Origin of the sequence: Pseudomonas sp. KCJK9058 (genome assembly GCF_046230975.1) — a bacterium.
In the GTDB taxonomy this organism is placed as follows: Bacteria; Pseudomonadota; Gammaproteobacteria; order Pseudomonadales; family Pseudomonadaceae; genus Aquipseudomonas; species Aquipseudomonas alloputida.
This window is the reverse complement of the sequence record NZ_JBJJLR010000001.1, coordinates 224320-281109: the sequence shown is the minus strand read 5'-3', so window position 1 is coordinate 281109 and position 56790 is coordinate 224320. Positions and strand designations below refer to the sequence as shown.

General features: G+C 60.9%; 51 protein-coding genes and 3 pseudogenes (1 of these 54 only partly in view). 34 read left to right on the top strand and 20 right to left on the bottom strand.

From position 1 onward, the window contains the following. The first annotated feature begins 102 nt into the window (after positions 1–102). From ACK59Z_RS01300 to ACK59Z_RS01260, 9 genes and pseudogenes are all read left to right on the top strand, one after another. Positions 103–1293 carry an aromatic ring-hydroxylating dioxygenase subunit alpha gene (locus ACK59Z_RS01300; protein WP_003253228.1) on the top strand — a complete coding sequence of 397 codons (1191 nt, stop codon included), beginning with the start codon at positions 103–105 and terminating at the stop codon, positions 1291–1293. A gap of 10 nt (positions 1294–1303) precedes the next feature. After that, positions 1304–2749, top strand: coding sequence for an aldehyde dehydrogenase family protein (locus ACK59Z_RS01295; protein WP_010955853.1), 1446 nt, complete (start codon positions 1304–1306; stop codon positions 2747–2749). Positions 2750–2761: 12 nt separating this feature from the next. Continuing rightward, positions 2762–2923: pseudogene (locus ACK59Z_RS01290) on the top strand (rubredoxin); the annotation flags it as partial. Further along, a complete protein-coding gene (locus tag ACK59Z_RS01285) occupies positions 2912–4147 on the top strand; it encodes an NAD(P)/FAD-dependent oxidoreductase (RefSeq protein WP_409292163.1) in 1236 nt (411 codons plus the stop codon). The pseudogene ACK59Z_RS01290 and the gene ACK59Z_RS01285, both read left to right, overlap by 12 nt. Positions 4148–4156: 9 nt before the next feature. Beyond that, a complete protein-coding gene (locus ACK59Z_RS01280) occupies positions 4157–5485 on the top strand; it encodes an FAD-binding oxidoreductase (RefSeq protein WP_003253234.1) in 1329 nt (442 codons plus the stop codon). Beyond that, entirely contained in the window at positions 5482–5853 is a 372-nt protein-coding gene (locus ACK59Z_RS01275) for an ethanolamine utilization protein EutQ (protein ID WP_003253236.1), read from the top strand. The genes ACK59Z_RS01280 and ACK59Z_RS01275 overlap by 4 nt, the downstream gene beginning before the upstream one ends. Before the next feature lie 30 nt (positions 5854–5883). Continuing rightward, entirely contained in the window at positions 5884–7041 is a 1158-nt protein-coding gene (locus ACK59Z_RS01270; RefSeq protein ID WP_108192100.1) for an MFS transporter, read from the top strand. Positions 7042–7177: 136 nt separating this feature from the next. Next, positions 7178–7426 (top strand): annotated as a pseudogene (locus tag ACK59Z_RS01265) (GABA permease); the annotation flags it as partial. Further along, positions 7396–7584, top strand: a pseudogene (locus ACK59Z_RS01260) (transketolase family protein); the annotation flags it as partial. The pseudogenes ACK59Z_RS01265 and ACK59Z_RS01260, both read left to right, overlap by 31 nt. A gap of 111 nt (positions 7585–7695) precedes the next feature. Here ACK59Z_RS01260 and lpdA read toward each other — a convergent pair. Further along, on the bottom strand, positions 7696–9096 hold the full coding sequence (gene lpdA, locus ACK59Z_RS01255) for a dihydrolipoyl dehydrogenase (RefSeq protein ID WP_003253243.1): 1401 nt from the start codon (positions 9094–9096) through the stop codon (positions 7696–7698). 207 nt (positions 9097–9303) lie between these two features. On the opposite strand from lpdA, the gene cfaB reads away from it, so the two are divergent. Continuing rightward, positions 9304–10488, top strand: coding sequence for a C17 cyclopropane fatty acid synthase CfaB (gene cfaB / locus ACK59Z_RS01250; RefSeq protein WP_108192098.1), 1185 nt, complete (start codon positions 9304–9306; stop codon positions 10486–10488). 83 nt (positions 10489–10571) lie between these two features. On the opposite strand, the gene cls is transcribed toward cfaB, so the two are convergent. Beyond that, positions 10572–12011, bottom strand: coding sequence for a cardiolipin synthase (cls, locus tag ACK59Z_RS01245; RefSeq protein ID WP_108192097.1), 1440 nt, complete (start codon positions 12009–12011; stop codon positions 10572–10574). 132 nt (positions 12012–12143) lie between these two features. Between cls and ACK59Z_RS01240 the strand changes: the two genes are divergently transcribed. Continuing rightward, a complete protein-coding gene (locus ACK59Z_RS01240) occupies positions 12144–12671 on the top strand; it encodes a DUF3617 domain-containing protein (protein WP_003253248.1) in 528 nt (175 codons plus the stop codon). A 272-nt stretch (positions 12672–12943) separates the two neighbouring features. Here ACK59Z_RS01240 and ACK59Z_RS01235 read toward each other — a convergent pair whose 3' ends face one another. Continuing rightward, the gene (locus ACK59Z_RS01235; RefSeq protein ID WP_004575191.1) at positions 12944–13324 is read right to left on the bottom strand and encodes a hypothetical protein; all 381 of its coding nucleotides are present in this window, start codon (positions 13322–13324) and stop codon (positions 12944–12946) included. A 114-nt stretch (positions 13325–13438) separates the two neighbouring features. On the opposite strand from ACK59Z_RS01235, the gene zigA reads away from it, so the two are divergent. The 3 genes from zigA to ACK59Z_RS01220 are packed head-to-tail and all read left to right on the top strand — an operon-like array spanning position 13439 to position 16282. Then, complete coding sequence (gene zigA / locus ACK59Z_RS01230; protein WP_108192130.1) at positions 13439–14647, top strand: zinc metallochaperone GTPase ZigA; 1209 nt, start codon at positions 13439–13441, stop codon at positions 14645–14647. Further along, the gene (locus ACK59Z_RS01225; protein ID WP_108192096.1) at positions 14644–15270 is read left to right on the top strand and encodes a DUF1826 domain-containing protein; all 627 of its coding nucleotides are present in this window, start codon (positions 14644–14646) and stop codon (positions 15268–15270) included. The genes zigA and ACK59Z_RS01225 overlap by 4 nt, the downstream gene beginning before the upstream one ends. A 40-nt stretch (positions 15271–15310) precedes the next feature. Further along, on the top strand, positions 15311–16282 hold the full coding sequence (locus tag ACK59Z_RS01220) for a GTP-binding protein (protein ID WP_108192095.1): 972 nt from the start codon (positions 15311–15313) through the stop codon (positions 16280–16282). On the opposite strand, the gene ACK59Z_RS01215 is transcribed toward ACK59Z_RS01220, so the two are convergent. Beyond that, positions 16283–16675 (bottom strand): DUF3301 domain-containing protein, encoded by a 393-nt coding sequence (locus ACK59Z_RS01215; RefSeq protein ID WP_003253259.1) that lies wholly within the window; start codon positions 16673–16675, stop codon positions 16283–16285. It lies immediately after the preceding gene. A 120-nt stretch (positions 16676–16795) separates the two neighbouring features. On the opposite strand from ACK59Z_RS01215, the gene pdxY reads away from it, so the two are divergent. Beyond that, complete coding sequence (gene pdxY / locus ACK59Z_RS01210; protein WP_004575195.1) at positions 16796–17668, top strand: pyridoxal kinase PdxY; 873 nt, start codon at positions 16796–16798, stop codon at positions 17666–17668. Here the strand turns inward: pdxY and ACK59Z_RS01205 are convergent. Beyond that, entirely contained in the window at positions 17665–18150 is a 486-nt protein-coding gene (locus tag ACK59Z_RS01205; RefSeq protein ID WP_003253263.1) for an acyl-CoA thioesterase, read from the bottom strand. The two genes, pdxY and ACK59Z_RS01205, sit on opposite strands and share 4 nt — an antisense overlap. Before the next feature lie 339 nt (positions 18151–18489). Between ACK59Z_RS01205 and ACK59Z_RS01200 the strand changes: the two genes are divergently transcribed. Next, on the top strand, positions 18490–20250 hold the full coding sequence (locus ACK59Z_RS01200) for a cation:proton antiporter (protein WP_003253264.1): 1761 nt from the start codon (positions 18490–18492) through the stop codon (positions 20248–20250). A gap of 158 nt (positions 20251–20408) precedes the next feature. On the opposite strand, the gene ACK59Z_RS01195 is transcribed toward ACK59Z_RS01200, so the two are convergent. From ACK59Z_RS01195 to zwf, 4 genes are all read right to left on the bottom strand, one after another. Beyond that, a complete protein-coding gene (locus tag ACK59Z_RS01195; RefSeq protein ID WP_003253266.1) occupies positions 20409–20816 on the bottom strand; it encodes an SMI1/KNR4 family protein in 408 nt (135 codons plus the stop codon). 113 nt (positions 20817–20929) lie between these two features. Then, positions 20930–21784 (bottom strand): Tim44 domain-containing protein, encoded by an 855-nt coding sequence (locus ACK59Z_RS01190; RefSeq protein ID WP_003253268.1) that lies wholly within the window; start codon positions 21782–21784, stop codon positions 20930–20932. A 131-nt stretch (positions 21785–21915) separates the two neighbouring features. Continuing rightward, a complete protein-coding gene (gene uvrD / locus ACK59Z_RS01185; RefSeq protein ID WP_004575197.1) occupies positions 21916–24102 on the bottom strand; it encodes a DNA helicase II in 2187 nt (728 codons plus the stop codon). 214 nt (positions 24103–24316) lie between these two features. Beyond that, complete coding sequence (gene zwf / locus ACK59Z_RS01180) at positions 24317–25759, bottom strand: glucose-6-phosphate dehydrogenase (protein WP_003253271.1); 1443 nt, start codon at positions 25757–25759, stop codon at positions 24317–24319. Positions 25760–25862: 103 nt separating this feature from the next. Here zwf and hexR point away from each other — a divergent pair, with 103 nt between their 5' ends. Both hexR and ACK59Z_RS01170 read left to right on the top strand, forming a co-directional pair. Next, on the top strand, positions 25863–26729 hold the full coding sequence (hexR, locus tag ACK59Z_RS01175; RefSeq protein WP_003253273.1) for a transcriptional regulator HexR: 867 nt from the start codon (positions 25863–25865) through the stop codon (positions 26727–26729). Positions 26730–26940: 211 nt separating this feature from the next. Then, positions 26941–27159, top strand: a complete 219-nt coding sequence (locus ACK59Z_RS01170) for a PA3496 family putative envelope integrity protein (protein ID WP_003253275.1) — start codon at positions 26941–26943, stop codon at positions 27157–27159. On the opposite strand, the gene ACK59Z_RS01165 is transcribed toward ACK59Z_RS01170, so the two are convergent. Beyond that, positions 27101–28063 carry a LysR family transcriptional regulator gene (locus ACK59Z_RS01165; RefSeq protein ID WP_409292125.1) on the bottom strand — a complete coding sequence of 321 codons (963 nt, stop codon included), beginning with the start codon at positions 28061–28063 and terminating at the stop codon, positions 27101–27103. The genes ACK59Z_RS01170 and ACK59Z_RS01165 overlap by 59 nt on opposite strands. A gap of 189 nt (positions 28064–28252) precedes the next feature. Between ACK59Z_RS01165 and ACK59Z_RS01160 the strand changes: the two genes are divergently transcribed. Both ACK59Z_RS01160 and oadA read left to right on the top strand, forming a co-directional pair. Next, positions 28253–29668 (top strand): acetyl-CoA carboxylase biotin carboxylase subunit, encoded by a 1416-nt coding sequence (locus tag ACK59Z_RS01160; RefSeq protein WP_003253279.1) that lies wholly within the window; start codon positions 28253–28255, stop codon positions 29666–29668. 11 nt (positions 29669–29679) lie between these two features. Further along, positions 29680–31488 (top strand): sodium-extruding oxaloacetate decarboxylase subunit alpha, encoded by a 1809-nt coding sequence (oadA, locus tag ACK59Z_RS01155; RefSeq protein WP_003253282.1) that lies wholly within the window; start codon positions 29680–29682, stop codon positions 31486–31488. 161 nt (positions 31489–31649) lie between these two features. Here the strand turns inward: oadA and ACK59Z_RS01150 are convergent, their stop codons facing one another. Genes ACK59Z_RS01150 through ACK59Z_RS01140 form a run of 3 tightly spaced genes read right to left on the bottom strand, consistent with a single transcriptional unit; the run spans position 31650 to position 33416 of the window. Next, the gene (locus ACK59Z_RS01150; protein ID WP_014754885.1) at positions 31650–32321 is read right to left on the bottom strand and encodes a GNAT family N-acetyltransferase; all 672 of its coding nucleotides are present in this window, start codon (positions 32319–32321) and stop codon (positions 31650–31652) included. 7 nt (positions 32322–32328) lie between these two features. Next, a complete protein-coding gene (locus tag ACK59Z_RS01145) occupies positions 32329–32775 on the bottom strand; it encodes a GNAT family N-acetyltransferase (RefSeq protein ID WP_003253286.1) in 447 nt (148 codons plus the stop codon). Positions 32776–32786: 11 nt separating this feature from the next. Next, complete coding sequence (locus ACK59Z_RS01140; protein ID WP_108192094.1) at positions 32787–33416, bottom strand: FMN-binding negative transcriptional regulator; 630 nt, start codon at positions 33414–33416, stop codon at positions 32787–32789. A gap of 89 nt (positions 33417–33505) precedes the next feature. Between ACK59Z_RS01140 and ACK59Z_RS01135 the strand changes: the two genes are divergently transcribed. After that, a complete protein-coding gene (locus ACK59Z_RS01135; RefSeq protein ID WP_108192093.1) occupies positions 33506–35035 on the top strand; it encodes a PLP-dependent aminotransferase family protein in 1530 nt (509 codons plus the stop codon). Between the two features lie 31 nt (positions 35036–35066). Here ACK59Z_RS01135 and ACK59Z_RS01130 read toward each other — a convergent pair whose 3' ends face one another. The 4 genes from ACK59Z_RS01130 to aspA form a co-directional block, all read right to left on the bottom strand. Further along, complete coding sequence (locus ACK59Z_RS01130; protein ID WP_108192092.1) at positions 35067–36170, bottom strand: polyamine ABC transporter substrate-binding protein; 1104 nt, start codon at positions 36168–36170, stop codon at positions 35067–35069. Next, complete coding sequence (locus ACK59Z_RS01125) at positions 36170–37213, bottom strand: histone deacetylase family protein (protein ID WP_108192091.1); 1044 nt, start codon at positions 37211–37213, stop codon at positions 36170–36172. Before ACK59Z_RS01125 ends, ACK59Z_RS01130 begins: the two co-directional genes overlap by 1 nt. A 295-nt stretch (positions 37214–37508) precedes the next feature. After that, entirely contained in the window at positions 37509–38501 is a 993-nt protein-coding gene (locus tag ACK59Z_RS01120; RefSeq protein WP_003253295.1) for an AraC family transcriptional regulator, read from the bottom strand. Between the two features lie 230 nt (positions 38502–38731). Next, on the bottom strand, positions 38732–40156 hold the full coding sequence (aspA, locus tag ACK59Z_RS01115; RefSeq protein ID WP_003253297.1) for an aspartate ammonia-lyase: 1425 nt from the start codon (positions 40154–40156) through the stop codon (positions 38732–38734). Between the two features lie 182 nt (positions 40157–40338). Here aspA and ACK59Z_RS01110 point away from each other — a divergent pair, with 182 nt between their 5' ends. Continuing rightward, complete coding sequence (locus ACK59Z_RS01110; protein WP_003253299.1) at positions 40339–41256, top strand: LysR substrate-binding domain-containing protein; 918 nt, start codon at positions 40339–40341, stop codon at positions 41254–41256. On the opposite strand, the gene ACK59Z_RS01105 is transcribed toward ACK59Z_RS01110, so the two are convergent. Continuing rightward, a complete protein-coding gene (locus ACK59Z_RS01105; RefSeq protein WP_108192090.1) occupies positions 41248–41874 on the bottom strand; it encodes a zinc-dependent metalloprotease family protein in 627 nt (208 codons plus the stop codon). The two genes, ACK59Z_RS01110 and ACK59Z_RS01105, sit on opposite strands and share 9 nt — an antisense overlap. Before the next feature lie 269 nt (positions 41875–42143). Here ACK59Z_RS01105 and purE point away from each other — a divergent pair, with 269 nt between their 5' ends. From purE to ACK59Z_RS01085, 4 genes are all read left to right on the top strand, one after another. Continuing rightward, positions 42144–42635 (top strand): 5-(carboxyamino)imidazole ribonucleotide mutase, encoded by a 492-nt coding sequence (gene purE / locus ACK59Z_RS01100; protein ID WP_003253304.1) that lies wholly within the window; start codon positions 42144–42146, stop codon positions 42633–42635. 10 nt (positions 42636–42645) lie between these two features. Further along, positions 42646–43728, top strand: coding sequence for a 5-(carboxyamino)imidazole ribonucleotide synthase (locus ACK59Z_RS01095; protein ID WP_104962829.1), 1083 nt, complete (start codon positions 42646–42648; stop codon positions 43726–43728). A gap of 108 nt (positions 43729–43836) precedes the next feature. Then, entirely contained in the window at positions 43837–44082 is a 246-nt protein-coding gene (locus tag ACK59Z_RS01090; protein WP_003253308.1) for a GlsB/YeaQ/YmgE family stress response membrane protein, read from the top strand. A 48-nt stretch (positions 44083–44130) separates the two neighbouring features. After that, a complete protein-coding gene (locus tag ACK59Z_RS01085) occupies positions 44131–44664 on the top strand; it encodes a DUF3299 domain-containing protein (protein WP_003253310.1) in 534 nt (177 codons plus the stop codon). A 124-nt stretch (positions 44665–44788) separates the two neighbouring features. Here ACK59Z_RS01085 and ACK59Z_RS01080 read toward each other — a convergent pair whose 3' ends face one another. Both ACK59Z_RS01080 and ACK59Z_RS01075 read right to left on the bottom strand, forming a co-directional pair. After that, on the bottom strand, positions 44789–45685 hold the full coding sequence (locus tag ACK59Z_RS01080; RefSeq protein WP_409292120.1) for a D-hexose-6-phosphate mutarotase: 897 nt from the start codon (positions 45683–45685) through the stop codon (positions 44789–44791). 71 nt (positions 45686–45756) lie between these two features. After that, entirely contained in the window at positions 45757–46155 is a 399-nt protein-coding gene (locus ACK59Z_RS01075) for an acyl-CoA thioesterase (protein WP_003253317.1), read from the bottom strand. Positions 46156–46517: 362 nt separating this feature from the next. On the opposite strand from ACK59Z_RS01075, the gene ACK59Z_RS01070 reads away from it, so the two are divergent. From ACK59Z_RS01070 to ACK59Z_RS01035, 8 genes are all read left to right on the top strand, one after another. Continuing rightward, complete coding sequence (locus ACK59Z_RS01070; RefSeq protein WP_003253318.1) at positions 46518–47807, top strand: MFS transporter; 1290 nt, start codon at positions 46518–46520, stop codon at positions 47805–47807. Between the two features lie 236 nt (positions 47808–48043). Beyond that, on the top strand, positions 48044–49042 hold the full coding sequence (locus ACK59Z_RS01065) for a phosphate ABC transporter substrate-binding protein PstS (protein ID WP_014861173.1): 999 nt from the start codon (positions 48044–48046) through the stop codon (positions 49040–49042). 138 nt (positions 49043–49180) lie between these two features. Beyond that, a complete protein-coding gene (locus tag ACK59Z_RS01060) occupies positions 49181–51469 on the top strand; it encodes an ABC transporter permease subunit (RefSeq protein ID WP_108192088.1) in 2289 nt (762 codons plus the stop codon). Between the two features lie 71 nt (positions 51470–51540). Further along, positions 51541–53157 (top strand): phosphate ABC transporter permease PstA, encoded by a 1617-nt coding sequence (gene pstA, locus ACK59Z_RS01055; protein ID WP_173881456.1) that lies wholly within the window; start codon positions 51541–51543, stop codon positions 53155–53157. A gap of 72 nt (positions 53158–53229) precedes the next feature. Continuing rightward, positions 53230–54063: a phosphate ABC transporter ATP-binding protein PstB gene (pstB, locus tag ACK59Z_RS01050; protein WP_003253327.1), complete on the top strand. Its 834-nt coding sequence runs from the start codon at positions 53230–53232 to the stop codon at positions 54061–54063. 101 nt (positions 54064–54164) lie between these two features. Then, positions 54165–54935 (top strand): phosphate signaling complex protein PhoU, encoded by a 771-nt coding sequence (gene phoU, locus ACK59Z_RS01045; RefSeq protein ID WP_003253329.1) that lies wholly within the window; start codon positions 54165–54167, stop codon positions 54933–54935. 163 nt (positions 54936–55098) lie between these two features. Continuing rightward, positions 55099–55989, top strand: coding sequence for a response regulator (locus tag ACK59Z_RS01040; RefSeq protein ID WP_108192087.1), 891 nt, complete (start codon positions 55099–55101; stop codon positions 55987–55989). Between the two features lie 146 nt (positions 55990–56135). Continuing rightward, positions 56136–56790: the 5' portion of a peptidoglycan DD-metalloendopeptidase family protein gene (locus tag ACK59Z_RS01035; protein WP_108192086.1), read on the top strand. Its footprint extends 242 nt past the window's final position; only the first 655 of its 897 coding nucleotides appear in the window; it begins with the start codon at positions 56136–56138; its stop codon lies off the right edge, out of view.

The following is a 56790-nucleotide window of genomic DNA, read 5'->3' as shown; positions in this document are numbered from 1 at the left end:
AGCGTTGAAATAAATCGTTTGTCGCGCCCTTCTTCTCTTGCTGAAACTGGCACCAGGCATCAAGGCATTGCCTGCCGTGCATCTAACAAGAGAAAACAAAAAATGACCGTATCGACTGACTCCCGCCTTATTCCCGTCCACGTCTTGGAAACCGTTCTGGCGCCTATCCATGAAGCTCATGGCCTGACCAACGAGTTCTACACCGACCAGCGCTATTTCGAACTCGAGCGCGACGAAGTGCTGGGGCGTAACTGGGCGTGTATAGGTTTTGCCAGCGACTTGCCGACCAACAGCTACGTCAAGCCGGTCGATTTCATGGGCCTGCCGCTGCTGATGATGCGCAACCGTGAAGGCCTGGTGCAGGTGTTTCACAACGTCTGCAGCCACCGCGGCGTGAAACTGGTTCAACAGGCGGGTGAAGTGCAGGGTGTGATCCGCTGCCCCTACCACTCCTGGACCTACGACCTGAACGGAGGTCTCAAAGGCACTCCGCACATTGGCGGGATCAACCAGCACAAAGACGAACGTTTCGCATGCGAGAAACACGGCCTGAAGGCGCTGCGCACCACGATCTGGATGGACATGGTGTTCATCAACCTGTCTGGCGAGGCACCGGCGCTTGAAGAGCAACTGCAGCCGTTGACCGAACGCTGGACTCAGTTCCTGGGCAATGACGGCATGAGTCTGCTGCGTCGTGAAGCGAACGGTGGTGCTATGAGCATCGAGGTCAACTGCAACTGGAAGCTAGCAGTCGAGAACTACTGTGAGGCCTACCACCTGCCGTGGGTGCACCCGAGCCTGAACAGCTACTCGCGCCTGGAAGACCACTACAACATCATGTTCGAGGAATTCGCTGGCCAAGGCAGCCACGCCTACAACCTCTCGGCCGTTGCCGGTACCCATTTGCCGATCTTCCCATCCTGGCCACAGGACCGCCTGCGCACTGCTGAGTACGTGGCGTTCTTCCCCAATGTGCTGCTGGGCATCCAGGCCGACCATGCGTTCGCCATGATGCTCGAGCCTGTAGCGCCGGGTAAAACCATCGAGCACCTGCGCCTGTTCTACGTGGGTGACGAAGCGCTCGACAGCCGTTACGACGCCTCGCGCAAAGCGGTAATGGAATCCTGGCGCGTAGTGTTCGCCGAAGACATCGCCTCGGTCGAAGGCATGCAGAAGGGCCGCTCCTCGCCTGGTTACAGCGGCGGTGCGTTCTCGCCGGAAATGGATCTGCCGACTCACTACTTCCACAAGTGGGCTGCCCGCCAGTTGCTTGACTGTGCTCAACGCGCCTGAGGTGATCATCATGCATCCAATAGCTCCGCACTGGCTGAACTTCATCGACGGCCAGTGGACCGACAGTGAGCAGCACCTGAGCATCCACAACCCTGGCACCACGGACCTTGTGGCGACCATCGCCCAAGCCAGTGTGGCCGACGCCGAATGCGCCCTGCAGGCGGCTCGGCGCTGTGCTGACAGCAACGCTCTGAACCGTGTGCGTCCTGCGCAGCGGGTGACCTGGTTGCTTGAGGTTGCCGCGCAGATTCGTGCGATCACCGACGAAGGGGCGTGGGTGCTTTGCCAGGAAAACGGCAAGAGCCTGCGTGATGCCCGTGACGAATTCATCGAGGCCGCGCGCTACTTCGAATACTACGCCGGCATGGCCGACAAGATTGAAGGGAAGTCGATTCCGCTGGGCGACGGCTACATAGATTTCACCGTCTACGACCCCTTGGGCGTGTCGCTGCAGATCGTGCCGTGGAATTTCCCGGTATCCATCTGCGCCCGCTCCCTGGCCCCTGCCTTGGCGGCCGGCAACGCGGTAGTGATCAAGTCGCCGGAACTGTCGCCACTGGGCCTGTGCGTGCTGATGCAGGCCATCGAGCGTGCCGGCCTGCCACAGGGGGCCGTCAATCTGATCTGCGGCCGTGGTCGTGAAGTGGGTGCCTACCTGGCCGGCCATCGCGATGTCGACCAGATCGTCTTCACAGGTTCCGTCGGCACCGGCCAGAGCATTCTGCGCAGTGCCGCCGAACACGCGATTCCCAGCGTCATGGAGCTGGGCGGGAAGTCGGCGGCCCTAGTGTTCCCGGATGCCGATCGTGAGCAACTGATCAGTAGCGTTAAAAGCGGCATCTTCTTCAATGCCGGCCAGGTTTGCTCTGCCATGTCGCGCTTGCTGGTACATCGCTCTATCTACGACGAGGTTGTAGCTGACGTGGTAGCGATGGCCGAGGGGCTGACCGTGGGCCTGGGCCAGGACAACCCTGACCACACACCCGTGATTTCTGCTGCTCAGCTCGAAGGCATCGAGGCCTTGTGCCGACGTGCCCAGCAGCAAGGCGCGGTGGTCGCAACCGGCGGCGAGGCCATCAGCGGCCTGAGCGGGCATTACATGGCGCCAACCGTATTGCGCGATGTGACTGCGCAGATGGAGATAGCCCAGACTGAAGTCTTCGGCCCTGTGCTGGCAGTAATTCCCTTCGACAGCGAAGAGGAGGCCCTCGCCATTGCCAACGGCACCGTGTTCGGTCTGGTGGCCGGCGTATTCACCCAGGACCTCAATCGCGCCCTGCGCTGTGCCCGGCGACTGTGCACCGGCCAGGTGTTCGTCAACGAATGGTATGCCGGTGGCATCGAAACGCCGTTCGGCGGCGTCGGGCTTTCGGGCTTCGGACGGGAAAAAGGCCAGGAGGCGCTCTACAGCTACGTCAGGACCAAGAACCTGGCCGTGCGTATCAAGGGCGAGTGAGGAGGCAGCATGATGAAAACCTGGCTCTGCATCATCTGTGGTCTGATCTACGACGAAGCCAAAGGTTGGCCCGACGACGGCATTGCCCCCGGTACCCGCTGGGAGGACGTGCCCGAAGACTGGCTATGCCCTGAGTGCAAGGTCGGCAAAGCCGACTTTGAAATGATCGAACTCAGCACCCCGATCGCAGCAGTGGCTACCGCGCCGGTTATCCAGGCGCAACCACTGGTTGCCGCTCGTCCCACCCAACCGGTGGTCATCATCGGTAGCGGCCATGCCGGCTACGGCCTGGCACAGGCCCTGCGCAAGGCCGCCCCGCAGTTGGAGATTCGCGTACTGACCGAGGAATCGGGCCATCTTTATTCCAAGCCCGCGCTATCCATCGCCCTGGCTCAGGGGCGCACCGCCGCAGCCCTGGCCACCGAAACGCCGCTGGCGATCGAACAGAGGCTTGGCATTCGTATCTATACCGGCTGCAAAGTCGAACGCATCGATGCCCAGGCGCAGCGCTTGTACACCAGCCTCGGCGAAATGGACTACGGCCAACTGGTGCTAGCCAGTGGTGCTTCTCCCGTGCGGTTGCCTATCGAGGGCCGCGCCGAGGCACTGCTCAGTGTCAACAACCTGCAGGATTACCAGGCGTTCCGCCAACGCCTTGATGGCGTGCGCAGAGTGGCCATTCTGGGCGACGGTTTGATCGGCTGCGAGTTTGCCAACGACCTTGCGAGCAATGGCTATCAGGTTCGGGTAATCGGCCTGGGTGCCTGGCCCATGGAACGCCTGCTGCCCGAGGCGGCAGGCCAGCACTTGCAGCAAGCGCTATCGGGGTTGGGGGTGCAATGGAGCCTGCGTACCACCTTGCAGTGCATCGAGCCGGACGGCGAAGGCTACCGACTGACCCTTGCCGACGGTCAGGTCGTCGGTGCAGACCTGGTGCTCAGTGCAGTGGGCTTGCGCCCCAACCTTGAGCTGGCGCTGGAAGCCGGCCTGGACTGTGGCCGCGGGATCAAGGTCGACGCACAACTACAGACCTCACAACCGGGCATCTATGCCTTGGGCGATTGCGTCGAGATCAACGGCCAGTTGCTGCCTTACCTCGCGCCGATCAACGAAGGCATTCGTGCCCTCGCCAAGACCTTGCTGGGCCAACCGACCGCCGCCCACTACCCATTGGCGCCCGTGACGGTGAAAACCCCGGTCGCCCCTCTGTGCCTGCTGACACCTCCCGGTGGTTGCGAGGGCCAATGGCGCTGCGATGCGACCAGCGATGGATTGAGCGCTGCGTTTCATGACCACGCAGGTGCCCTGCGCGGGTTCGTGCTGCTCGGCCGTCAGGCACAAATGCAACGAAATACCTGGCTGCAAAACTGCCAGGACACCCAACAAAATGTGGCCTGAGGCTGAACCATGAACAGTATCGTCAATCTGCCTCACGATGACCGCAATTGCGGCTGGTATGCCGCGCTGCCTGAACAGGCGCCGAGCAAGCGCCTAAGTGGCGAACATAACGCCGATTATGTGGTGATCGGTGCTGGCTTTGCTGGGCTTGCCGCCGCACGGCGCCTGGCCGAGCACCTGCCGCAGTCGCGCATTGTTTTGGTAGATGCCCAGCGAATCGCCTACGGCGCCTCCGGGCGCAACTCGGGTTTCGTCATCGACCTGCCGCACAAATTCGCCCTCGAACATCCCGATCCTCAGCATAAACAACGGCTCTTGGGCCTAAACCGCTCAGCCATCGATCAACTGCAAACATTGATCGGCCGTCACGGCATCGAATGCCAGTGGTCCCATGCGGGAAAATACCAGGGCGCGGTGGGAGAACGTGGCCAGGGTTATCTGGATCACTTTGAAAAACTGATGGCCGACCTGGGTGAGCCCTATCGCGTGGTCGGGCGTGACGAACTAGCCGGTGTACTCGGTAGCCGCTACTACAGCCGCGCCATCTACACCCCCGGTTGCTACCTGATGCAGCCTGCTGCCCTGGTACGTGGTCTAGGTAATTCGCTTCCCGGCAACGTCGAAGTGCTTGAAGAGTCGCCAATCCGCACACTCCAGAAAGACCCCTGCGGCACGTGGCTGGTGCGGGGCGACAACGGGCTGATCCGGAGCCCGCAGGTATTGCTGGGCACGAGCATCTTCACCCAGGAGTTCGGCTACTTGCGCAACCGACTCCTGCCGGTGATGACCTTCGCCAGTTGGACGCGACCACTGAGCGACGTCGAGATGGCGACGGTTGGTGCCCAGGCCGACTGGGGCCTCACCCCTGCCGACCACGCCGGTACTACTGTACGAATGACCCAGGACCGGCGCCTGATCATCCGCAATACCTACAAGCATGTCCCTCGCTACGGTCGCAGCGTAACCGATGCTACCCGCAACAAGATTCGCGATGACCATCGCAAGGCCTTCGAGGCGCGCTATCCGCAACTGGCCCAAGTGCCGTTTACCCATACCTGGGGTGGGGTCTATGCGATCTCACGCAACTTTACCAACTATTTCGGCCAACTCGATCAGGGTGTTTACGCCACCGCCTGCGACAACGGCGTGGGCGCGGCCTGGGGCACCATTTCCGGAACGCTCCTGGCAGACATGGCGGTGGGGGCGGACTCCCAGCAATTGAGTGACATCCGCGCAGTGACTGGCCTGCCCTCCCGTAACCCGCCTGAGCCGTTCTTGGGTATGGGGGTGCGGGCCCGGATCCGCTGGGCCGCGTTCAACAGTAGGAGCGAAGTATGACCCGCACACTCAGCGGAAAAGGCCCGGTGCGTCTGGTCGACCACCGGAACCTGGACTTTGTCCACCGGGGCGGGCCGCCTGGCGGCGCCTCGGTAGCGCGTGCTGTCAGTAATGAGGTGTCGCCCAACCTGGGTATCGGCTTTGCCCGCTGGGAAGGTGCTGAAGTAGCCTGGACGGTGCTCTATGACGAAGTGATTTTTGTCATTGAGGGCTGTTTTGAACTCCAGGCCAACGGCGAGGTGTACCGCGTGTCGCCAGGTCAGGTGCTGTGGATTCCCGAAGGCACGGAGCTGGTGTACGCAGGCCACGCGCTGTTCGGTTATGTGGTGTACCCGGGTGATTGGAAACAGCGCCACGGCCTTGCCTGACTACCGACCACCCTGGTCTGGGGAATCCAATTGTTCGCATTATCCAAACGGTTCGGCACGATTTATGTCGCTGCCTTGTTGATGCAGCTGGGTTCCAGCCTGCTGATGACCTACCTGGCCCTGCGCCTGAATGCTTCCGGTGTGGCGCAGGTATGGGGTGGTGCGCTTATGGCCGCCAACGCGCTGGGCATGGTGTTGGGAGCCCGCTCCGGTTATTGGCTGATTGGCCTGGTCGGCCATGCTCGGGCCTTTGTGGTGAGCGCCGGGGTGATTGTCACTGCGGTGCTCTCGCACCAGCTCAGTGATGGCTTATTGCTGTGGCTTGCCCTGCGATTTGTCGTTGGTGCGGCAATGATGGGCCAATTGATGGTCATCGAGAGCTGGCTCAACGACTGCGCACCGGTCAGCCGGCGAGGCGGCGCCATGTCGCTGTACATGGTGGCCAGCTATGTCGGCATGATGCTAGGGCAATTGATGCTCAGTCTGGGAGATGGGCTGCACACCTTGGCGTTGACGGGCGTGGCCATGGCTTTTGCCATTGGTTTGATCCCCGTGGCTCTGCACAACGGTACCCAGCCGCGCAACATCAACCAGGCCCGGATCAAACCCTTCCTGTACCTGCGTAGACTTCCTCAATCGTTGTTCACGATTCTTGCCTCGGGATTGCTGAACGGTTGCCTGTATGGGCTGACGCCGATCTTTGCTGCGCAACTGGGCTTTAGTCCGGCGCAGGTCGGGCAGTTCATGGCTGTCAGCATTGCCGCCGGGCTTCTAGCACAACTACCGCTGGGTAAACTGTCGGATCATATTTCCCGCATCACCTTGATCCGCGCTACCGCTGCATTGCTGTGCATAGCCTATTTGCCGCTGGCCTTCGGGCTGGCATCAGGGCAGCTGTGGATCATGTTGGCCGGGGCTGCCATCGGCTTCTTGCAGTTCTGTTTGTATCCGCTGGGCGTTGCCCATGCCAATGACAACCTAGAGCCGGAACTGCGTGTATCGCTGGCCGGAGTGCTGCTGATGACCTTTGGTATCGGCGCGACCATCGGCCCGCTGGTTGCAGGGGCGATGATGGAGCATGCCGGTCCACAAGCACTGTATCTGTTCGGCATTGGTGTAACGGCTATGGTTGTTTGCTTTATAAGGAATAAACCCGGCGTTGATGTGTCATTGGCAAGGTTGTCATGAAACGTCGGAGCCCAGGGATATGTCCGCCTCACTCCGTTTGATGTCCGAACCAGTTAATTGAGCCCTGTTTTCGCTCTCTATGGTTAAGCGGTGAAGTGCCCCTCTACCCATAACAAGAGCAAAAGCAGGGACCATAATGACTATGATGACGTCTGGGAAAGCCAGCGATCAGTTGGCTCAGGGATTCAAGCCTCGACATGTGACCATGTTGTCGATTGCCGGTGTGATCGGCGCGGATTTGTTCGTAGGGTCCGAACAAGCGATCGCTGCGGCAGGTCCGGCAGCAATCATTGCCTATGCGCTTGCTGGCGCTCTGGTGGTGCTGGTAATGCGAATGCTTGGCGAGATGGCAGTGTCACCGCCGAAAACCATTCGATCATCGACGGCCTGGGCGAAGCGGTGGCGGGCCTGCTGCTGCGCAACGGGGTAACGCCGACATTCCGCCAGATCGCCTTGCCCGATGCCGGCGCTCTGCCGACGCTGCATGACCGCTACGGCATCTCCACCGGCGCAGTGAGTGCACAGATCAAGGCTTGGCTGTGACTTGATACCTGAAGATAGAGCCGGCCGGAATTAAAGGCGGCTCTATCCCTGTATGCCCGCCAAGCGAATGCCGAAGGTAAGGACATGGCCTGACGCAGCGAATGGGGCTCGTCAGATTTGCATGGCCATGCCATCCACATTCATCGCCGCCTGGCGCAGGGCCTCGGAGCGCGTCGGGTGAGGGTGGCAGGTGAGGGCGATATCTTCTGCCGAGGCCGAGAACTCCATAGCCACGCAGAACTCACCAATCATCTCGCTGACGCTTGGGCCCACCAGGTGCACACCCAGTACTTCATCGGTTTCGGCATCGGCGATGACCTTGGCGAAGCCTTCGGTCTCGTGGTTGATCTTGGCACGGCTGTTGGCGGTGAAGGGGAACTTGCCAACCTTGTAGGCACGCCCTTCGGCCTTGAGCTGCTCTTCAGTCTTGCCCACAGTGGCCATCTCCGGGCGGGTATAGATCACCCCAGGGATGAGGTTGTAGTTGACCTCGTGGGGCTTGCCGGCGATGCGTTCGATACAGGCCACCGCTTCGTCTTCGGCCTTGTGCGCCAGCATCGGGCCCGAAGTGACGTCGCCAATCACCCAGACACCCGGCACTGAGGTACGGTGGTGCTCGTTGCCGAGCATGCCGCGCTTGTCGGCTTCCAGGCCCACGCTTTCCAGGTTCAGCCCTTTGGTATAAGGGCGGCGGCCGATAGCCACCAGCACGTAATCGGCTTGCAGCGATTCTGCGGTACCACCGGCGGCAGGCTCCAGCGTCAGGCTGACGCCATCGGCACCTGCGGTAGCCTGAGTCACTTTACTGCCCAGCTTGAACACCATGCCTTGCTTGGCGAGCGCCTTCTGCAGGGCCTTGGCCGTTTCCGTGTCGGTGCCGGGGCAGATGCGGTCCAGGTATTCGATGACAGTGACCTGGCTACCCAGGCGGCGCCAGACCGAACCCAGCTCAAGACCGATCACGCCAGCACCGATGACGACCAGGTGCTTGGGCACTTGCGGCAGCGACAGCGCGCCGGTCGAGTCGATAATGCGCTGGTTGTCGACGGTCACACCTGGCAGAGGGGTGGGCTCAGAGCCGGTGGCAATGACGATGTCCTTGGCCTGCAACGCGGTTTCGCTACCGTCTTCGGCCTTGACCACGACCTTGCCGATGCCATCCAGGCGGCCCCAGCCTTTGATCCACTCGACCTTGTTCTTGCGGAACAGGTATTCGATGCCCTTGGTCAGGCCTGTCACGCTCTCATCCTTCTGTTTCATCATCTGGGCGAGGTTGAGGGTGGGCTTTACTTCGATACCGAGGTGGGCGAACTCGTCACCGCTGGCAGCTTCGTAAAGCTCCGAAGCATGCAGCAGTGCCTTGGATGGCATGCAGCCGACGTTCAGGCAGGTACCGCCCAAGGTCGAGCGGCCTTCCACGCAGGCAACGCTCAGGCCCAACTGGCCAGCGCGGATGGCTGCGTTATAGCCACCAGGGCCACCGCCGATGATCACCACGTCATAGGATTTCATGGGTTCAACTCCAGGATGTAGAAGCGCGAGAGGGCACAAGGTTAAGCTGAGACGCAGAGATTGTATACAATCTGCTGTGTGGATAAGATCAGTTGGTTCTAGACCATGGTCTTGTTTAGAGGAAACATCCCACAGATGAACTACTCTGATCCGGCGACGTTCGAAATATTAGGCGTCGTGGCTAATTACGGACAGGAGGGGTGTTTCATGCTTGCTCAACTTCCACCTGCATTGCAGAGTTTGCATCTGCCGCTGAGGCTGAAGCTGTGGGACGGTAACCAGTTTGATCTTGGGCCTAGTCCTCAGGTCACCATTCTGGTGAAGGAGCCGCAACTGATCAGCCAGTTGACCCACCCAAGCATGGACCAGCTAGGCACCGCATTCGTCGAAGGCAAGCTGGAGCTGGAAGGCGATATCGGTGAGGCCATCCGCGTGTGCGACGAGCTGAGCGAAGCGCTGCTGGCGGATGAGGATGAATCGCCGCCGCCGCGTGTGTCTCATGACAAGAGCACCGACGCCAAGGCAATCTCCTACCACTATGACGTGTCCAACGCGTTCTACCAGCTCTGGCTGGACCAGGACATGGTCTATTCCTGCGCCTACTTCCGTGAGCCGGACAATACGCTCGACCAGGCGCAGCAGGACAAGTTCGACCACCTGTGCCGCAAGCTGCGCCTGGATGCTGGTGACTACCTGCTCGATGTTGGCTGTGGCTGGGGCGGGCTGGCGCGGTTCGCTGCCCGTGAATATGGCGCCAAGGTGTTCGGTATTACCCTGAGCAAGGAGCAATTGAAGCTCGGCCGCAAGCGTGTGCAAGCCGAAGGGCTTGCCGACAAGGTCGACCTGCAGATTCTCGATTATCGCGATCTGCCTCAGGATGGTCGCTTCGACAAGGTTGTCAGCGTGGGTATGTTCGAGCATGTCGGGCATGCCAACCTGGCGCTGTACTGCCAGAAGCTTTTTGGGGCGGTGAGGGAAGGGGGGCTGGTGATGAACCACGGCATCACTGCCAAGCACGTCGATGGCCGACCGGTCGGGCGCGGGGCGGGTGAGTTCATCGATCGCTATGTATTCCCCCACGGCGAGCTGCCGCACCTGTCGATGATCAGCGCCAGTATCTGTGAAGCCGGGCTGGAGGTAGTGGACGTGGAGAGCCTGCGCCTGCACTACGCTAAAACCTTGCACCACTGGAGCGAGAACCTGGAGAACCAGTTGCACAAGGCGGCAGCGCTGGTGCCTGAGAAGACCCTGCGGATCTGGCGTTTGTACTTGGCCGGGTGTGCCTACGCCTTTCAGAAGGGGTGGATCAACCTGCACCAGATATTGGCAGTGAAGCCATACGCCGACGGGCATCATGACCTGCCCTGGACGCGGGAAGACTTGTACCGCTGAAATCGTAAGTGTCGCAGCCCTGATAGGGTTGTGCAGGAGCGGCCTTTAGCGCGAAAAGGCCGCTTTCAACGGGCGTGTTCACCCTAAAGAATCGGCGATATCAGCCTCGCAATCCGCATCCCCAATTGCTGTAGTCGATGGGTATCTTGGGTGTCTTCTGCAGTAATTTCCCGCGCTTGTTCGAAGTCTTCCTGGAGCATGTGCTCGACCTGGTCGGCGAAGCCGCGATCGACTGTCAGCAGGGTAATCTCGAAGTTCAGGCGGAACGATCGGTTGTCCAGGTTGGCACTCCCAATCGCACTGATGTCATCATCCACCAGCACCACTTTCTGATGCAGAAACCCGGGTTGGTAACGGAACATACGTACGCCCGCGCGCACCGCTTCGAAGGCAAACAGGCTGGAGGCGGCGTAGACGATGCGGTGGTCAGGCCGTGACGGGATCAGCACCCGCACATCGACTCCCCGTAGCACCGCCAGCCGCAAGGCGGCGAACACGGCCTCGTCAGGGATGAAGTACGGGCTGGTGATCCACACCCTGCGGGTGGCCGAATGAATCGCTTCAAGGAAGAACAGCGAGCAGGTTTCTTGTGGGTCTGCCGGGCCGCTGGCCAGGGCCTGACACAGCACGCCGTTATCCGGGTACGTATCGGGCAGGATCAGTGGCGGTAGCTGGCGCGTGGCCCAGTACCAGTCCTCGGCGAACGACTCTTGCAAGCAGGCCAGCACCGGTCCGCTGATCTGTACGTGGGTGTCACGCCAGGGGGAAAGCTGTGGATGTTCACCCAGGTACTCGTCTCCCACATTGTGGCCGCCGATGAAGCCGAGCAAGCCATCCACCACCACAATCTTGCGATGGTTGCGGAAGTTCACCTGGAAGCGATTGAACCAGCCGCGACGGGTGGCGAATGCATGGATCTGCACGCCGCCGTCACGCAGCATCTGGCTGTAGCTGGCCGGCAAGGCGTGGCTGCCGACACGGTCGTACAGCACGAACACCTGCACGCCTTCGGCGGCTTTGCGTAGCAAGAGTTGCTGCAGTGCCTTGCCGAGGGTGTCGTCATGAATGATGAAGAACTGCACCAGTACCACATCGCGTGCTTTTTCGATGGCTGCGAAGATGGCATCGAAGGTGGCCTTGCCATTGATCAGCAGTTTCACCTGGTTATTTGCCAGGCATGGCATGCGACCCAGCTTGGGCATGGCGCGCAAGGCTGTGTAGCTTTCCGACTCGCGGGCGGTAAGGGCTTCTTCAACCCAGGGCCGCCAGTTGAGGTTGGCCATGGCCACGTGCATTTCCTGGTTTGCCTGGCGCCGAGCCTTGATGTAGGCATAGAACGAGCGGGCGCCGAAGATCAGGTAGGGGATCAAGGTGAGGTAGGGGATGAAGAGCAAGGGCATCGCCCACGCAATGGCACCCTGAGCTGTCCGCACGGTGAACAGCGCATGCAGTGCGGCGACTATACCCAGCAGATGGATCAGGCCGAGTAGGTAACCAAAGAAGTAGGGGCTGTGGTAATCCATATGCATCCTGCTTGCCGAGTACACTTGAGGTAACAGAACACGTTCCCGGTCCGCCTGCAACCCGCAGGCGGATTTGGCGTCTAAGGCTCAGTCCGGCCCGTTTGACCGGTTTTTTTCCAGGAGCGTTCGTCCATGAAGATTCGTCTGCCACTGTTGGCGTTGGCCCTAGGCATGAGCAGTCCGCTGGTGCAAGCCCAGATGCTGCAACCGGGGTTGTGGGAGCTGACCACCAGCAACATGCAGGTCGATGGCAAGCCGCTGCCCGACATGGAATTCATGCTTGGCCAGTTGAAGAACCTGCCGCCAGAGCAGCGCGCAATGATGGAGGGGGTGTTGGCCAAACAAGGGGTAAGTGTAGGTGGCAAGGGAGTGCGTTCGTGCCTGACACCGGAACAGGTGGCAACGAATGACATTCCGCTGCAGGACCCGAAATCGGGCTGCACTCAGAAGATTACCGACCGTACCGGTAACGTGTGGAAATTCCAGTTCAGCTGCCCGAAGGCACAGGGTAGTGGCCAGGCTACATTTCTCAGTGATCGGGAATTCACCACCCAGGTCAGTGGCACGTTCAACGCTTCGGGTGTGCAGCAGCAAGGCAGCATGAACACGCGTGCGGTGTGGCTAGGCAATGACTGCGGTACGGTCAAACCGCGCAGCTGAAATCCCATTGCCACTGGCGGGTGGCAACCGCGTCGTGGGCATGCAGCCTCAGTTGCCGTTCGAGCAGCCGAGCATGGCCAGTTCCAGAAGTCGGTAGGGAAACGAATAGTTCCACGTGGAACATTTCATTTTCAATCCTAGCCTCGACGCGGTTACCGCATAGCCTTTCGGCCTGAGAAAGGCTGATCAAGGCAGGCGTTTTCAGCAAGCGCTCGAAGCTGATGTGCGAATAGGCGGCAGTAGAGGCAAAGCCTTCAAAACAAAAGAACGCATCAACGGCAGCCCTCGATCAAGCTGCAATGCAGCTTGAAGCGCTCCCCGCTGGAACTCGATACGCGGTTCAAGGTGGTCCAGCCTACTCGGCGGCTGTAACCCACCCAGGCCTCACCATTGCTGGCCAGGCCGGTAAAAAAAGTCAACGTGCCATAGCGGCTGTTGGTTTGTGCCCATAGTCGGCGGCTGCTGAAGTCATAGCCGCGGAGGTAGAACGTGCTGCCTTCGGTGCGCACGCTGTAGTAGTTGCCTTTGCCGTCCTGGCAAGCGAGCAGCGTCGCACTTCGCGTACAAAGGGCCAATGCACCATTTTGCGGCATGGCCAACAGCGAGGCAGGCATGGTGAGCACCAGCAACGCCATGACGCGTGGCAGATTCATTTTTCATCCTCTGTGAGCACTCGTCCGTCGAGAACCACTTGGCGAAAGTGTATTGTTATTTTATAACATTATGCAATGCATCGTTTCGAATGCGTCTGCCTGAAGGGGTTCGCCATGTCCAATCGTCTTCCCGTCACCGTGCTGTCCGGCTTTTTGGGCGCCGGCAAGAGCACGCTGCTCAACCATGTGCTGCGCAACCGCGACAACCTGCGGGTGGCGGTAATCGTCAACGATATGAGTGAAATCAACATCGATGCCAGTGAGGTGCAGCGCAATGTCAGCCTCAACCGCGCTGAAGAGAAACTGGTCGAGATGAGCAACGGCTGCATTTGCTGCACGTTGCGCGAAGACCTGCTTGAGGAGGTTGCGCGGCTGGCCGAAGAGGGGCGTTTCGATTATTTGCTGATCGAGTCCACCGGTATCTCTGAGCCACTGCCAGTGGCTGAGACCTTCACTTTCCGCGACGAGCAGGGTCGCAGTCTGTCCGATATGGCGCGACTGGACACCATGGTCACCGTGGTCGATGGCTTGAACTTCCTGCGCGACTATCAAGCAGCAGACAGCCTGGCCAGTCGTGGTGAAACGTTGGGCGAAGAAGACGAGCGGTCGATCAGTGATTTGCTGATCGAGCAGGTCGAGTTCGCAGATGTGCTGCTGCTGAGCAAGATCGACCTGATCAGCCAACATGAGCGCGAAGAACTCATCGCTATTTTGCGCAGCCTCAATGCCCGAGCGCAGATCGTACCCATGGTCATGGGCCAAGTGCCGTTGGCACGTATCCTCAACACCGGGCTGTTCGACTTCGATCAGGCGGCCCAAGCACCAGGCTGGTTGCAGGAGCTGCGCGGTGAACATGTACCAGAAACCGAAGAGTACGGTATCGCGGCCATGACCTGGCAGGCCCGACGCCCGCTTCATCCACAGCGCTTTTACGACTTTATCCACAAGGACTGGGAAAACGGAAGGCTGCTGCGTTCCAAAGGGTTTTTCTGGTTGGCCAGCAAATATCAGGAAGCTGGCAGCTGGTCGCAAGCGGGCGGCATGATGCGCCATGGTCTGGCTGGCCGCTGGTGGCGCTTCGTGCCACGCGAGCAGTGGCCACAGGATGTGGATAACACGAGCGAGATCTTGAAACACTGGACCGCTGAGACCGGTGACTGCCGCCAGGAGTTGGTGTTTATCGGGCAGAATATCGACTTCGAAAAATTATCCACAGCCCTCGATGCATGCCTGTTGACGGATCAAGAAATGGATTTGGGCCACATGGGTTGGTTGCGCCTACCTGACCCATTTGGCCCATGGCATGAGGAGGCGGCAGCATGAACCTGGCTCACCGACCTGTGGATATCTTTCAGGTGTTTGGCGAGACGCCCCAAGTGCTGGCCGAAGTGCTGCAGGATGGCGTGAACCTGGCCGTCTGGCGGCGGCGCTTGCCGGCACAACTGGAGGACTTTGCCGCACTGGTGATCAGCCTTGGTCAGCCTTTGGCTGATCAGCGGGTAATTGATGTGGACGAGGAACAGAAGCCGGTATTGCCAGATCTGCTGCGTGAAGCGGCGGATTTGCATGGATATGAAGCTTTCGTTGCTGATGTGACCTGGTTGGTGGCGGCTTATACCTGTCTGGTTGGCGCACGACGGGTCGGTTTGCGCTTGCGCGTTCTGGACGGTCCGATGTGCCCGCGCTTCCATGTGGATAACGTACCGTTGCGCCTGCTCACCACCTACGTCGGCCCAGGTAGCGAATGGTTGCAAGAGCGGGATAGCGGTCGTGGTGAGTTACACACAGCTGAACCATCTGTGGATAACATCCAGCACCTGCAAGCCGGTGAGGTGGCGATACTCAAAGGTGAAAAATGGCAGGGTAATGAAGGGGCAGGCCTGGTTCATCGGTCGCCTTCGGCACAGCGGGGGCGTTTGCTGCTCAGCCTTGACTGGCTGGCCTGACAGCGCATAGTGAGGCATCACCGCCGCCTGAAGCCACGCCATGTTGCAGAACATTCCCACCCATGTAATTGCTGGCCCGCTGGGTACTGGCAAGACCACTTTGATCCGTCACTTGCTGGCCCAGCGCCCCGCAAACGAGCGCTGGGCGGTATTGATCAACGAGTTCGGCCTGGTCGGCCTGGATGCAGCCTTACTCAGCCGTGACGAAGACGGCATCGCCATCGGCGAGGTCGCAGGCGGCTGCCTTTGCTGCGTCAACGGCATGCCGTTCCAGGTGGGCCTGGGCCGATTGCTACGCAAATCGCGGCCTGACCGGCTGTTTATCGAACCTTCCGGCCTGGGCCATCCGTTGCAGCTGCTGGCTCAGTTGCAGCAAGCGCCTTGGGTTGGAGTGCTGACAATTCAGCCACTCTTGATGGTTGTGGATGCCCAGGCCATGGCCCGAAACGAGCCGCTTCCAGAGGCTCAACAGCAGGCTTTCAACGCCTCTGAAGGCGTGGTTTTCAATAAGTCAGAGGCTGTGGATGAAATACATAAGTTGTTGATAAGTAATAAATTTAAAGAAAAGAAGATCATGTGGACCGTGCAGGGGCAGTTGCCTTTGTCCGGCCTCCCGACGGTATCTCCACAGATTGTTGACAGCCCATTCTTGAAAAACAGGATTGTCGACAATCCTGGAATCGCTCCAGCAGCACTGTGGGCTGACCCCAGTCAACCGATTTGCCTTGCCCAGCAGGGGGAGGGTGGTTGGAGTATTGGCTGGCGGTGGCACCCTGGCCAACAGTTTTATCCACAGCGGCTAAAGGCTTTCTTGTGTGCTTGGCCATGGCGACGGGCCAAGGGAGTTATCCACAGCATGGAGGGCTGGTGGTCATTCAATGGGCTGAATGGGGATATGCCCGCTTGGCAGCCCAGCGACTGGCGGAAGGACACGCGTATCGAGCTGATTTTCGATCAGCCGCAACCGCAACCCGCATTGCAAGCCGGGTTGGATGAATGTCGCGTCAGTTGATCAGTTGCGCCAGCGGTTATGCTCCTGGCGCCATTGCTGCATCTCTATGACGTTGTCGGCGCGCGGTGGGGTCTTGATTTCGAACGGGTAGGGCGCCAGCTCGATCTGCACACTGTGGGCGCCGAACTGGGTCGCGGTGCCGGGATGACGTTGCTCACCCGTGACGGTGAATTCGAAGGCATAGACGCGTGCCAGGCGCTTGCGGCCATTGGCATCCCGGACAAAGGCGATGCGCTTGAGCGCTACGGCATCGTCAAGCAACTCCAGGTCGAGTTTGGCGCAATGCTGTTTGACCCGTTCCAGGGCCTTTTCACGCAACCCATGGTTATGCCACAACCAGGCGCCTGCCGTGGCTACCAGCATCAGGACGAAGAGGTTCTCCAGGGTCAACATTTGCATATGCTCCAAACAGGTAGATCCAGCTTAACTGCGTTCCTGGCCTGTCGTACAGGTAGCAATCGAGTTCATACTGCGCTGCGCACAATCCTAGAAACAGCTTTGGAAACCTCCCGCATGAAACGTACCCCGCACCTGCTCGCCATTCAGTCCCACGTGGTGTTCGGCCACGCCGGCAACAGCGCCGCGGTATTCCCCATGCAGCGTATCGGGGTCAATGCCTGGCCACTCAATACCGTGCAGTTCTCCAATCACACACAGTATGGCCAGTGGGCGGGCGAAGTGCTTGCCCCAGCGCAAATTCCTGCGTTGGTGGAAGGCATTTCCAACATCGGCGAGCTGGGCCACTGCGATGCGGTGCTTTCCGGCTACCTGGGCAGTGCCGAACAAGGGCGAGCGATCCTGGCCGGTGTCGAGCGGATCAAGGCGGTAAACCCAAAAGCGTTATACCTGTGCGACCCGGTCATGGGGCACCCGGAAAAGGGCTGCATCGTGCCGCCCGAAGTCAGTGAGTTCCTGCTTGACGAGGCGGCAGCCACGGCGGACATCCTGTGCCCCAACCAGCTGGAGCTGGACAGCTTCTGTGGGCGCCGCGCCCAGTCGCTGGAGGACTGCGTGAACATGGCGCGCAGCCTGCTGCAGCGTGGACCACAGGTTGTACTGGTCAAGCACCTGGCGTACCCCGGGCGGGCCGAAGAGCATTTCGAAATGCTGCTGGTGACCGCCGAGCACAGCTGGCACTTGCGCCGCCCACTGCTGGCGTTTCCGCGTCAGCCGGTGGGGGTGGGTGACCTGACCTCAGGCCTGTTCCTGGCGCGTGTGCTGCTTGGCGACAGCTGGGTGCAGGCATTCGAATTCACGGCTGCGGCAGTGCATGAAGTGCTGCTGGAAACCCAGGCCTGCGCCAGCTACGAATTGCAGCTGGTACGGGCCCAGGACCGCATTGCGCACCCACGGGTGCGCTTCGAAGCGCAGTTACTGGCGCTTTAAATGGCGTCGGTTTTCAAGTCCTGATAGCGCTTTTCCAGTTCCTGGCGGATCTGCCGGCGCTGCTGGCCTTGCAGGAAGCGGCGCTTTTCTTCGCTGCTGTGCGGCTGGCGTGGCGGCACCGGCACCGGGCGGCGGTTGTCGTCGACCGCGACCATGGTGAAGAAGCAACTGTTGGAATGGCGCACCGAGCGCTCGCGAATGTTCTCGGTCACCACTTTGATGCCAACTTCCATCGAAGTGTTGCCGGTGTAGTTGACCGACGCCAGGAAGGTTACCAGTTCACCCACGTGCACGGGTTCACGGAAGATTACCTGGTCGACCGACAGGGTTACCACATAACTGCCGGCATAACGGCTGGCGCATGCATAAGCCACTTCGTCGAGGTACTTGAGCAGGGTGCCGCCATGTACGTTGCCAGAAAAGTTGGCCATGTCCGGGGTCATCAGGACGGTCATGCTCAGCTGGGCGTTTCCAGGTTCCATAGTGTGCTCACGGTGAGGTTGCGCTGAATCGGGCGAATGGAGGGCGTTATCTGCTGACACTGCTGTTCCCCTCTTTTGAATGTGCCTTGCTGATACGGGACGTTGGCTGGCGCATCATCGTCACGCTGATCATGCCATCAGCGGCGCTTTTCCAGCCGATCTGTTTCTGCATATTGCACTGGCTTTTTGCGGCGGGGTGCGATGTTAACCTGAGTAAGCCCATGCAACGTGGGTGTTCCCGGATTCAATACAGTATGTACTTGCTGCTCGCTCAGGTTTGCCTCGGCAGAGGAGCGGTCTGCCCAGGCCTTCACAAGACGAGAAAAGGAGTATCACGCCATGCATGCCATCAGCTTCATCCAGGACCTGGCAGTCATCATGCTGGTCGCTGGCGTGGTCACCATTCTTTTTCACCGTTTCAAGCAGCCGGTGGTGCTGGGCTACATTGTCGCCGGCTTCATCATTGGCCCGCACACTCCGCCGTTCGGCCTGATTCATGACGAAGACACCATCAAGACCCTCGCCGAACTGGGGGTGATCTTCCTGATGTTCTGCCTGGGGCTCGAGTTCAGCTTGCGCAAGCTGTTCAAGGTCGGTGCCACGGCGTTTATCGCAGCGTTCCTGGAAATCGTCCTGATGATCTGGATCGGTTTCGAGATTGGCCGCTGGTTTGGCTGGAGCACCATGGATTCACTGTTCCTGGGCGCCATCCTGGCCATTTCCTCCACCACCATCATCGTCAAGGCGCTCAACGACTTGAAGATGAAGAACGAGCGCTTTGCCCAGCTGATCTTCGGCGTGCTGATCGTCGAGGACATTCTGGGTATCGGTATCATTGCCCTGCTGTCGGGCATCGCGGTCAGCGGCACGGTCAGCTCGGGCGAAGTGTTCTCCACTGTCGGCAAGCTGTCGCTGTTCATGATCGTCGCCTTGGTCATCGGTATTTTGCTGGTACCGCGGTTACTGGCCTATGTCGCCAAGTTCGAAAGCAACGAAATGTTGCTGATCACTGTTCTGGGCCTGTGTTTCGGCTTCTGCCTGCTGGTTGTGAAGCTGGAGTACAGCATGGTGCTAGGCGCTTTCCTGATTGGCGCAATCATGGCCGAATCACGCCAGTTGCTGAAGATCGAACGCCTGATCGAGCCTGTACGCGACCTGTTCAGTGCCATCTTCTTCGTCGCCATCGGCCTGATGATCGACCCTCAGGTACTGATCGACTATGCCTGGCCTATCGTTGTCATCACTCTGGCGGTGGTGCTGGGCAAAATGCTGTCTTGCGGCATGGGGGCGTTCATTGCCGGCAATGACGGGCGTACGTCTTTGCGTGTGGGCATGGGGCTTTCGCAGATCGGCGAGTTCTCCTTCATCATTGCCGCGCTGGGCATGACCCTGCAGGTGACCAGCGACTTCCTTTACCCGGTGGCGGTGGCGGTATCGGCAATCACCACGTTGCTGACACCCTATCTGATCCGCGCGGCTGACCCGTTGTCGCAGAAACTGGGCAATGTGGTGCCCGCCCGCCTCGCACGCGTGTTGTCGTTGTATGGCGAGTGGTTACGCAACATCCAGCCGCAGGGCGAGAGTGCCATGCTGGCGGCGATGATCCGGCGTATCCTGTTGCAGGTCGGGGTGAACCTGGCGCTGGTGATCGCCATCTTCTTCAGTGGCGGCTACTTTGCAGGGCGTATCGGCAATTGGCTCAGTGAGTGGGTCAGCGATGTCAGCCAGCAGAAGGCCGTCATATGGGGGGCTGCTTTGTTGCTATCACTGCCATTCCTGATCGCTGCGTACCGCAAGCTAAAGGCACTCTCGATGCTGCTGGCAGAGATGGGCGTGAAGCCGGAAATGGCCGGGCGACATACCCAGCGCGTGCGCCGTGTGATCGCCGAAGTGATCCCGCTGTTGTCGTTGCTGGTGATTTTCCTGCTGCTGTCGGCATTGTCCGCCAGCATTCTGCCCACCAGCGAATTGCTGCTGGTGATTGCCGTGGTAGCTGCGGTGGTGGTGGCGTTGTTGTGGCGCTGGTTTATCCGCGTGCACACGCGCATGCAGATCGCGTTGCTGGAGACGCTGGAGAACAGTCGCGAGAACTCGCACTGAGGGGGTTACGCCTTGGGCAAGGTATCTCGCCCGCCCGAGGAGATGGGGCTATGGCGATGTCGCCAGGCGCAAAAAGCCTGGCGATTTTAACGACCTTGAGGCGCTGAGACGTCATTGTTACTGACTCAGATCGCGAGCTTCTCTATAGGTGCTAGCGATCAGCTCTCCAGCCAAACATCTCGCGCCCAGTGCCACACCGATTCCCAACTGTCTTCGCCGACAATTTCCTCTTCGGCATCCCACAGCACCACGGTGCCGTCCTCTTCGACGCAATAGTAATTGTCGCCGTCCTGGCACAGCGGAATCAAGTCACGCGGTACGCCGGCATCCCAGGCGTTGGAGGCCACATCTGGCAGGTAGGTGTGCGACTGCGGATCAGTGACGGTAACAGGCTCAAGGGAGCCGTAAACCACATCACTTACGGTCAGCAGAAACTCTTTGAACACGAATGGAATATTGATGAACAGCTGTTCTTCGATCTCTACCAGCTGGTCTTCATCGGGAAGCTCCAGGGGCACTGGTACTGGCTCATTCGCTTCACGGAGTTGTTCGATCACTTCTTCCACGGTTCACTTCCTCTGACCTAGATGACAACGCTGCGCCTTATACCCTAGTAGCCCACTTTGGCAAAAGCAAAAACCCCGGGCAAGCCCGGGGTTCTCTGTTTAGCACGCAGCGATTAGCCGTTTTGACGGATACCGGCTACCAGCCAAGGCTGGTTCTCGCCTTGGGCGCGAACCATGTGCCAGCTTTCGCTGAACACTTCGCCCTGGTCGAAGCGCGAATTCTTCGACACGCCACGGAAGGTCAGGGTCGCGTCGGTGCGGTCGGCGCGGTCATCGACACCGTCCAGTTGCACTTCCAGGTTATCGATGTAGGTGGACTGGAAGCCATCACCCAGTTCAGCACGCTCACGCTTGAGGAACTCAAGCATTTGCGGGGTAACGAACTCGCTGATCTTGTCCATTTCATTGGCATCCCAGTGCTGCTGCAGCGACTGGAAGTGGTTACGGGCTGCCGCCAGGAAGCTCTGCTCGTTGAACCAGGCCGGGGCGTTGATCACCGGTGCGGCTGCGGCAGCAGGTGCGGCCGAACCACCGAAAATCGAAGGCTGGGCAGGCTGCGCGTGAGCCTCACGCTGCATCGGCGCATGGCCTGGCATGGCCATTTGTGGCTGCTGCTGGCGGCGGCGCGCGGCGATGAAGCGGAACACGAGGAAGGCGATGAGCGCCACGATCAGGAAGTCCATGATCTGGAAGCCTTCGAAACCGTCGCCCATGAACATGGAAGCCAGCAGGCCACCGGCGGCGAGGCCGGCCAGTGGGCCCAACCAGCGCGAAGCACCGCTGGCGGCAGCCGGTGCACGGCCAGGTGCGGTCGGCGCGGCAGCAGGCGTGGTTGGCGTAGCCTGGCGGGTCTGGTGGATAGGCGCGGAGCCCGAGCTCTTGCCGCCGCCGAAACGCTTGGCGCTGGCGTCCAGGCTCAGCGTCAGGCCGACGCAGAGCGCCAGTGCGATGCTAAGAAAACGTTGCATAAGTGGGATATCCCCTGTTGTGGATTGCACGCGCGTCATGGTGCACAGGTTCCCGGGCACATGACCAGCGACATAGTGTTTCGAGCTTTTGCCTGATGTTACAAAGTTGGCAGGCCCAACCCTTGTGGGCTTTAGACAGCCTCGAGCTTGGCATACCCCAGCATCAGCCATTTGCTACCTTCGGCAAAATTCACCTGCACCCGCGCCTGAGCGCCAGAACCCTCGAAGTTGAGGATTACGCCTTCGCCGAATACCGCATGCTGCACACGCTGGCCAAGGTTGAACGCGGTCTGCGGAATGCTGGCATTGGCGAACAGGTTGCTGTTGGTGGCCGTCTTGGCCCCGCCGAACGGGCGGCTGACACTGTTGGACAGGCGTACTTCCTGAACCAGGCCGGCCGGAATTTCACGCACGAAACGCGACACCTTGTTATACGTCTCGCTGCCATAAAGGCGGCGTGTTTCGGCGTAGGTCATGACCAGCTGGCGCATGGCGCGGGTGATGCCTACATAGGCCAGGCGTCGTTCCTCTTCCAGGCGGCCGGGTTCTTCCAGGCTCATCTTGTGCGGGAACAAGCCTTCTTCCATGCCCACCAGGAACACATAGGGGAACTCCAGGCCTTTGGCGCTGTGCAGGGTCATCAGCTGGATGCTGTCTTCATGCTCGTCAGCCTGAGTATCGCCAGCTTCGAGTGAGGCGTGGCCAAGGAAGGCCGAGAGCGGAGACAGGTCGGCGTCTTCGTCGGTGGACTCGAAGTTGCGTGCCGCACTGACCAGTTCCTCAAGGTTTTCTACCCGTGCCTGGCCCTTTTCACCCTTTTCTTCCTGGTGATAGGTGATCAGGCCGGACTGTTCGATGGTGGTCTGGGTCATGGTATGCAGCGGCATGTCCACAACCTTGGCAGCCAGCCCCTCGATCAGCTCGATAAAGGCCCCCAGGGCACTGGCGGCGCGGCCCTTCAGGGCCTTGGCGGCGAGCAGCTGGCACATGGCCTCCCACATGGACAGCTGGCTGTGACGGGCGTGCTCGCGGATGGCTTCGACGGTTTTTTCGCCAATACCGCGCGGCGGCACGTTGATCACTCGCTCCAGAGCGGCATCGTTGCCACGCCCTTCGATCAGGCGCAGGTAAGCCATGGCATTCTTGATTTCGGCGCGCTCGAAGAAGCGCTGGCCGCCATAGATGCGGTAGGGGATGCGCTCGCGCAGCAGGGCCTCTTCCAGCACGCGCGACTGGGCGTTGGAACGGTACAGGATGGCGATCTCGTTGCGCGCATTGCCCTGCTTGACCAGGCTCTCGATGGTTTCCACGACATAGCGCGCTTCGTCGTGCTCGTTGTAGGCCGCGTACAGGGTCAGTGGTTCGCCTTCGCCCATGTCGGTCCACAGTTCCTTGCCCAGGCGCCCGCTGTTGTTGGCGATCAGCGCGTTGGCCGCCTTGAGGATGCCGCCGGTGGAGCGGTAGTTCTGCTCCAGGCGGATCATTTCGGCGTCGGGGAAGTCGGCGGTGTACTGGTGAATGTTTTCGATCTTGGCGCCGCGCCAGCCGTAGATCGACTGGTCGTCATCGCCTACCGCCATCAGGCTGTCGCCACCGCGTGCCAGCAGGCGCAACCAGGCGTACTGCACGGCGTTGGTATCCTGGAACTCGTCCACCAGCACGTGGCGGAAGCGTCGTTGATAGTGCTCCAGCAGGCCCGGATGGTCACGCCACAGGTCCAGGGCGCGAAGCAGCAGCTCGGAGAAATCGATGACACCGGCGCGCTCGCACGCCTGCTCGTAGGCCGTATAGACCTCGCGCATGGTCGCCAGGAACAGGTCGCCCCCCGCCTGGATATGCTGCGGGCGCAGGCCTTCGTCTTTCTGCCCATTGATGAACCACTGGGCCTGGCGTGCCGGCCACTTCTGCTCGTCCAGGCCCAACTCGCGCATGACCCGCTTGATCAGGCGCTGCTGGTCGTCGCTGTCGAGGATCTGGAAGTTCTGCACCAGCCGCGCTTCCTGCCAGTGGGCCCGCAACAGGCGATGGGCCAGGCCGTGGAAGGTGCCGACCCACATGCCTGCCGGGTTGATGCCCAACAGTTGCTCGATCCGCTGGCGCATTTCTGCTGCGGCCTTGTTGGTGAACGTCACCGACAGGATCGAGTGCGGTGATGCCTGCTCGACCTGGATCAGCCAGGCGATGCGGTGTACCAGCACGCGGGTTTTACCGGAACCGGCGCCGGCAAGCACCAGTTGACGCCCGAGCGTGGCCGCTACGGCCTGGCGTTGGGCATCGTTGAGGGAATTCAGCAGGAGAGAGAGGTCGTCTGTGCGCATCGGGCCATTCTAGGGCGATGCCGGGTAAGGGGCAAATATCTACTGTATGAATATTCACCTGGCGGCATCCCGCTCATCGGTCCGGGGCCAGGTCACGGCCTGCGCAAGCTGGCTGAGGCATCGTTAGTCGAAGGCCTTCCCGTTATGGATTTCGCACCTTCGAATTTCATCTGCTGCTGTTTCAGATTAAAGGTCGTGCCATCGCGCAGGTCATTCAGCCATGCCAGTGCCTGCCATGCCTGGCGAGCAGGCTGTTGGCTTGCTCGGGCCCGAAACTGCCAGCCGGGTAGGGGCGGGGCGCCTGGAAGTGCTCTTCACAGCCCTTGATGATTGGATCTACCCAGGCCCAGGCTGCTTCCACTTCATCGCGGCGCATGAACAGCGTCGAATCACCTTCGAGCACATCCAGCAGCAGACGCTCGTAGGCTTCCCAGCGGCGAGTCTGGCTGAACACCTGGGCCAGATTAAGGTCCAGGTCCACGGGTTCCAGGCGCATGCCTTTGCCTGGGCTCTTGGTCATCATGCGAAGGCTGATGCGTTCGTCCGGTTGCAGCTGTATCAGTAACTGGTTGACCTGGCCGCCGCTGAACAGTTCGTGAGGCACTGGCTTGAACTGGATGACGATCTGCGAAGCGCGCCGCGCCATGCGTTTGCCGGTGCGCAGATAGAAAGGCACGCCCGCCCAGCGCCAGTTGTCGATGTGCGCCTCGATGGCAACGAAAGTTTCGGTATCGCTGTCGTTGTCGACGTCCTTTTCAAAGTAGTAGGCCGGCACTTCCTGGCCGCCGATACGCCCGGCACCATACTGGCCACGTACCGTCTTGTCCTGCACATCCTGGCCGGTGATTGGCTTGAGGGCGCGCAGGATTTTCACCTTTTCGTCGCGTACCGCTTCTGCCTCGAATTGCGCGGGTGGCTCCATGGCCACCAGGCAAAGCAGTTGCAGCAGGTGGTTCTGCAGCATGTCGCGAATAGCCCCGGCGCGATCGTAGTAGGCACCGCGGTTTTCTACGCCCAGTGTCTCGCAAACGCTGATCTGTACATGGTCGACCTGGTTGTTGCGCCACACCGGCTCCAGCAGGGCATTGGCAAAACGCAGGGCCATCAGGTTCTGCACGGTTTCCTTGCCCAGGTAGTGGTCGATGCGGAACACCTGTCTTTCTTCGAACACAGTGCCAATGGCTTCATTGATGGCAGTGGCGGATTCCAGGGAATGGCCGATCGGTTTTTCCAGCACGATGCGCGCTTCGGTGTCGGCCAGCCCGGCAATGCGCAGGTGGTTGGCAATTGGCACGAACAGGTTGGGGGCGGTGGCCAGGTAGAAGATGCGCGTCAGCCCGCCGGGTTCACCCAGGTAGCGTGCCAGGCGGCCAAAATCGGCGCTCTGTGAAGCATCCATCGGGAAGTAGTCGACCCGCGCGGAAAACCGCTGCCACACCTCTTCGTCGAAGTCGCTGCGGGCAATCTGCGCCCGACAATGGCGTTCGGCGAGCTTGAGATAGTCGATGCGTGGCAGGTTGCGTCTGGCCAGTGCGATGACCCGCACGGCAGGGTTCAGACGGGCCTCGCGAAACAGGTGGTAGAGCGCCGGAAGTAATTTGTGCAGGGCCAGATCACCGGTGCCGCCGAAGACCAGAATGTCGCAAGGAATAGTCAAACCACCACTCTCCACGTTCGTTTAACTGGGCGGGTTGGCGTCCATGTAGTATAACTACAAGAAAGCTACAACCCGGCACGCCGATCATAACCGAGTCCAGCCTGTGAATCTGTTGCAACATATCGCCCAATCGCGCCACCTGCTGCGCAAATCGGAACTGAAAGTGGCCGACCACGTGCTGCTCGACCCGGCTGCCGTCATGCACAGCTCCATGGCCGATTTGGCGCACAGCGTGGGTATCAGTGAGCCGACCATCGTGCGTTTCTGCCGGGCCATAGGCTGCTCGGGCTTCCAGGACCTGAAGCTGAAGCTGGCGCAAAGCCTGGCTGCCGGGGCCAGCTTCGGCCAGTTCGCTATCCACGAAGACGATTCGGTCGCCGACTACAGTCTGAAGATCTTCGACACCACCCTGCACACCCTGATGGAAGTGCGCGAGCACCTTGATCCGCAGGCACTGCAACAAGCCGTGAGCGCCATGGCCCAGGCGCAGCGGGTAGAGTTTTATGGCTTTGGCGCGTCCGGTGCCGTTGCGGCCGATGCCCAGCACAAGTTCTTCCGCCTGCTGCTCAGCGCGGCAGCGTATTCCGACCCCCACATGCAAGCGATGTCGGCGGTTACCCTGAAACCGGGTGATGTGGCGGTGTGTATTTCCCAATCGGGCCGTTCCAAGGACCTGCTGATCACTGCCAACCTGGTCCGTGAGAGCGGCGCCAACCTGATTACCCTGTGCCCCAGCCAGACGCCGCTGGCCGAGCTATCGACGGTCAACCTGGCGATCGACGTGCATGAAGACACCGAGATCTACACCCCACTGACTTCGCGTATTGCCCACCTGGTGGTGATCGACGTGCTGGCCATGGGCGTTGCCATGGCGCGCGGGCCTAGCCTGGTCAACCACCTGAAGAGCGTGAAACGCAGCTTGCGCAGCTTGCGTCTGTCGCCCAAGTCGATCAAGGCTACCGACGACTGAATTCAACCTGCACTGGCCTCTTCGCGGGCTTGCCCGCTCCCACAGGTACTGTGCTCCTCTATAAATCGGTGCAATTCCTGTGGGAGCGGGTAAGCCTGCGAAGAGGCCGGTACAGGCAGTGAAAATTCACGATTCTGTCACCATTCCACCGCCAAACGGTAAACCATCAAGGCCAGTCTGAAACTCCCGCATACTATCTGGGAGACAGGCAATGGCTCGTGACTTCGACGGTACGTACCAACCCAACGCCAAGGCTCGCAAGCAGCAGGAAAAAGATCAGCGTCGCATGGAATACCGCCGCGCGATCGAGAGCTATTGCGACCAACGTCAACTGCTCCGCGACCTAGCGGACTACCCCGAGCTGCAAGCACTCACGGTATGGCAGTCGTCGGCGGCAGTTTCCCCGAAAAACGTTCAACAAGCGCGCTGATCAATGCACGTTCACCGCGGATGAATGCAAGAAACGCCAAGGCCACCGGCGACTGCCGCTTGGCCTTGGCCTGCACCACGCACCAGCTACGGTACAGCGGTAGCTCCTCAACCGGTAATTCCTTCAGCATCCCGGTAGCCAGCTCCAGGTTGACTGCGTGACGGGTCAACAGGGCGATCCCCAGCCCGGCGATCACGCATTCGCGCTGGGCGTCGGCCGAGGCTACTTCAAGCGTTTGGGCGAAATGCACACGCTTATCCTTGAAGTACTCTTCGCAAGCCTTGCGTGTTCCCGAACCTTGCTCGCGGACCAGCAGCGTATGAGGCTCCAGGTCCTGCATGCGCAACTGGTCCAGCTTGCACAGCGGGTGCTGTGGCGGCGCAACCGCAACGATCGGGTTGTTGAGGAACGGCAGAAACGCCAGGCCCATGTCTTGCGGCACCATCGACATGATGATCAGGTCGTCGCGGTTATCGGAAAGGCGGCGGATGGCTTGGGCACGGTTGACTACCGTCAGGGTCAGGTTGACTTCCGGGTGACGCTGCTTGAAGGCGGCGAACAGGTGTGGCACGAAGTACTTGGCACTGGACTCGATCGCCAGTTTCAACTGACCCTGCAGTGAGCCCTGCATATCCGACAGCTGCATGTCCAGGCTCTCCAGGCGCCCGAAGATATCGTGGCTGGCGCGCTGCAGGGCCTCGGCCGCCTCGGTCAGGTAGAGCTTCTTGCCCACGTACTCGAACAATGGCTGGCCGATCAGCTCTTCAAGCTGACGGATCTGTAGACTAACGGCGGGTTGCGTCAGCGCCATCTCCTCCGCAGCACGGCTGTACGACCGCAAATCGCACACCTCATTGAAGATCTGGAGTTGACGCAATGTCATACGCATCAAGGACTTACGCATTTTAATCAGCTCTTCGGCAACACCTTGTTACCCAACTATAAGCTTTTGCTAATACAGCCTCTAACAAATATTGATTTTTGTTTATCGACCTACAGCGCTAGGGTGAATACGCGACTGGCCAGCATCGTCTGGTCACGCGCCGACCGGTAGAACCGGCTCGACTGTTCCTACGGCTTTGGGAAGACTCCAGTGATAAAAAAAATCCTGATCGCCAACCGAGGTGAAATCGCAGTTCGGATCGTGCGTGCTTGCGCCGAGATGGGCATTCGCTCGGTAGCGATCTTTTCCGACGCCGACCGGCATGCCTTGCACGTCAAGCGCGCTGACGAAGCACACAGCATCGGTGCCGAGCCGCTGGCCGGTTACCTGAACCCGCGCAAGCTGGTGAACCTGGCTGTGGAAACCGGCTGTGATGCCCTGCACCCGGGCTATGGTTTCCTTTCGGAAAACGCTGAACTGGCAGAAATTTGCGCCGAGCGCGGGATCAAGTTCATTGGCCCGGCCGCCGACGTGATTCGCCGTATGGGCGACAAGACCGAAGCGCGCCGCACCATGATCGCCGCCGGTGTGCCGGTAACCCCGGGCACCGAAGGCAACGTTGCCGATATTCATGAAGCCCTGAGCGAAGGTGATCGCATCGGTTATCCGGTGATGCTCAAGGCTACCTCCGGTGGTGGCGGCCGTGGTATTCGCCGTTGCAATAGCCGCGAAGAACTGGAACAGAACTTCCCGCGGGTCATTTCCGAGGCGACCAAGGCATTCGGTTCGGCCGAAGTGTTCCTGGAGAAATGCATCGTCAACCCGAAGCACATCGAGGCGCAAATTCTCGGTGACAGCTTCGGTAACGTAGTGCACCTGTTCGAGCGCGACTGCTCTATCCAGCGTCGTAACCAGAAGCTCATTGAAATTGCCCCGAGCCCACAGCTCACTCCTGAGCAGCGCGCCTACATCGGCGACCTGGCGGTGCGTGCGGCCAAAGCGGTGAATTACGAGAACGCCGGTACCGTGGAGTTCCTGCTCGCCGATGGCGAAGTGTACTTCATGGAAATGAACACCCGGGTGCAGGTGGAACACACCATTACCGAGGAAATCACCGGTATCGACATCGTTCGTGAGCAGATCCGCATCGCCTCGGGGCTGCCACTGTCGGTCAAGCAGGAAGACATTCAGCACCGCGGCTACGCCTTGCAGTTCCGTATCAATGCTGAAGATCCGAAAAACAACTTCCTGCCCAGCTTCGGCAAGATCACCCGTTACTACGCCCCCGGCGGCCCGGGCGTGCGCACCGACACGGCGATCTACACCGGCTATACCATTCCACCGTTCTACGACTCCATGTGCCTGAAACTGGTGGTGTGGGCGTTGACCTGGGAAGAAGCCATGGACCGCGGCCTGCGGGCCCTGGACGACATGCGCGTGCAAGGGGTGAAGACCACCGCCGCGTACTACCAGGAAATCCTGCGCAATCCGGAATTCCGTAGCGGCCAGTTCAATACCAGCTTTGTCGAAAGCCACCCTGAATTGACCAACTACTCGATCAAGCGCAAACCCGAAGAGCTGGCCTTGGCCATCGCCGCCGCCATCGCCGCCCACGCAGGCCTGTGAGGAACCCTATAATGTCCAAGAAAATTCACGTAACCGACACGATCCTGCGCGACGCTCACCAGTCCCTGCTGGCTACCCGCATGCGTACCGAAGACATGCTGCCGATCTGCGACAAGCTCGACAAGGTTGGCTACTGGTCGCTGGAAGTCTGGGGTGGTGCCACCTTCGACGCCTGCGTGCGCTTCCTCAAGGAAGACCCGTGGGAGCGCCTGCGCAAGCTGCGCGCAGCGCTGCCAAACACCCGCTTGCAAATGCTGCTGCGCGGCCAGAACCTGTTGGGCTACCGCCACTACAGCGACGACGTGGTCAAGGCCTTCGTCGCCAAGGCGGCGGTCAACGGCATCGATGTGTTCCGCATTTTCGACGCCATGAACGACGTGCGTAACCTGCGCGTGGCCATCGAAGCGGTCAAGGCCGCCGGTAAGCACGCCCAGGGCACTATCGCTTACACCACCAGCCCGGTACACACCATCGAAGCCTTCGTGAACCAGGCCAAGCAGATGGAAGCCATGGGTTGCGACTCGGTGGCGATCAAGGACATGGCTGGCCTGTTGACCCCGTTCGCCACTGGCGAGCTGGTCAAGGCGCTGAAGGCTGAACAGTCGCTGCCGGTGTTCATCCACTCTCACGATACCGCCGGCCTGGCTGCCATGTGCCAGCTCAAAGCTGTGGAAAATGGCGCGGACCACATCGATACCGCCATCTCCAGCTTCGCCTGGGGCACCAGCCATCCGGGTACCGAGTCGATGGTTGCTGCGCTCAAGGGCAGCGAGTTCGACACCGGCCTGGACCTGGAGCTTCTGCAGGAGATCGGCTTGTACTTCTACGCCGTGCGCAAGAAGTACCACCAGTTCGAAAGCGAGTTCACCGCGGTGGACACCCGGGTGCAGGTGAACCAAGTACCGGGCGGCATGATTTCCAACCTGGCCAACCAGCTCAAGGAGCAGGGCGCCCTCAACCGCATGAACGAAGTGCTGGCCGAAATCCCGCGTGTGCGTGAAGACCTCGGCTTCCCGCCGCTGGTCACCCCGACCTCGCAGATCGTCGGCACCCAGGCCTTCTTCAACGTGCTGGCGGGTGAGCGCTACAAGACCATCACCAATGAGGTGAAGCTGTACCTGCAAGGTGGCTATGGCAAGGCCCCGGGTGTGGTCAACGAGCAACTGCGTCGCCAGGCTATCGGCAGCGAAGAAGTGATCGATGTGCGCCCGGCTGACCTGCTGAAGCCGGAAATGGCCAAGTTGCGTAGCGACATCGGTGCCCTGGCCCGTTGCGAAGAAGACGTGCTGACCTTTGCCATGTTCCCGGACATTGGCCGCAAGTTCCTCGAAGAACGCGAAGCTGGCACCTTGACGCCTGAAGTTCTGCTGCCGATTCCGGAAGCCGGTGCCGTGGCTGCGCCAGGCGGTGAAGGCGTGCCGACCGAGTTCGTCATCGACGTACACGGCGAAACCTACCGCGTCGACATCACCGGTGTGGGCGTGAAGGCCGAAGGCAAGCGTCACTTCTATCTGTCGATCGACGGCATGCCGGAGGAAGTGGTCTTCGAGCCACTCAACGAGTTCGTCAGCGGTGGCGGCAGCAAGCGCAAGCAGGCTACTGACCCTGGCCACGTAAGCACCACCATGCCGGGGAACATCGTTGATGTGCTGGTCAAGGAAGGTGACATGGTCAAGGCCGGCCAGGCGGTCCTGATCACCGAAGCCATGAAGATGGAAACCGAAGTGCAGGCGGCCATCGCCGGTAAGGTCGTGGCCATCCATGTGGCCAAGGGTGATCGCGTGACGCCAGGTGAGATCCTGATCGAGATCGAGGGCTGATTTAAGCCTTCATCTACAAGTGGTTAACCTCTGGGGAGCGGATGCTCCCCTTTTTTTGTGCCGGAATCACTAGCCTCTGCGCGGGTAGACCCGCACCTCACAACGCGCATCCCTGTAGGGGCGGTTCACCCGCGAAGAGGCCAGCTGATTCAGCACACCGCTCAACCTCTGCGGCACACCTCAAGGCTTTCCACCTGGCCACCCGGCTGCTGGTTCTCTTCACTCAACCACCGCTCAAACCCGGCAGCCACCGCCGGCCATTCATCATCGGTAATCGAATACCACGCCGTATCGCGGTTATGGTCTTTCACCACCAAGTGCTTGCGGAACACCCCTTCGTAGACGAAGCCGAATCGCTCTGCCGCACGTTTGGAACGGGCATTGGCGTTATTGCACTTCCACTCCAGCCGTCGATTACCCAGCGCGAAGCCCAGCTTGCCCAGCAGGTACACCGCCTCGGTACCCTTGGGCGTACGCTGCATGGCGGCGCCGAAGGCAATGTGGCCGATCTCGATCCGACCGTGGTCAGGCACGATCGACATCAGGCTGAGGATGCCTTGGGCCTGGCCGCTGGCGCGGTCGATGACGGTGTAGAAAAGCGGGTCGCGGCCAGCAGCGTTGCCTTCCAGCCAGCGGTCAAAGGCGGCACGTTCGGCGAACGGGCCGTACGGCAGGTAGTCCCACAGCACCGGATCGGAGGCCGGACCCTGCAGTGCCTCCCAGAGGTCTTCGCCATGGCGACCTGGATCGAGCTTCTCCAGGCGGATGAAGCGGCCTTCAATGGGCTCGGCCTTGGGGGTTGCGGCGGGTTTCCAGTTCAATGCGTCTGTCATGTGCGGCCTACAAGCCTTTGCGGAATTGGATGAAGCCCGAGCGCTCGGCAACCTGCTGGTACAGGCTGATGGCGGTGGCGTTGGTTTCGTGGGTCAGCCAGTGCACCTTGATGCAGTTGTCGGCCTTGGCAGTGGTGTAGACGTGCTCGATCAACTGTCGACCAATGCCCAGGCCACGTTGCGTGCTGTCCACATACAGGTCCTGCAGGTAGCAGGAATTCTCGATGCTCCAGTTGGAACGATGGTAGATGAAGTTGACCATCCCCACCGCCTTGCCGTCGACCCAGGCCAGTGCCGAATGGGTTGGCTCGCTGGGGTCGAGCAGGCGTTGCCAGGTGCTCAGGCTGACGGCATCGGCCAGCTCGGTCTCGTAGAAGTGCAGGTAGGCTTGCCACAGGGCGTGCCAGGCTGCGTGATCTTGGGCAGTGACAGGGCGCAGGGTAAGGTTGGGCATGGGCTATTCCTTCAGAGTTGGCGCATGTGCGCCGCGAGTTGATTGTCCCGGTGATCGGGGCTGGCGCTCAGGCCTTCGCGCACACCAGCGATGTCTTGCCCGGAGCGGTTCTGGCTGAGCTTGCGTGCACCTTGCAGGCGCGCGATGGGCAGACGGATACCGACGATGGCGCGGAGCATGCCCTCGATGTAGTCGGCAGGGGCATCGGTGACTTTCCAGGGTTCGCTGCGACCCTGTTCGTGGCGGTCGGTCAGGCGGCTTACGATAGCCAGTAGCGGCTCGGCCTCATGGATAACTTCGGCCGGGCCATAAGCGTGCACCGCCAGGTAGTTCCAGGTCGGCACCACCTTTGGGTTTTCGGCCTTGCTTGGGTAAAAACCGGGGCTGACATAGGCATCGGCGCCGGGGAATACCAACAGTGCTTCGCCGCCGTGTTGAAGGTCTTGCCATTGGCGGTTGGCCCGGGCCAGGTGGGCATACACAGTGCCGAAATCGCCCTCGGCGGTATCGACCAGCACCGGTAGGTGCGTGGCCAGAAGGCCCTGTTCGCCTTGGCTGACCAGAACGGCCAGGCGGGTGTCTAGCATGTGCTGGTGTAAGCGGGTGAGGTCGTGTTCCTGGTGCGGCTTACTGTTGTACATGGCGGGATCCTTGTCGAATGGTTCCATCCTAGGCAGGCTATTGGTTCTGGGTAAGATCCATTAGTGCCTGTTTTCATAGGTCCAATATCATGCGCGAGTCGCCCCTCATCTTGCCTTTCGACCCTGCCGGGATCGCCCTGGATCGCAGCCGCGGGCTTAGCCAGCAGCTGTATCAGGTGTTGCGAGCGCGGGTACTGGATGGACGCCTGAGCAGTGGTACTCGCCTGCCGGCTACGCGCGACCTGGCTGCCATGTTGGCGCTTTCACGCAACAGCGTGGTGCGCGCCTACGATCAACTGTATGCCGAGGGCTTCATCGAAAGCCGGGTCGGTGATGGCACCTACGTTAGCCGGCTGCCGAAACTGTCCACACAAGTATCCACAGGGTTATCCCTGGGCTTATCAACAGGGTTATCCACATTTCGTGAAGAAAATACTGAGGATTTATCCAGCGGGAGGCTTTTAGGCGCACCTCTGCAGCGCCTGAAAAATAACCATTTGCCATCGCCCAGAAGCGGTGCGCCGCGTGCTTTTCGCGTTGGCATTCCGGCGTTCGACCTGTTCCCGTTTGACGTCTGGGCCAAGCTACAGGCGGGTTTCTGGCGCAACCCGTCCCCTGCGCAACTGGGCTATGGTGACCCCGCTGGCGAGCCGGCTTTGCGCGATCTGATAGCGGCCTATCTACGCCGCTCGCGGGGGCTGAGCTGTACGGCTGAACAAATTGTGATCACAAGCGGTGCGCAGCAGGCCATCAGCCTTTGTGCACAGTTGCTGCTGCAACCGGGCGACGGTGTGGCTGTGGAAAACCCAGGCTATCGGGCGGCCGCTCATGCCTTCACGCTCGCGGGCGGCCGGGTGTGTGGCGTGCCTGTGGATGAAGACGGGCTGAACTGCAGCCGGCTGGAACAATTGACGGATTGCCGACTGACTTATGTCACGCCTGCGCACCAATACCCGACCGGGGTGACCATGAGCCTTGCACGTCGCCTGGCATTGCTGGCCTGGGCTGAACGCAGTGACGGCTGGATCATCGAGGACGACTACGACGGCGAGTATCGCTACAGAGGTGCACCGCTGGCCCCGCTGGCAGCGCTCGACCGGCACGGGCGGGTGCTGTATGTCGGTACCTTCGGCAAGATCGCCTTCCCGGCGTTACGCCTGGGCTACCTGGTGCTTCCGTCGAAGCTGGTGCAGGCTTTCAGCCAAGGCAAAGCGTTGGCGGTGCGGCATTCGGAGGTCAGCAGCCAGTGCGTGATGGCCGAGTTCATGGCCCGTGGCCATTTTCAGCGGCATATCCGCCGTATGCGCAAGGCGGCATTGAAGCGGCGCGATGTGCTCAAGGCCGGTTGGCCTGTGGATATTTCGGGGTTGGGCGCAATGCCGGAAGTGGCGGCTGGGCTGCATGTGAAGGTCGATGTGGATAACTTTGCTCGGGAGCAGGAGTTGGTGGCCAAGGCTGAGGCGGTGGGGGTGGAAGTGACACCACTGAGCAATTTCTGGTTGGCGGACTGCGAGGTGCCTGTGGATAAGCGGGCAGGGCTGGTGCTGGGCTTTGCGGCAGTGCCGGAGGGCGAGATTGCCGAGGCCTTGATGAAACTACGCAAAGTCTGGAGAAAATGAGTGGGGCTGCAAAGCAGCCCCCGGTTCAACATCAGGTACCGGACTTTATCCGCGTCCAGGCGCGGGTCCTGGCTCGTTCGGCATCTCGCGTCAAAGGCTTGAGGGTATACAGCTTGGCCATCGCCTCTGCTGTCGGATACAGGTTGGGGTTGTTGCGAATCGTCGGATTCACCTTGTCGGTCGCATCCTTGTTCGGGTTCGGATACCCCACGAAGTCGCTGATCGGCGCAATCACCTCTGGCCGCAGCAGGTAATTGATGAACGTATGCGCATCCTCCGGGTTTGCTGCGCCCTTTGGAATCGCCAGCATGTCGAACCAGATCGGCGCGCCTTCCTTGGGCAGGCGCATGTCCACCACCACGCCGTTGTTCGCCTCACGGGCGCGGTTGGCTGCCTGCGAGAAGCTGCCGCTGTAGCCCACTGCCACACAGATGTCGCCATTGGCGATGTCTGCCATGTACTTCGAGGAGTGGAAGTAGGTGATATGCGGACGAATCTTCAGCATCAGCTCCTCGGCCTTCTTGTAGTCAGCCGGTTTGTCGCTGTTCGGCGGCAAGCCCAAGTACTGCAGGGCCAGCGGTAGAATCTCCGACGGCGAGTCGAGCAGGGCCACGCCGCACTGCTTGAGCTTGGCGATGTTCTCTTCCTTGAAGATCAGGTCCCAGCTGTCCACCGGCGCGTTGTCGCCGAGTGCAGCCTTGACCTTGGCCGGGTTGAAGCCGATCAGCACGGTGCCGTACATATACGGCACGGCAAACTTGTTGCCCGGGTCGTTAGCTTCGATCAGCTTCATCAGTGCCGGGTCCAGGTGTTGCCAGTTCGACAGCTTGCTGCGATCCAGCGGCTGGAACACCCCGGCTTCGATCTGCTTGGCGAGGAACACGTTGGACGGTACTACCACGTCATAGCCGGAGTTGCCGGTTAGCAGCTTGGCTTCCAGCGCCTCATTGGTGTCGAAGATGTCGTACACCAGCTTCACGCCGCTGTCCTTCTGGAAGGCAGTCAAGGTCTGCGGGGTGATGTAATCGAACCAGTTATATACACGCAGGGTTCGCTGCTCGGCTTGCGCATGCAGGGCGCCCGCAAACAGGGTGGCAGCGATAAACGGGGCGAGCAGACGTTTGAGTCGGACCATTATCGGGCTCCTGGCAGGGCGCGCTGGAAGCCTTCCAGCACATTGACCGCGTTGATGCCGATTTCCTCCACAGCGTAACCGCCTTCCATCACGAACAGGGTCGGCTTGCCGAGTTGGCCGATGCGCTTGCCCATTTCCAGGTAGTCCGGGCTGTCCAGCTTGAACTGCGAGATGGGGTCGTCCTTGAAGGTGTCCACACCCAGTGAGATGACCAGCACGTCGGCGTCATAGCTGGCGATGCGCTTGCAGACATCCTCCAAGGCTGCGCTCCAGGCGGCCCAGTCGCTACCGGCCGGCAAGGGGTAGTTGATGTTGTAGCCCTGGCCTGCGCCTTCGCCTGTTTCATCGGCATAGCCGAGGAAGAACGGGAATTCGTCCTGCGGGTCGCCGTGGATCGAGGCGAAGAACACGTCGTCGCGGCTGTAGAAGATGTCCTGGGTACCGTTGCCGTGGTGGTAGTCGACGTCAAGAATGGCGACCTTGCGTCGGCCTTGGTCGAGGAAGGCCTGGGCAGCGATGGCGGCGTTATTCAGATAGCAGTAGCCGCCCATCACTTCGCCGGCAGCGTGGTGCCCTGGCGGACGGCACAGGGCGAACGCCGCATGGGCGCCTTGCTGAATCGCTGCCTGGGCGGTCAGGGCAACTTGTGCAGCACTATAGGCCGCCTGCCAGGTACCCGAGGTGATGGGGGCGCCGGCATCGAAGCTGTAGTAACCCAGTTCGCCATGCAGGCCGGTCGGCTTGACCTGGCGCAGTGTGCGGGCTGGCCAGGTGAAGGGCAGCAGGTCACCCTCTTGACCCAGTGCAGCCCAGCGCGCCCAGGCGCCTTCGAAGAAATCCAGGTAATCGGCGCTGTGGACGCGCAACAGCGGCGCACGGCCGAAGTCGGTCGGGCCCTGGATGTCGCCGAGGTTGCGTTTTTTCACTTGGTCGAGCACATGGTCGGCGCGCGAAGGCATTTCGAAACAGGGCATCAGCTTGCCATCGATCAGCTCGCAGCGGCCGTGGTGCAGGCGATGGTCATCGGAATAGATCGTCAGCATTGTTGTTCTCCGGTGGACTGGCGTGGGTCCATTGTCATGGGCTGATCAGCAGGGGAGAACGACGCAAACGGCCAAAAGGGGATCGATATGGCCAAGGTCTTTGGCCAGATGGGTGGTGACCTATCCCAGCCTCGTCGCGGGTAAGGCAGCGGCGGCAACGGTGAACGGCCTTTGGACATTGGCCGGCAGGCCCGGCCCATTCGCGGGTGAACCCGCTCCTACAATGGCCGCCAGGGCGTCAGGGGTTGTGACGCCCCTGTAGGAGCGGGTTTGCCCGCGAAGAGGCCAGAACAGGTCAACCACGAAAATGGCTGGGCGCCACGCCACTCCAGCGCTGGAAGGCATGCCGAAAACTGGCCGTCTCACTGAACCCCAAAGTCTCCGCAATCCGGTAGATCGGCATCTGCTCATCGGCCAGCAACTGCTTGGCCCGCTCGAACCTCAGCTCGTCCAGCAGCTGTTGATAACTGCTGCCCAACGCCTGCAAATGCCGGCGCAGGGTGCGAGAAGAGCAGTTCATCTGCCGCGCAAGCCCTTCCAGCCCGGGTGCTGCGTCCAGTTGCTGCGCCAGCAGCTGGCGAATCCGCCCCAGCCATGCCTGGCGACCGGTGAATTCAAGGTTCAGGCGCCGGCAGCGCTCGCTCATGGCTTTGTGAGTAATCGGGTCGGCCAGCGGCAGCGGCATATCCAGCCATCGCCGTTCGAAGGCAAAGGCATTGTCCTCGGCGGCGAAACCGATCGGGCATTGAAACGCTTCGGCATAGAGCGCGTGGTAACCAGGGCGAGGGTGTTCGAAGCGTGCGCCAAGCAGCGGCAACGGCCGGCCAAGCAGGTCGTCACAGATGACTTTCAGCGACACCAGGCAGAACTCGGCGTTGAAAGCGCTCAGCGCCGGGCTGTCCTGGTAATCGCTGGCGCTGAACCAGACACGTTGGCCGTCGTCGAGCAAGCGCAGCTTGAAGACTGTTCCCAGCAGTGCCGGATACTGCAGCGCCAGGCGTAAGGCGTCACCCAAAGTGGCACTGGAGAGCAGCGCGTAACCGAGCATGCCGTAGCACGACACACGCATGCGCTGGCCCAGTTCCAGGCCAATGTCCTCGCGCCGGGCCACAGCATTGGCGCAAACCTGCAGCTCCTGCTGGGTGGTGATGCGCGCATCGGCATGCCCCAGGTCTGCCGGGCCAATGCCGCTGCCGGCCAGCAACGCCGACGCCTCGCAACCGTCTGCCTGGAAGACGTTGAGGATCAGCGAAACTGCGTTGAGGGTGGTCAGGTGGCTGTGCAGCATGCTGGGTAATCCCGTTGGGCTGGGACGCATTATGGAGCAAGTTGTGTGCCGATCTCCGGGGCTGCAGGCAAACCACATACCCTGCCGGCGCGGCCGGGTGTCGCGAAGGCCTGCATAGCGGCCTCCAAAACCTTCAGGCAAAAAAAAGGCCCGAAGCAAGCGCTCGGGCCTTGGAAAGGTTGAGAGGTGTCTAGTCCCTCGACCTGGTGAGACTGTTTACAGCGGCCTGATTACGCCTTCAGCGGAACCAGACGTGGAGCGATCATGTTTTCCGGACGCAGGATGTCGTCGAGCATCGCGTCGTCCAGCAGCTTCTCTTCGCGCACCAGTTCCAGTACGCCGCGGCCGCTTTCCAGGGCAACGCGGGCGATACGGGTGGCGTTCTCGTAGCCGATGTATGGGTTCAGTGCGGTAACCAGGCCGATCGAGTGCTCGACCAGTTCACGGCAGCGCTGTTCGTTGGCGGTGATGCCGACGATGCAGTGCTCGCGCAGCATGTCCATGGCGCGTTGCAGCAGGCGGATCGAGTCGAAGATCTTGTAGGCGATCAGCGGCTCCATCACGTTCAGCTGCAGCTGACCACCTTCGGCGGCGACGGTCAGGGCCAGGTCGTTGCCCATGATGGCGAAGGCCACCTGGTTCACAGCTTCTGGAATAACCGGGTTGACCTTGCCTGGCATGATCGAGCTGCCTGGCTGACGCGCTGGCAGGTTGATCTCGTTGATGCCGGTGCGTGGGCCGCTGGACAGCAGGCGCAGGTCGTTGCAGATTTTCGACAGCTTGACCGCGGTGCGCTTGAGCATGCCGGAGAACAGCACGAAGGCGCCCATGTCGGAGGTGGCTTCGATCAGGTCGGCAGCCGGTACCAGCGGGTGGCCGCTGATGGTGGCCAGGCGCTGTACGGCCAAGGCCTGGTAGCCAGGGTCGGCGTTGATGCCAGTACCGATGGCGGTACCGCCCAGGTTGATTTCGGTCAGCAGTTCCGGAGCCAGCGAGCGCAGGCGCTGCAGGTCTTCAGTCATGGTGGTGGCGAAGGCGCGGAATTCCTGGCCCAGGGTCATCGGTACGGCGTCCTGCAGCTGGGTACGGCCCATCTTCAGTACGTGGTCGAATTCTTTACCCTTGGCAGCGAAGGCCTGGATCAGGCTATCAAGGCTGGCCAGCAGCGCGTCGTGACCCAGCAACAGGCCCAGGCGGATTGCGGTCGGGTAGGCGTCGTTGGTCGACTGCGCCATGTTCACGTCGTTGTTAGGGTGCAGGTACTTGTACTCACCCTTCTGGTGGCCCATGGCCTCCAGCGCAACGTTGGCAATGACTTCGTTGGCGTTCATGTTGGTAGAAGTACCAGCGCCGCCCTGGATCATGTCAACCACGAACTGGTCGTGGAAATCGCCTTTGATCAGGCGGGCGCAGGCTGCGGAAATGGCAGCGTGCTTGGCATCGCTCAGGTGACCCAGCTCACGGTTGGCGTCGGCAGCGGCCTGCTTGACCATGGCCAGGGCCACGACCAGCTTCGGGTAGTGCGACAGCGGAACACCGGAGAGGTGGAAGTTGTTGGCAGCGCGCAGGGTCTGGATGCCGTAGTAGGCATCTGCAGGAACTTCAAGGGTACCCAACAAGTCTTTTTCGACGCGGAACGATGCAGCAGAGGACATGATGTATATCATCTCGATTTTGACCCGGCACATGCCGGAATGGCGCCAATCCTAGGCCTGAAGGTGTTTTTGCGGCCAATGCTATTGCACGCTAACCTATGCACAAACGGCATAGTGTTTCATGTGACGCCAATTGATATTCGAGCGTGTTCCATTTTGGTGCGCGCCGGGAGATGTGCTTCGTGAACCTTGAAAGCAAATGGCTGGAAGACTTCAGTGCTCTGGCCGCTACCCGCAGTTTTTCCCAGGCCGCAGAGCGGCGTTTCGTGACCCAACCGGCCTTCAGCCGGCGCATTCGCAGCCTTGAGGCGGCGTTGGGCCTGCAACTGGTGAACCGCTCTCGCACACCCATCGAGCTGACCGAGGCGGGTCAGCTATTTCTCGTCACAGCACGTACTGTTGTCGACCAGTTGAGCGAAATTCTCCGCCATTTGCATCACTTGGAAGGCGGGCAGGGCGAAGTGGTGCAGGTAGCTGCGGCACACTCCTTGGCGTCGGGTTTCTTCCCCCGTTGGGTGGCCCAGCTGCGCAACGACGGTTTGAACATCGCCACCCGCCTGGTTGCGACTAACGTCGGAGATGCCGTACATGCACTGCGCGAAGGCGGCTGCGACCTGATGCTGGCGTTCTACGACCCGGACGCGGCCTTGCAGATGGATGCCGAGATCTTCCCGTCGCTGCACATGGGCACCACTGAAATGCTGCCGGTGTGCGCCGTGGATGCCGATGGCAAGCCGTTGTTCGACCTCGAAGGTGAGGGCAGCGTGCCATTGTTGGCCTATACCGCCGGCGCATTCCTCGGCCGCTCGGTTAACTTGCTGTTGCGCCAGCGCAACCTGCGTTATACCACCGTCTACGAAACCGCCATGGCCGACAGTCTCAAGAGCATGGCCCTGGAGGGGATGGGCATCGCTTGGGTGCCGCGCCTGTCGATGCGTGGCGAGCTCGAACGCGGTGAGCTGGCGATCTGCGGCGGTAGCCAATGGCATGTGCCGCTGGAAATCCGCCTGTACCGCTGTGCTTTGGTGCGTAAGGCTAACGTCCGCTTGCTATGGCGCAAGCTGGAGTCGTCTGGCGCACAAGGTGAAGCGTCAATTTGAATTGTCCTTCAGGTATTCAGTGATATTTGCACGATTCCTGTCGCTGTAGCGGTAGCAGTTGGATCGTGCCGGTACACGGGGGTGCGTGTACGTTTCGCACACCCAGCCATTGAACTTCAGTTCGGCGTCTTCATGCGTGGCGCCTAGCAGATGGCCAATTTCATGAGCTGCAGCACCGTATGCGGCCACTGAGGCAATGGCCGTTTTCTGCTTGAAATAGGCCAAGCCGGCGTTGTAGTTCAGGCCGCTATGATCGTAGCTGTTGCGAGTGAGCAGGAGATGTTTATCCATGAGAGAGTAGAGTCGGTGTCGCTTTTGTGCATACACCTGCTGGCTGAAAGCGTCCAGGAGCTTTTCGGACGGCATTCCTGCATAAGCAATATCGGTTATGTGTTTTACTTTGCGTTGGAATATCACTTCGATGGGATGTTGGCTGAAACGGCGCATTTCGTTCAGCCAATGCTGGAAGAAGTCTTCGTTCAATTGCCCGTCGTGCATATCGGCCAGGTCGTCGTGCACATAGACGGTGACGGTGAGCGAGTGGGCCGCCGAAGCACTTGGCAATTGCAAGCTGAGTACCAAGCCAAACGAAAGTGCGAAGAAGCATGGAGTTTTCATGTAGACGTACCAAAGTGCGCGAGTAAGGGCTGCGAGCGTGCTGCACTCGGCGACCCCGAGGCAGCAGGAAAAAGTTGTCCCACGAGACAGCTTGCCCTTTGATCCGGCATGTGCTTGTAGGGGTGGGCGGCCAGCCTTTAAATACGTTACAATCCCGCGCCTTCGGCCGACCTGGTCGATTCAGAATCCGTATGACAAGCCACGCCGGCCCACCTGCGTGGCTTGTTGCTTTTAGCGCGCCAGAAGGCGCTTGCAGGAGAGGCTCGACGATGAGTGCACTGGTTGGCGTGATCATGGGCTCCAAGTCCGATTGGTCCACCCTTAGCCACACCGCCGATATGCTGGAAAAACTCGGCATTCCCTACGAAGTGAAGGTGGTTTCCGCCCACCGCACCCCGGATCTGCTGTTCCAGTATGCCGAGGAGGCTGAGGGCCGTGGCATCGAGGTGATCATCGCCGGTGCCGGTGGCGCAGCCCACCTGCCAGGCATGTGCGCCGCCAAGACCCACCTGCCGGTGCTGGGCGTTCCGGTGCAGTCGTCGATGCTGTCGGGCGTCGATTCGCTGCTGTCGATCGTGCAGATGCCTGCCGGTGTGCCGGTTGCCACCTTGGCCATCGGCCGTGCCGGTGCGGTCAACGCTGCCCTGTTGTCGGCCAGCATTCTGGGCGCCAAGTACCCGCAGTACCACGCGGCGTTGAAGCAGTTCCGCACGGAACAGACCGACACCGTGCTGGACAACCCAGACCCGCGCCAGGCTTGAGGCTCAACCCATGAAGATTGGTGTAATCGGTGGCGGCCAGCTGGGCCGCATGCTGGCCCTGGCGGGTACCCCGCTGGGCATGAACTTCGCCTTCCTCGACCCGGCACCGGACGCCTGCGCTGCGCCCCTGGGCGAACACCTGCGTGCCGACTACGGCGATCAGGACCACCTGCGTCAGCTGGCCGACGAAGTCGACCTGGTCACCTTCGAGTTCGAAAGCGTCCCGGCCGAGACCGTGGCCTTCCTCTCGCAGTTCGTGCCCGTGTACCCCAGCGCCGAATCGCTGCGCATCGCCCGTGATCGCCTGTTCGAAAAGAGCATGTTCCGCGACCTGGGCATCCCCACCCCGGCCTTCGCCGACATCCTCTCGCAGGCAGATCTGGACGCCGCGGTGGCCAGCATCGGCCTGCCGGCCGTGCTGAAAACCCGCACGCTGGGTTACGACGGCAAAGGCCAGAAGGTGCTGCGCACGCCAGAAGACGTGGTGGGTACCTTCGCCGAGCTGGGCAGCGTGCCATGCCTGCTGGAGGGCTTCGTGCCGTTCACCGGCGAGGTGTCGCTGGTGGCCGTGCGTGGCCGCGATGGTGAAACCCGCTACTACCCGCTGGTGCACAATACCCACGAGAGCGGCATTCTGCGCTTGTCGGTAGCCAGCCAGGCACACCCGCTGCAGGCTCTGGCCGAAGATTACGTCGGCCGCGTGTTGCAGAAGCTGGATTACGTTGGCGTGATGGCCTTCGAGTTCTTCGAGGTTGACGGTGGCTTGAAGGCCAACGAAATCGCCCCGCGCGTGCACAACTCCGGGCACTGGACCATCGAAGGCGCCGAGTGCAGCCAGTTCGAGAACCATCTGCGTGCCGTTGCCGGCTTGCCACTTGGCTCGACCGCCAAGGTGGGCGAGAGCGCGATGCTCAACTTCATCGGTGAAGTGCCGGCCGTGGACAAGGTTGTCGCCATCGGCGACTGTCACCTGCACCACTACGGCAAGGCCTTCAAGGTTGGCCGCAAGGTAGGACACGCCACCCTGCGCTGCCCTGACATGGCCACCCTCGAGCGCAAGATTGCCGAAGTAGAGGCGCTGATCAGCAACTGATCGGGCTTCGAATCGAACTTCCGCAAGCGGCATGCCCTCTGAATATGGCAACAAGCCGAAGCCCGTCTAGGCTTTGGCTTGTTCCAACTTCACTGCAGAGGGATTGCCATGGGTATCATTGGAACCATCTTCATCGGCCTCATCGTCGGCCTGCTGGCCCGCTTCATCAAGCCGGGCGATGACAGCATGGGCTGGATCATGACCATCCTGCTGGGTATTGCCGGCTCCTTGTTGGCTACCTATGGCGGCCAGGCACTGGGTATATACCAGGCTGGGCAAGCGGCAGGTTTCCTTGGCGCGCTGGTCGGTGCCGTGGTGCTGCTGGTGATCTACGGATTCATCAAGAAACGCTGATTACTGGTTAGAATGCTCGGCAATTCTTTCGAGTTGCCGAGCATTTCCATGCGTGCCTTTTTCCTTGTCCCCTTGCTGTTGGCCAGTACCCTGGCCCATGCCGAACTGCCCGAAACCGACTGGCTGGAGCTGATGCCCAGGTCGGACCAGAAGGCACTCGAACAAATGCCTGAAATCGACCACAACTCACCGGAAGCCATGGGCACCTTTACCGCCAAGGGAGGCCTCAAGCAGAGCAAGGGCCTGCCTGCGGTGATGTACTCGACCAAGACCGTTGCAGCCATGAATGGCAAGGATATCCGCCTAGGTGGCTACCCTGTGCCGCTGGAGAGTGACGCCAAGGGCAACAGCACGTTGTTCTTCCTGGTGCCGTACCCGGGTGCGTGCATCCATGTGCCGCCACCGCCGCCGAACCAGTTGGTACTGGTGCGCTACCCGAAAGGCCTGAAGATCGATGACATCTACACCCCGCTGTGGGTCAGCGGCAAGCTGAAGGTGGAGAAGGTCAGCAATGACCTGGCCGATGCGGCCTATGCGCTGGATGCGGGGAAGGTGAGGGTGGTGGAGGATGCTGATCTCTGAACGGCTGTGCCGGCCTCTTCGCGGGTAAACCCGCTCCTACCCGGCGTCCACAGGCCTCGCATGCCGCGGGGTATCTGTAGGAGCGGGTTTACCCGCGAAGAGGCCGGCACAGGCACCGTAAAACTCAGATCATTTCGCTGACAATCCTGACCGCTAGCGAACTGCTGTGCCCAGGCTTCAACTCCACCAGGTCATCCCACACATTCGCCGTCTCGATGCACAACATCCGCTGCCAGCCATCATCAGCCATGTCCGCCAGCTCCTTCGCCCGCTCGGTCCACGGGTTCCAGATCACCGCCGAGCGCGAGCCGCTGCTGGTCAAGGTAATCCGCCGATTCCAATGCGGGTCGACGATGCTGAGGGTCTGCGGGGTGTTCAGGTAGATTCGGTCCGTCTCCCCGGCAAACGTCAGTGCCCCCTGCTGCTGGCGTTGTTCCCAGCCCGCCAGGGTCTCGATATAACCCAGCCCGTCGACACCCTCGACCCGCGCCTGGCGCACATCGCTGACCGCGAAGTAGCTATGCAGGGCCTGGCTGATGGTCACGGGGGTATTGCCCATGTTGCGGCTGGTCAGGCTCAGTGTCAGGTCTGCGCCCATCTCCACCACCAGTTTCAGCTCGACATCATGGGGCCAACCGGGCAGGTCGCCCCGCGCTTCAGGCAGTTCGAACTCGATCCGCAGGGCCTCGCCCACTTCTTCGATACCCAGCAATTTCCAGTCACGCGTGCGCGCAAGCCCGTGGGCAGGCGCCGGTGTTCCCTGGTACATGGCCTGGACGGCCTCAGGGTTGCGCTGCAGGTTGCCAAACCATGGCCAGCACACCGGTACCCCGGCGCGTACCGACTTGCCCTGGCGGAAGATGGCCTGGTCGCTCAGCCACAGCAGCGGCGGTTCGCCCACCTGCTGGTAGCTGAGGACCTGTGCGCCCTGCTGGGCGATCAGGAGTTCGGCACGGTCACTGCTGATACGCCAGCAGTTGAGTCCGCCATGTTGCTCGGTTACGACCTGAAAGGTAGCCATTGCGTTCTTCTCATTGATTGCCAGTGGGCCTTGGACCCGGGCAGATGCAATGAGTTTACCGCCAGCGTGGCTCAGCGACGAGGCACCGAGCGGGTACGACCACTGCCGTCGATGGCGACGAAGACGAATACCGCTTCTGTGACCTTGCGCCATTCGCTGGACAGCGGGTCGTCGCTCCACACTTCGACCATCATCTGGATCGAGCTGCGGCCGATTTCCAAGGTCTGGGTATAGAAAGACAGCTGTGCGCCGACCGCGACGGGCACCAGGAAGGCCATGCGGTCGATGGCTACGGTGGCTACGCGGCCGCCGGCGACACGGCTGGCCATGGCCGTGCCTGCCAGGTCCATCTGGGCAACCAGCCAACCGCCGAAAATATCGCCGAAACCGTTGGTTTCTCGCGGCAATGCGGTGATTTGCAAGGCCAGGTCGCCTTGCGGGATTGGATCTTCTTGTTCGAGCTCAATCATGCGATGGGGCCTCTGACCCGTGACGCTTTTCGTTGGTGTGGCGCAAAGGCCGGGTAAACGATTCAGCTTGAAACATACTACGCCGATTTCGTTTCACTGGGCGGCCGTAGGGAAACTCTGCGAAACCGCCTGACAATAGTGACCGGCGTTTTCGCACAACATCCCACGTTAGGAGCAACATAATCCTACGAAATGCCAGTATATAGGGCATAACGGCCAGCGACGACCGCGCATTCACGAATATCTGTGTGGATTTTGTATCGCTTTCGGCGTAGCTCGGCAATTTGCTATCTTCGCCTGTCTCCCAATCCAGAAGCCGCGCGCCAAGCGGCCTGCATGCCCTATAAAGAGAACAACGAGCGATGACTTCCGTGCCCAGCAGTATCGAGCAGCCCTCGCGGCCGCTGACCCGCAGCGACTACAAGACCCTCTCACTGTCCGCCCTGGGCGGCGCGCTGGAGTTCTACGATTTCATCATCTTCGTGTTCTTCGCGACGGTGGTGGGCAAGTTGTTCTTCCCGGCCGACATGCCCGAGTGGCTGCGGCTGATGCAAACGTTCGGCATCTTCGCCGCCGGCTACCTGGCGCGGCCGCTGGGCGGCATCATCATGGCCCACTTCGGCGACTTGCTCGGGCGCAAGAAGATGTTCACCCTGAGCATCTTCATGATGGCCCTGCCGACCCTGATCATGGGCCTGCTGCCGACGTATGCGCAGATCGGTATGTGGGCACCGATCCTGCTGTTGCTGATGCGTGTGATCCAGGGCGCGGCAATCGGCGGCGAAGTACCGGGCGCATGGGTGTTCGTCTCTGAACACGTGCCGGCTCGCAACACCGGCTATGCCTGCGGCACCCTTACCGCCGGCCTGACTGCCGGCATTCTGCTGGGCTCGCTGGTAGCGACCTTGATCAACAGCGTGTACAGCGCGGAAGAAGTGGCTGACTACGCCTGGCGTATCCCGTTCCTGCTTGGCGGTGTGTTCGGCCTGTTCTCGGTGTATCTGCGCCGTTGGCTGCACGAGACCCCGGTGTTCGCCGAAATGCAGCAACGCAAGGCACTGGCCGAGGAGTTGCCTCTGCGCGCCGTGCTGCGTGACCACCGTGGTCCGATCATCCTGTCCATGCTGCTGACCTGGATGCTTTCAGCCGGCATCGTGGTGGTCATCCTGATGACCCCGGCGCTGCTGCAGAGCTTCTACCACATCAGCCCGACCGACTCGCTCAAAGCCAACAGCCTGGCCATCGTGTTGCTCAGCTTTGGTTGTATAGGTGCCGGCAGCCTGGCCGACCGCTTTGGTGCAGGCCGCGTGTTCGTGATCGGCAGCCTGCTGCTGCTGGCCAGCTCCTGGACCTTCTACCACAGCCTGCCGACCCGGCCCGAGCTGCTGTTCCCGCTGTATGCCGTGACCGGCCTGTGCGTGGGTGTGATTGGCGCAGTGCCTTATGTGATGGTCAAGGCGTTCCCGGCGGTGGTGCGTTTCAGCGGGTTGTCGTTCTCGTACAACGTGGCCTACGCGATCTTTGGTGGGCTGACACCGATGGTGGTGACCGCACTGCTGAAGGTGAGCCCGATGGCGCCTGCCTACTACGTGGCAGGCCTGTGCGCCGTCGGTCTGGCCGTGGGCCTGTATCTGCTCGCCAACAAGCGCTGATCTGCGCTACGGCTACTGGCCTCTTCGCGTCTAAAGCCGCTCCTACAGGGTTTTGCACAGGCGTCAAGGCCGACACCGAACCTGTAGGAGCGGCTTTAGCCGCGAAGAGGCCACACCTGCTTTCAGTGATGGCCTTTCATCCAATTGTCATAATGAAGTCATATCGTGTTCATGCGGCCTGCCGATACTTGGGCCCGTTCCATCCAACACCCCAATATTCCTGCTAGGAGCAAGGCATGAAACTGAAGCGTTTGATGGCGGCCCTTACCTTTGCCGCCGCTGGCGTTGCAACCGCCAACGCGGTAGCCGCTGTCGATCCTGCGATCCCGACCTACACCAAGACCACGGGTGTTTCGGGCAACCTCTCCAGCGTCGGTTCCGACACCCTCGCGAACCTCATGACTCTGTGGGCCGAGGCCTACAAGAAGGAATATCCGAACGTAAACATCCAGATCCAGGCTGCCGGCTCCTCTACCGCGCCACCCGCGCTGACCGAAGGCACCGCCAACCTCGGCCCGATGAGCCGCAAGATGAAGGACGTCGAGCTGCAAGCCTTCGAGCAGAAGTACGGCTACAAGCCGACCGCCATCCCGGTCGCCGTCGACGCCCTGGCAGTGTTCGTGCACAAGGACAACCCAATCAAGGGCCTGACCATGGCTCAGGTTGACGCCATCTTCTCTTCCACTCGCCTGTGCGGTGGCAAGGCCGAGATCAAGACCTGGGGCGACGTCGGTGTGACCGGCGACCTGGCCAACAAGCCAATCCAGCTGTTCGGCCGCAACTCGGTATCGGGCACCTACGGCTACTTCAAGGAAGAAGCCCTGTGCAAAGGCGACTTCAAGCCTAACGTCAACGAACAGCCTGGCTCGGCTTCGGTCGTGCAGTCGATCAGCTCCTCGCTGAACGGCATCGGCTACTCGGGCATCGGTTACAAGACCGCCAGCGTGAAGACCGTAGCCCTGGCCAAGAAAGACGGCGGTGAGTTTATTGAAGACAATGAAGCCAACGCCCTGAACGGCACTTACCCGCTGTCGCGCTTCCTGTACGTCTACGTCAACAAGGCGCCGAACAAGCCTCTGGCCCCGCTGGAAGCCGAGTTCGTCAAGCTGGTGCTGTCGCAAGCGGGCCAGCAGGTGGTGGTGAAGGATGGCTACATCCCGCTGCCGGCCAAAGTCGTCGACAAGACCCTGGCTGACCTGGGCCTGTCGCACGCCGGTAACGTTGCAAAGAAGTAAGTAATTAAGAGGAGGCCGGTGCCACAGCCCGGCCTCTTCCACGAATTTCCAGTCCGAAGCCAGGTCCCCTGTGCGGCGGGCTTTCGCGCGTCACCACTTTGTAATGTTTTTGTCACACGGGACCGCTAGGGTGTGCGCATGAATGATCTGGCCAATTCCAACATGACCCAAAACTCCCAGCCCGTGCGCATTGATTTCAATACGCCCGAGTTGCAACGCAAGCGCCGCATGCGCGCGCTCAAGGACCGCCTGACCCGCTGGTATGTGCTGGTAGGCGGGCTTGCCGTATTGGCGGCAATCACGTTGATCTTCTTCTACCTGGCTTATGTGGTGTTGCCACTGTTCCAGGGCGCCGAGCTGACCAGCAAGAAAGCCCTGGAGCCGACATGGCTGCAGCAGGATGCCGGTAAGCCACTGATGATCGCGCTTGAAGAGCAGAATCAGGTGGGGATGCGTGTTTCGGACAAGGGCCAGGCATTGTTCTTCGATACCAAGACCGGTAACGAACTCAAGCGTGTCGATCTGGCAGTGCCGGCGGACACCCAGGTTACTTCCATCAGTACTGACCAGCCGGGCAGCGCGCTGATGGTGCTGGGCTTGTCCAATGGTCAGGCCCTGGTGTTCCACCACACCTACAAGATCACCTACCCGGACAACAAGAAAACCATCACCCCTGGCATCGACTATCCGTACGGCGAGCAATCGTTCGTGCTCGACGAGCAGGGGCGTGCGCTGGACCACGTCAGCGTCAACGTCAATGGTGACACCCTGCTGCTGGCCGGCTCTACCGGTGCTCAGCTGCAGGTGGTCGAGCTGACGCGCACGGAAAACATGATGACCGAAGAGGTCACCACCGAGCAGAACCGCATCGAACTGCCGCAAATGACCGAGACGGTGAAGAATATCTTCATCGACCCACGCCAGCACTGGCTGTACGTGATCAACGGCCGCGCCACGGCCGACGTGTTCAGCCTGCGCGACAAGAGCCTCAACGGCCGTTACAAGTTGTCTGATAGCGCCGACACCGAAATTACTGCCACGGGCCAGCTGGTTGGCGGCATTTCGCTGATCATCGGTGACTCCAAGGGCGGACTGGCCCAGTGGTTCATGGCCCGCGACCCGGATGGCGAATCGCGCTTCAAGCAGATCCGTACCTTCCAGATGGGCAAGGCGCCGATCGTGCAGATCGACGCCGAAGAGCGCCGCAAGGGCTTCATCGCCCTCGACGCCGAAGGCAAACTGGGCGTGTTCCACAGCACTGCACACCGAACCCTGCTGGTAGAGCCGGCTGCCGAAGGCCCTGGCACGCTGGCCCTGTCGCCACGCGCCAACCGCATCATCATCGAAGAAGGCGGCAAATTGTTGCCGTTTAGCCTGCGCAACCCGCACCCGGAAGTTTCGTTCAGCGCGCTGTGGGGCAAGGTGTGGTACGAGAACTACGACGAGCCGAAGTACGTCTGGCAATCGACCGCTTCGAACACTGACTTCGAGCCTAAACTGAGCCTGTCGCCGCTGACCTTCGGAACCCTGAAGGCCGCGTTCTACGCCATGATCCTGGCCGCCCCGCTGGCCATTGCCGCAGCCATCTACACCGCCTACTTCATGGCCCCGCGCATGCGCCGCAAGGTCAAGCCGGTGATCGAGCTGATGGAAGCGATGCCAACGGTGATCCTCGGCTTCTTCGCCGGCCTGTTCCTGGCCCCGTACCTGGAAGGCCACCTGCCCGGTGTGTTCAGCCTGTTCCTGCTGATGCCGATCGGTATCCTGCTGGCCGGCTTCTTCTGGAGCCGGCTGCCGGAGTCGATCCGCCTGCGTGTACCGGATGGTTGGGAAGCGGCGATCCTGATTCCGGTCATCCTGTTCACCGGCTGGTTCGCCCTGACCATGAGCCCGCACCTGGAAAGCTGGTTCTTCGGCGGTGACATGCGCCTGTGGATCACCAACGACTTAGGCATCACCTACGACCAGCGCAACGCCCTAGTAGTCGGTATCGCCATGGGCTTCGCGGTCATCCCGAACATCTACTCGATTGCCGAAGATGCCGTGTTCAGTGTGCCGCGCAGTCTGACCCTGGGCTCGCTGGCACTGGGCGCGACGCCTTGGCAGACCCTGACTCGCGTGGTCATCCTCACCGCCAGCCCGGGCATCTTCTCGGCGTTGATGATCGGCTTGGGCCGTGCGGTTGGCGAGACCATGATCGTGCTGATGGCCACCGGCAACACACCGGTGATGGAGATGAACCTGTTCGAGGGCATGCGCACCCTGGCCGCCAACGTGGCCGTGGAAATGCCGGAGTCGGAAGTCGGTGGCAGCCACTATCGCGTGCTGTTCCTGGCCGCCCTGGTGCTGCTGATGTTCACCTTCATCATGAACACCTTGGCCGAGCTGATTCGCCAGCGTCTGCGCAAGAAATACTCGTCGCTTTGATAGAAAGGTAGCGATCCGTGAAAAAGGATTCCCTCAAAGGCTGGTTCAAGAGCGGCGCCCCAGGCGTCTGGATGAGCGGCGGCGCGGTGGCCATGGCCGTGATCATGACCGTCGGCCTGCTGGCGGTGATCGCCGTGCGCGGCCTGGGCCACTTCTGGCCAGCCGATCTTGTCCAGGCCACCTACAAGGTGCCGGGCCAGGCCGATCACGTTGTCATTGGCGAAGTGGTGCAGAAGGAGGAAGTACCCCGAGCTCGTCTGAAGGGTGCTGGCCTGCCGGTACCGGACCAGGGTCCGGAGTTCATGACCCGGGAGCTGATCAAGGTGGGTAACCGCGACCTCAACGGCAGCGACTTTACCTGGGTGGTCGGCGACTGGCTGGTCGACGAACAGCGTCCGGCTGACCTGATGGCCCTTGAGCGCCGCGAGTGGGGCAACTTCTATGGCTACCTGGTCAGCGTCAAGGAACAGGGCCGTGTGGTTGCCGAAGGCCCCGCTGCCTGGAACGAACTGCAGGCCCGCCTCAAGCGTGCCAACCAGCTCAACAGCGAGCTGCAGCAGCTGGAGAAAAAGGACATCGGTGCCATCAACCATGGCCTTGAGCGCCTGCGCCTGCAAGCGCGCAAGCTGGAGCTGGATGGCAAGCTGGACGCCGCCGCCCAGGCCGACATGGACGCCGACCGTGCCGAACTGAACAGCCGCTACAAGGCTATCGAAGAACGCCTGACCGGCCTGCACCAGGCTTTCTCCCGCGACAGCCTGGTGGCCCGGGATGGCAACGGCCGTGAAGTGGAAATCAACCTGAGCAAGGTGGTGCATGCCGTTCAGCCGAACGGCATGTCGGCGTTTACCAAGTTGGGCACCTACTTCGGCAAGGTCTGGGAGTTCCTCAGCGACGACCCGCGTGAAGCCAACACCGAGGGCGGTATCTTCCCGGCCATCTTCGGTACCGTGATGATGACCCTGATCATGGCCGTGATCGTTACCCCGTTTGGCGTGCTGGCTGCCGTGTACTTGCGTGAATACGCCAGGCAGGGCCCGGTCACCCGGCTTATCCGTATTGCGGTGAACAACCTGGCCGGTGTTCCTGCGATCGTCTACGGTGTGTTCGGTCTGGGCTTCTTCGTCTATGTGCTGGGCGGCTCGATCGACCGCCTGTTCTTCCCCGAAGCGTTGCCGGCGCCGACCCTGGGTACCCCGGGCCTGCTGTGGGCATCGCTGACCCTGGCATTGCTGGCGGTACCGGTGGTGATCGTGGCCACCGAAGAAGGCCTGGCGCGAATCCCGCGCACCGTGCGTGAAGGCTCGCTGGCGTTGGGCGCAACCAAGGCCGAGACCCTGTGGAAAATCGTCCTGCCCATGGCCAGCCCGGCCATGATGACGGGCATGATCCTCGCCGTGGCCCGTGCCGCCGGCGAAGTGGCGCCGCTGATGCTGGTAGGTGTGGTGAAGCTGGCGCCGTCGCTGCCGGTGGATGGTAACTACCCGTACCTGCACCTGGACCAGAAGATCATGCACCTGGGCTTCCACATCTATGACGTCGGCTTCCAGAGCCCGAACGTCGAAGCTGCGCGGCCGCTGGTTTATGCCACTGCGCTGCTGCTGGTGCTGGTGATCGCGACCCTCAACCTCTCTGCCGTGTGGATTCGCAACCACCTGCGCGAGAAGTACAAGGCGCTGGACGGCTGACCCTGATTGCAAGCGTGCCGCCCGTAAGCCGGGCGGCCCTTTGAAACGACTTGATAGCGTATGGAGTTGACCATGCAGCAAGATTCCCACACCCATGGCATCGACATGTCTGCCCTGGGCCGCAACAAGCAAAGCCTGCGAATGGCTGAAGAAACCGTGGCCATCGAAGTGCCGGGCCTGAGCCTGTTCTATGGCGACAAGCAAGCGCTGTTCGACGTGCAGATGAACATCCCGAAGCAGCGTGTGACCGCCTTCATCGGCCCATCCGGCTGCGGCAAGTCGACCCTGCTGCGCACCTTCAACCGGATGAACGACCTGGTTGACGGTTGCCGTGTGGAAGGTGCCATCAACCTGTACGGCAACAACATCTACCGCAAGGGCGAAGACGTTGCCGAACTGCGCCGGCGTGTGGGCATGGTGTTCCAGAAGCCGAACCCGTTCCCCAAGACCATCTACGAGAACGTGGTCTACGGCCTGCGCATCCAGGGCATCAACAAGAAGCGCGTGCTTGATGAGGCCGTCGAGTGGGCGTTGAAGGGTGCGGCCTTGTGGGACGAGGTCAAGGACCGCCTGCACGAGTCGGCGCTGGGCCTGTCCGGTGGCCAGCAGCAGCGTCTGGTCATCGCCCGCACCATTGCCGTGGAGCCGGAGGTGCTGCTGCTTGACGAACCGTGCTCGGCGCTGGACCCGATCTCGACCTTGAAGGTCGAAGAACTGATCTATGAATTGAAATCCAAGTACACCATTGTCATCGTGACCCACAACATGCAGCAAGCGGCGCGTGTTTCGGATTACACCGCGTTCATGTACATGGGCAAACTGGTCGAATTCGGGGATACCGATACCCTGTTCACCAACCCGGCGAAGAAGCAGACCGAAGACTACATCACCGGTCGCTACGGCTAAGCGCCGCTCGCGAAACAGGCACCTCGGTGTCTGGCACCGGCGTTGCCGGTGTTCGCGGGTGAACCCGCTCCTACAGGGCCGCGCTACCAAAGGACAAAACGATGATCAACAAAGAAAGCCTTACCCATCACATTTCCCAGCAGTTCAACGCCGAGCTGGAAGAGGTGCGCAGCCACCTGCTGGCCATGGGCGGGCTGGTGGAAAAGCAGGTCAACGACGCGGTTACCGCGCTGATCGAAGCCGACTCTGGTCTGGCCCAGCAGGTGCGCGAGGTTGACGAGCAGATCAACCAGATGGAGCGCAACATCGACGAGGAGTGCTTGCGCATCCTCGCCCGCCGCCAGCCAGCGGCCTCGGACCTGCGCCTGATCATCAGCATTTCCAAGTCGGTGATTGACCTGGAACGCATCGGTGACGAGTCGACCAAGATCGCCCGCCGCGCCATCCAGCTGTGCGAAGAGGGCGAGTCGCCGCGTGGTTATGTCGAGGTTCGCCACATTGGCGACCAGGTGCGCAACATGGTCCGGGATGCGCTGGACGCCTTTGCCCGCTTCGACGCCGACCTGGCACTGTCGGTGGCCCAGTACGACAAGACCATCGACCGCGAATACAAGACTGCGCTGCGTGAGCTGGTGACCTACATGATGGAAGACCCGCGCTCTATCTCGCGGGTGCTGAGCGTGATCTGGGTGCTGCGCTCGCTGGAGCGTATTGGCGACCATGCGCGCAACATCTCCGAACTGGTGATCTACCTGGTGCGCGGCACCGACGTGCGCCACATGGGCCTCAAGCGCATGACGGCAGAAGTGCAGGGCACTGCTGTCGCCAACGGCGAAAAGGCTAATGTTCCGGGTGAATCTGACGATAAGTAAGGTTGCTCCCGAGCATCGACGCCCGGCCTTGGCCGGGCGTTTTCGTTTGCGGTCGAGAGCCGGCAGGCACCCGCGAACGATGTGAAGAAGTCCCGGCGTGACCAGGTTGTAGCAAATAGCCATTATTTGGCAGTAGGCTAGTCGGGATTCATAAGGAGTATCGATGAGTAAAGTGAATGTGCTGGTCGTGGATGACGCCCCGTTTATCCGTGATCTGGTCCGCAAGTGTCTGCGCAACGCCTTCCCGGGTATGGCCATCGACGACGCGGTCAACGGTCGCAAGGCCATGGCCATGCTCGGCAAGGAAGCGTTCGATCTGGTCCTCTGCGACTGGGAAATGCCGGAAATGTCAGGCCTGGAACTGCTGACCTGGTGCCGTCAGCAGCCTGCACTGAAGAACCTGCAGTTCATCATGGTGACCAGCCGTGGCGACAAGGAGAACGTCATTCAGGCGATCCAGGCGGGCGTTTCCGATTTTGTAGGCAAGCCGTTCACCAACGAGCAACTGCTGACCAAGGTAAAGAAAGCCCTGACCAAGATCGGTAAGCTCGACAGCCTGATGGCCACCGGCCCGGCGCGAGCCAACCCGGCGTTTGCCAACGACTCGTTGAACGCGCTGACTGCGGGCAAGCCCGAAGCGGTCAAGGTGGCGGCGCCGACACCGGCACCGGTCAAGCCTTTGGTCGCGGCGCCCGCACCTGCCGCCCCCGCGCCGAGCGGCCGTGGCCAGGGCCAGCTGCGCCTGGCCAGTGGCATGCAGCCATGCGTGATCAAGGCGTTGAGCCTGAAAGAGGCACTGCTGGTGGTACGCCGCAGCGAAGTGCTGCCACAGGTGCTGGAAGGTGCGGTGCTGGACCTGGAGCAGGGCGAAAGTGCCGAAGTTGCTCGCCTGAACGGCTACCTGCATGCGGTGGCGGCGCTGGAGCCAAAACCTGACAGCGACTGGTTGCAGTTGACGTTCAAGTTTGTCGACCAGGATGCCCAGAAGCTCGACTACCTGTCTCGGTTGATTGCCCGCGGCACTGCGCAGAAGCACTTCACCCCCGGTGCCTGACCCCGGCCCCGCGTCATGCTTTGGGCAGGAGCAGCACACGGGTGCTCCTGCCCAAGCCCGAGTTGCCCCATCCGACCAACTGCAATACCTACCGTAAAACCCGCTGCTAGGCTTCGACAGATCATAACTGTCAAAAAGCCACTATCATGCCCGCGCGCCTGCTGCTGTTCTGTGCATTGCTCATGGCCTCGGCGTCGAGCCAGGGCGTGACGCTCTACAAGATCACTGACGATTCCGGTGTCGTCTCCTATTCCGACCGCCCTGGCCCCGGCGCCAAGCCCTTGGTGTTGCTCGAACCCATGGTCGAAACGCTCGAAGGCCAGGTACTGCTGAACGCGAAAACCTTCGACGGTGGCGTGAGCTTTTCGGCACGAAACGAGCTGCATGTGCCGGTAGAGGTAGAGTTGCGGCTGGACAACCTGGTCAACGCACAAGGCGGCGATGCCCCGCGTATCGTGCGTCGGCTGCTGCCGCCGCGTACCACGCAGATGCTCAGTGTGCTCAGGGGGCGGCCCGGGCTGCTGCTGAACTACCGTTCGACCCTGCTGCAGGCCATGGGTGACCCGGGCAAACGGCCCCAGGGCTTCCGCTATGCGTTCCCGTGGATTGGCGGGCCGTTCCGCGTCACTCAGGGCCCCAATGGCCGTGTCAGTCATTTTGGGCCCCGAGGGCGCTACGCCATGGATATCGCCATGCCCGAAGGCACACCCATCATCGCGGCGCGGGAAGGGGTGGTGGTGAAGACGCAGAACAGCCAGAGCGGGCGCGGCCCCAACCCCTCGGGTAACTTTGTCAGGATTT

Bases quoted from the DNA above. Each gene is read 5' to 3' on its own strand.
- ACK59Z_RS01300 (WP_003253228.1), top strand. From the start codon at position 103: ATGACCGTATCGACTGACTCCCGCCTTATTCCCGTCCACGTCTTGGAA.
- ACK59Z_RS01295 (WP_010955853.1), top strand. From the start codon at position 1,304: ATGCATCCAATAGCTCCGCACTGGCTGAACTTCATCGACGGCCAGTGG.
- ACK59Z_RS01285 (WP_409292163.1), top strand. From the start codon at position 2,912: ATGATCGAACTCAGCACCCCGATCGCAGCAGTGGCTACCGCGCCGGTT.
- ACK59Z_RS01280 (WP_003253234.1), top strand. From the start codon at position 4,157: ATGAACAGTATCGTCAATCTGCCTCACGATGACCGCAATTGCGGCTGG.
- ACK59Z_RS01275 (WP_003253236.1), top strand. From the start codon at position 5,482: ATGACCCGCACACTCAGCGGAAAAGGCCCGGTGCGTCTGGTCGACCAC.
- lpdA (WP_003253243.1), bottom strand. From the start codon at position 9,096: ATGAAATCCTATGACGTGGTGATCATCGGCGGTGGCCCTGGTGGCTAT.
- cfaB (WP_108192098.1), top strand. From the start codon at position 9,304: ATGCTTGCTCAACTTCCACCTGCATTGCAGAGTTTGCATCTGCCGCTG.
- cls (WP_108192097.1), bottom strand. From the start codon at position 12,011: ATGGATTACCACAGCCCCTACTTCTTTGGTTACCTACTCGGCCTGATC.
- ACK59Z_RS01240 (WP_003253248.1), top strand. From the start codon at position 12,144: ATGAAGATTCGTCTGCCACTGTTGGCGTTGGCCCTAGGCATGAGCAGT.
- ACK59Z_RS01235 (WP_004575191.1), bottom strand. From the start codon at position 13,324: ATGAATCTGCCACGCGTCATGGCGTTGCTGGTGCTCACCATGCCTGCC.
- zigA (WP_108192130.1), top strand. From the start codon at position 13,439: ATGTCCAATCGTCTTCCCGTCACCGTGCTGTCCGGCTTTTTGGGCGCC.
- ACK59Z_RS01225 (WP_108192096.1), top strand. From the start codon at position 14,644: ATGAACCTGGCTCACCGACCTGTGGATATCTTTCAGGTGTTTGGCGAG.
- ACK59Z_RS01220 (WP_108192095.1), top strand. From the start codon at position 15,311: ATGTTGCAGAACATTCCCACCCATGTAATTGCTGGCCCGCTGGGTACT.
- ACK59Z_RS01215 (WP_003253259.1), bottom strand. From the start codon at position 16,675: ATGTTGACCCTGGAGAACCTCTTCGTCCTGATGCTGGTAGCCACGGCA.
- pdxY (WP_004575195.1), top strand. From the start codon at position 16,796: ATGAAACGTACCCCGCACCTGCTCGCCATTCAGTCCCACGTGGTGTTC.
- ACK59Z_RS01205 (WP_003253263.1), bottom strand. From the start codon at position 18,150: ATGGAACCTGGAAACGCCCAGCTGAGCATGACCGTCCTGATGACCCCG.
- ACK59Z_RS01200 (WP_003253264.1), top strand. From the start codon at position 18,490: ATGCATGCCATCAGCTTCATCCAGGACCTGGCAGTCATCATGCTGGTC.
- ACK59Z_RS01190 (WP_003253268.1), bottom strand. From the start codon at position 21,784: ATGCAACGTTTTCTTAGCATCGCACTGGCGCTCTGCGTCGGCCTGACG.
- uvrD (WP_004575197.1), bottom strand. From the start codon at position 24,102: ATGCGCACAGACGACCTCTCTCTCCTGCTGAATTCCCTCAACGATGCC.
- ACK59Z_RS01170 (WP_003253275.1), top strand. From the start codon at position 26,941: ATGGCTCGTGACTTCGACGGTACGTACCAACCCAACGCCAAGGCTCGC.
- ACK59Z_RS01165 (WP_409292125.1), bottom strand. From the start codon at position 28,063: ATGCGTAAGTCCTTGATGCGTATGACATTGCGTCAACTCCAGATCTTC.
- oadA (WP_003253282.1), top strand. From the start codon at position 29,680: ATGTCCAAGAAAATTCACGTAACCGACACGATCCTGCGCGACGCTCAC.
- ACK59Z_RS01150 (WP_014754885.1), bottom strand. From the start codon at position 32,321: ATGACAGACGCATTGAACTGGAAACCCGCCGCAACCCCCAAGGCCGAG.
- ACK59Z_RS01145 (WP_003253286.1), bottom strand. From the start codon at position 32,775: ATGCCCAACCTTACCCTGCGCCCTGTCACTGCCCAAGATCACGCAGCC.
- ACK59Z_RS01140 (WP_108192094.1), bottom strand. From the start codon at position 33,416: ATGTACAACAGTAAGCCGCACCAGGAACACGACCTCACCCGCTTACAC.
- ACK59Z_RS01135 (WP_108192093.1), top strand. From the start codon at position 33,506: ATGCGCGAGTCGCCCCTCATCTTGCCTTTCGACCCTGCCGGGATCGCC.
- ACK59Z_RS01130 (WP_108192092.1), bottom strand. From the start codon at position 36,170: ATGGTCCGACTCAAACGTCTGCTCGCCCCGTTTATCGCTGCCACCCTG.
- ACK59Z_RS01125 (WP_108192091.1), bottom strand. From the start codon at position 37,213: ATGCTGACGATCTATTCCGATGACCATCGCCTGCACCACGGCCGCTGC.
- ACK59Z_RS01120 (WP_003253295.1), bottom strand. From the start codon at position 38,501: ATGCTGCACAGCCACCTGACCACCCTCAACGCAGTTTCGCTGATCCTC.
- aspA (WP_003253297.1), bottom strand. From the start codon at position 40,156: ATGTCCTCTGCTGCATCGTTCCGCGTCGAAAAAGACTTGTTGGGTACC.
- ACK59Z_RS01105 (WP_108192090.1), bottom strand. From the start codon at position 41,874: ATGAAAACTCCATGCTTCTTCGCACTTTCGTTTGGCTTGGTACTCAGC.
- purE (WP_003253304.1), top strand. From the start codon at position 42,144: ATGAGTGCACTGGTTGGCGTGATCATGGGCTCCAAGTCCGATTGGTCC.
- ACK59Z_RS01095 (WP_104962829.1), top strand. From the start codon at position 42,646: ATGAAGATTGGTGTAATCGGTGGCGGCCAGCTGGGCCGCATGCTGGCC.
- ACK59Z_RS01090 (WP_003253308.1), top strand. From the start codon at position 43,837: ATGGGTATCATTGGAACCATCTTCATCGGCCTCATCGTCGGCCTGCTG.
- ACK59Z_RS01085 (WP_003253310.1), top strand. From the start codon at position 44,131: ATGCGTGCCTTTTTCCTTGTCCCCTTGCTGTTGGCCAGTACCCTGGCC.
- ACK59Z_RS01080 (WP_409292120.1), bottom strand. From the start codon at position 45,685: ATGGCTACCTTTCAGGTCGTAACCGAGCAACATGGCGGACTCAACTGC.
- ACK59Z_RS01075 (WP_003253317.1), bottom strand. From the start codon at position 46,155: ATGATTGAGCTCGAACAAGAAGATCCAATCCCGCAAGGCGACCTGGCC.
- ACK59Z_RS01070 (WP_003253318.1), top strand. From the start codon at position 46,518: ATGACTTCCGTGCCCAGCAGTATCGAGCAGCCCTCGCGGCCGCTGACC.
- ACK59Z_RS01065 (WP_014861173.1), top strand. From the start codon at position 48,044: ATGAAACTGAAGCGTTTGATGGCGGCCCTTACCTTTGCCGCCGCTGGC.
- ACK59Z_RS01060 (WP_108192088.1), top strand. From the start codon at position 49,181: ATGAATGATCTGGCCAATTCCAACATGACCCAAAACTCCCAGCCCGTG.
- pstA (WP_173881456.1), top strand. From the start codon at position 51,541: ATGAGCGGCGGCGCGGTGGCCATGGCCGTGATCATGACCGTCGGCCTG.
- pstB (WP_003253327.1), top strand. From the start codon at position 53,230: ATGCAGCAAGATTCCCACACCCATGGCATCGACATGTCTGCCCTGGGC.
- phoU (WP_003253329.1), top strand. From the start codon at position 54,165: ATGATCAACAAAGAAAGCCTTACCCATCACATTTCCCAGCAGTTCAAC.
- ACK59Z_RS01040 (WP_108192087.1), top strand. From the start codon at position 55,099: ATGAGTAAAGTGAATGTGCTGGTCGTGGATGACGCCCCGTTTATCCGT.